Annotated in this window: 57 protein-coding genes and 1 pseudogene (1 of these 58 only partly in view); 32 read left to right on the forward strand and 26 right to left on the reverse strand. The window is 58.6% G+C overall.

The features are described from left to right. Positions 1-159 precede the first annotated feature (159 nt). Genes BN1135_RS05245 through BN1135_RS05260 form a run of 4 tightly spaced genes read right to left on the reverse strand, consistent with a single transcriptional unit; the run spans position 160 to position 3,919 of the window. Entirely contained in the window at positions 160-678 is a 519-nt protein-coding gene (locus BN1135_RS05245; RefSeq protein WP_042019392.1) for a protein disulfide oxidoreductase, read from the reverse strand. 3 nt (positions 679-681) lie between these two features. Then, a complete protein-coding gene (locus tag BN1135_RS05250) occupies positions 682-1,425 on the reverse strand; it encodes a DsbA family protein (protein WP_042019393.1) in 744 nt (247 codons plus the stop codon). 9 nt (positions 1,426-1,434) lie between these two features. After that, positions 1,435-3,489 (reverse strand): protein-disulfide reductase DsbD family protein, encoded by a 2,055-nt coding sequence (locus tag BN1135_RS05255; RefSeq protein ID WP_042019395.1) that lies wholly within the window; start codon positions 3,487-3,489, stop codon positions 1,435-1,437. Positions 3,490-3,541: 52 nt separating this feature from the next. Beyond that, entirely contained in the window at positions 3,542-3,919 is a 378-nt protein-coding gene (locus BN1135_RS05260; RefSeq protein WP_042019396.1) for a hypothetical protein, read from the reverse strand. A 184-nt stretch (positions 3,920-4,103) separates the two neighbouring features. On the opposite strand from BN1135_RS05260, the gene BN1135_RS05265 reads away from it, so the two are divergent. The 4 genes from BN1135_RS05265 to pspG all read left to right on the forward strand — a co-directional run bounded on the left by BN1135_RS05265 (position 4,104) and on the right by pspG (position 6,179). Continuing rightward, entirely contained in the window at positions 4,104-4,832 is a 729-nt protein-coding gene (locus tag BN1135_RS05265) for a 1-acylglycerol-3-phosphate O-acyltransferase (protein WP_042019397.1), read from the forward strand. Positions 4,833-5,040: 208 nt separating this feature from the next. Next, a complete protein-coding gene (gene pspA, locus BN1135_RS05270; protein ID WP_042019398.1) occupies positions 5,041-5,703 on the forward strand; it encodes a phage shock protein PspA in 663 nt (220 codons plus the stop codon). Positions 5,704-5,705: 2 nt separating this feature from the next. Continuing rightward, complete coding sequence (locus BN1135_RS05275) at positions 5,706-5,912, forward strand: PspC domain-containing protein (protein ID WP_005335873.1); 207 nt, start codon at positions 5,706-5,708, stop codon at positions 5,910-5,912. A 48-nt stretch (positions 5,913-5,960) separates the two neighbouring features. Continuing rightward, positions 5,961-6,179, forward strand: a complete 219-nt coding sequence (pspG, locus tag BN1135_RS05280; RefSeq protein ID WP_042019399.1) for an envelope stress response protein PspG — start codon at positions 5,961-5,963, stop codon at positions 6,177-6,179. Positions 6,180-6,269: 90 nt separating this feature from the next. Here the strand turns inward: pspG and BN1135_RS05285 are convergent, their stop codons facing one another. Further along, entirely contained in the window at positions 6,270-6,614 is a 345-nt protein-coding gene (locus BN1135_RS05285; RefSeq protein WP_042019400.1) for a GIY-YIG nuclease family protein, read from the reverse strand. A gap of 44 nt (positions 6,615-6,658) precedes the next feature. Here BN1135_RS05285 and BN1135_RS05290 point away from each other — a divergent pair, with 44 nt between their 5' ends. Then, positions 6,659-7,393, forward strand: coding sequence for a substrate-binding periplasmic protein (locus BN1135_RS05290; RefSeq protein WP_042019402.1), 735 nt, complete (start codon positions 6,659-6,661; stop codon positions 7,391-7,393). On the opposite strand, the gene rarD is transcribed toward BN1135_RS05290, so the two are convergent. Then, a complete protein-coding gene (rarD, locus tag BN1135_RS05295) occupies positions 7,375-8,265 on the reverse strand; it encodes an EamA family transporter RarD (RefSeq protein WP_042019403.1) in 891 nt (296 codons plus the stop codon). The two genes, BN1135_RS05290 and rarD, sit on opposite strands and share 19 nt — an antisense overlap. A 100-nt stretch (positions 8,266-8,365) precedes the next feature. Here rarD and BN1135_RS05300 point away from each other — a divergent pair, with 100 nt between their 5' ends. Beyond that, positions 8,366-8,953, forward strand: coding sequence for a uracil-DNA glycosylase family protein (locus BN1135_RS05300; protein ID WP_042019404.1), 588 nt, complete (start codon positions 8,366-8,368; stop codon positions 8,951-8,953). Between the two features lie 4 nt (positions 8,954-8,957). On the opposite strand, the gene BN1135_RS05305 is transcribed toward BN1135_RS05300, so the two are convergent. Beyond that, on the reverse strand, positions 8,958-9,815 hold the full coding sequence (locus BN1135_RS05305) for a DMT family transporter (protein ID WP_042019406.1): 858 nt from the start codon (positions 9,813-9,815) through the stop codon (positions 8,958-8,960). A gap of 92 nt (positions 9,816-9,907) precedes the next feature. Between BN1135_RS05305 and BN1135_RS05310 the strand changes: the two genes are divergently transcribed. Then, positions 9,908-10,798, forward strand: a complete 891-nt coding sequence (locus BN1135_RS05310; RefSeq protein WP_042019409.1) for a LysR substrate-binding domain-containing protein — start codon at positions 9,908-9,910, stop codon at positions 10,796-10,798. Between the two features lie 9 nt (positions 10,799-10,807). Here BN1135_RS05310 and znuB read toward each other — a convergent pair whose 3' ends face one another. Together znuB and znuC are read right to left on the reverse strand one after the other, a co-directional pair. Continuing rightward, complete coding sequence (znuB, locus tag BN1135_RS05315) at positions 10,808-11,587, reverse strand: zinc ABC transporter permease subunit ZnuB (protein WP_042019412.1); 780 nt, start codon at positions 11,585-11,587, stop codon at positions 10,808-10,810. 21 nt (positions 11,588-11,608) lie between these two features. Then, positions 11,609-12,385, reverse strand: a complete 777-nt coding sequence (znuC, locus tag BN1135_RS05320) for a zinc ABC transporter ATP-binding protein ZnuC (RefSeq protein ID WP_042019414.1) — start codon at positions 12,383-12,385, stop codon at positions 11,609-11,611. A 93-nt stretch (positions 12,386-12,478) separates the two neighbouring features. On the opposite strand from znuC, the gene znuA reads away from it, so the two are divergent. Both znuA and BN1135_RS05330 read left to right on the forward strand, forming a co-directional pair. Further along, positions 12,479-13,423, forward strand: a complete 945-nt coding sequence (gene znuA, locus BN1135_RS05325; protein WP_042019416.1) for a zinc ABC transporter substrate-binding protein ZnuA — start codon at positions 12,479-12,481, stop codon at positions 13,421-13,423. A gap of 67 nt (positions 13,424-13,490) precedes the next feature. Then, positions 13,491-14,162, forward strand: coding sequence for a transglutaminase-like cysteine peptidase (locus BN1135_RS05330; RefSeq protein WP_042019417.1), 672 nt, complete (start codon positions 13,491-13,493; stop codon positions 14,160-14,162). Here BN1135_RS05330 and BN1135_RS05335 read toward each other — a convergent pair. Together BN1135_RS05335 and BN1135_RS05340 are read right to left on the reverse strand one after the other, a co-directional pair. After that, the gene (locus BN1135_RS05335; RefSeq protein ID WP_042019418.1) at positions 14,157-15,098 is read right to left on the reverse strand and encodes a TAXI family TRAP transporter solute-binding subunit; all 942 of its coding nucleotides are present in this window, start codon (positions 15,096-15,098) and stop codon (positions 14,157-14,159) included. The genes BN1135_RS05330 and BN1135_RS05335 overlap by 6 nt on opposite strands. Beyond that, positions 15,095-16,393 (reverse strand): LapD/MoxY N-terminal periplasmic domain-containing protein, encoded by a 1,299-nt coding sequence (locus BN1135_RS05340; protein WP_042019419.1) that lies wholly within the window; start codon positions 16,391-16,393, stop codon positions 15,095-15,097. The genes BN1135_RS05335 and BN1135_RS05340 overlap by 4 nt, the downstream gene beginning before the upstream one ends. A 260-nt stretch (positions 16,394-16,653) precedes the next feature. Here BN1135_RS05340 and mepM point away from each other — a divergent pair, with 260 nt between their 5' ends. Further along, positions 16,654-17,991 carry a murein DD-endopeptidase MepM gene (mepM, locus tag BN1135_RS05345; RefSeq protein ID WP_042019420.1) on the forward strand — a complete coding sequence of 446 codons (1,338 nt, stop codon included), beginning with the start codon at positions 16,654-16,656 and terminating at the stop codon, positions 17,989-17,991. A gap of 78 nt (positions 17,992-18,069) precedes the next feature. Here the strand turns inward: mepM and BN1135_RS05350 are convergent, their stop codons facing one another. Further along, complete coding sequence (locus BN1135_RS05350) at positions 18,070-19,014, reverse strand: D-2-hydroxyacid dehydrogenase (protein ID WP_042019421.1); 945 nt, start codon at positions 19,012-19,014, stop codon at positions 18,070-18,072. Between the two features lie 162 nt (positions 19,015-19,176). Between BN1135_RS05350 and BN1135_RS05355 the strand changes: the two genes are divergently transcribed. Then, positions 19,177-19,758 (forward strand): YjaG family protein, encoded by a 582-nt coding sequence (locus BN1135_RS05355; protein WP_042019424.1) that lies wholly within the window; start codon positions 19,177-19,179, stop codon positions 19,756-19,758. A gap of 74 nt (positions 19,759-19,832) precedes the next feature. Here the strand turns inward: BN1135_RS05355 and BN1135_RS05360 are convergent, their stop codons facing one another. After that, the gene (locus BN1135_RS05360) at positions 19,833-20,306 is read right to left on the reverse strand and encodes a MarR family winged helix-turn-helix transcriptional regulator (protein ID WP_042019425.1); all 474 of its coding nucleotides are present in this window, start codon (positions 20,304-20,306) and stop codon (positions 19,833-19,835) included. Positions 20,307-20,466: 160 nt separating this feature from the next. On the opposite strand from BN1135_RS05360, the gene BN1135_RS05365 reads away from it, so the two are divergent. Both BN1135_RS05365 and BN1135_RS05370 read left to right on the forward strand, forming a co-directional pair. Further along, positions 20,467-20,994: a hypothetical protein gene (locus BN1135_RS05365; protein WP_042019426.1), complete on the forward strand. Its 528-nt coding sequence runs from the start codon at positions 20,467-20,469 to the stop codon at positions 20,992-20,994. A 9-nt stretch (positions 20,995-21,003) separates the two neighbouring features. Continuing rightward, positions 21,004-22,602: a BCCT family transporter gene (locus tag BN1135_RS05370; RefSeq protein WP_042019428.1), complete on the forward strand. Its 1,599-nt coding sequence runs from the start codon at positions 21,004-21,006 to the stop codon at positions 22,600-22,602. A 128-nt stretch (positions 22,603-22,730) separates the two neighbouring features. Here the strand turns inward: BN1135_RS05370 and BN1135_RS05375 are convergent, their stop codons facing one another. Further along, a complete protein-coding gene (locus BN1135_RS05375) occupies positions 22,731-23,969 on the reverse strand; it encodes a multifunctional CCA addition/repair protein (RefSeq protein ID WP_042019430.1) in 1,239 nt (412 codons plus the stop codon). A gap of 237 nt (positions 23,970-24,206) precedes the next feature. Between BN1135_RS05375 and mutY the strand changes: the two genes are divergently transcribed. The 3 genes from mutY (at position 24,207) to mltC (ending at position 26,769) form a co-directional block, all read left to right on the forward strand. Beyond that, positions 24,207-25,259, forward strand: coding sequence for an A/G-specific adenine glycosylase (mutY, locus tag BN1135_RS05380; protein WP_042019432.1), 1,053 nt, complete (start codon positions 24,207-24,209; stop codon positions 25,257-25,259). Between the two features lie 8 nt (positions 25,260-25,267). After that, complete coding sequence (locus BN1135_RS05385) at positions 25,268-25,540, forward strand: oxidative damage protection protein (RefSeq protein ID WP_042019433.1); 273 nt, start codon at positions 25,268-25,270, stop codon at positions 25,538-25,540. Between the two features lie 125 nt (positions 25,541-25,665). Beyond that, the gene (gene mltC, locus BN1135_RS05390; RefSeq protein ID WP_042019511.1) at positions 25,666-26,769 is read left to right on the forward strand and encodes a membrane-bound lytic murein transglycosylase MltC; all 1,104 of its coding nucleotides are present in this window, start codon (positions 25,666-25,668) and stop codon (positions 26,767-26,769) included. A 74-nt stretch (positions 26,770-26,843) separates the two neighbouring features. On the opposite strand, the gene BN1135_RS05395 is transcribed toward mltC, so the two are convergent. Further along, a complete protein-coding gene (locus tag BN1135_RS05395) occupies positions 26,844-27,230 on the reverse strand; it encodes a YgiW/YdeI family stress tolerance OB fold protein (RefSeq protein WP_042019434.1) in 387 nt (128 codons plus the stop codon). 254 nt (positions 27,231-27,484) lie between these two features. On the opposite strand from BN1135_RS05395, the gene BN1135_RS05400 reads away from it, so the two are divergent. Together BN1135_RS05400 and ompA are read left to right on the forward strand one after the other, a co-directional pair. Further along, entirely contained in the window at positions 27,485-28,510 is a 1,026-nt protein-coding gene (locus BN1135_RS05400) for an SGNH/GDSL hydrolase family protein (RefSeq protein ID WP_042019435.1), read from the forward strand. Between the two features lie 265 nt (positions 28,511-28,775). Continuing rightward, positions 28,776-29,813 carry a porin OmpA gene (ompA, locus tag BN1135_RS05405; RefSeq protein WP_042019437.1) on the forward strand — a complete coding sequence of 346 codons (1,038 nt, stop codon included), beginning with the start codon at positions 28,776-28,778 and terminating at the stop codon, positions 29,811-29,813. Positions 29,814-29,940: 127 nt separating this feature from the next. On the opposite strand, the gene BN1135_RS05410 is transcribed toward ompA, so the two are convergent. Then, positions 29,941-30,963 (reverse strand): GGDEF domain-containing protein, encoded by a 1,023-nt coding sequence (locus tag BN1135_RS05410; protein ID WP_042019438.1) that lies wholly within the window; start codon positions 30,961-30,963, stop codon positions 29,941-29,943. 134 nt (positions 30,964-31,097) lie between these two features. On the opposite strand from BN1135_RS05410, the gene rnr reads away from it, so the two are divergent. From rnr to BN1135_RS05430, 4 genes are all read left to right on the forward strand, one after another. Beyond that, entirely contained in the window at positions 31,098-33,464 is a 2,367-nt protein-coding gene (gene rnr, locus BN1135_RS05415) for a ribonuclease R (protein ID WP_042019439.1), read from the forward strand. Then, on the forward strand, positions 33,461-34,210 hold the full coding sequence (gene rlmB / locus BN1135_RS05420; protein WP_042019440.1) for a 23S rRNA (guanosine(2251)-2'-O)-methyltransferase RlmB: 750 nt from the start codon (positions 33,461-33,463) through the stop codon (positions 34,208-34,210). The genes rnr and rlmB overlap by 4 nt, the downstream gene beginning before the upstream one ends. Before the next feature lie 4 nt (positions 34,211-34,214). Beyond that, complete coding sequence (locus BN1135_RS05425) at positions 34,215-34,787, forward strand: Crp/Fnr family transcriptional regulator (RefSeq protein ID WP_042019441.1); 573 nt, start codon at positions 34,215-34,217, stop codon at positions 34,785-34,787. A gap of 189 nt (positions 34,788-34,976) precedes the next feature. Further along, positions 34,977-35,438 (forward strand): GNAT family N-acetyltransferase, encoded by a 462-nt coding sequence (locus BN1135_RS05430; RefSeq protein WP_042019442.1) that lies wholly within the window; start codon positions 34,977-34,979, stop codon positions 35,436-35,438. A gap of 156 nt (positions 35,439-35,594) precedes the next feature. Here BN1135_RS05430 and srmB read toward each other — a convergent pair whose 3' ends face one another. After that, on the reverse strand, positions 35,595-36,818 hold the full coding sequence (srmB, locus tag BN1135_RS05435; RefSeq protein WP_042019443.1) for an ATP-dependent RNA helicase SrmB: 1,224 nt from the start codon (positions 36,816-36,818) through the stop codon (positions 35,595-35,597). Positions 36,819-36,936: 118 nt separating this feature from the next. Here srmB and BN1135_RS05440 point away from each other — a divergent pair, with 118 nt between their 5' ends. The 3 genes and pseudogenes from BN1135_RS05440 (at position 36,937) to BN1135_RS05450 (ending at position 40,765) form a co-directional block, all read left to right on the forward strand. Next, positions 36,937-37,647 carry a tRNA1(Val) (adenine(37)-N6)-methyltransferase gene (locus BN1135_RS05440; RefSeq protein ID WP_042019444.1) on the forward strand — a complete coding sequence of 237 codons (711 nt, stop codon included), beginning with the start codon at positions 36,937-36,939 and terminating at the stop codon, positions 37,645-37,647. A 191-nt stretch (positions 37,648-37,838) separates the two neighbouring features. Further along, complete coding sequence (gene brnQ / locus BN1135_RS05445; RefSeq protein ID WP_082186739.1) at positions 37,839-39,146, forward strand: branched-chain amino acid transport system II carrier protein; 1,308 nt, start codon at positions 37,839-37,841, stop codon at positions 39,144-39,146. A 466-nt stretch (positions 39,147-39,612) separates the two neighbouring features. Continuing rightward, positions 39,613-40,765, forward strand: a pseudogene (locus tag BN1135_RS05450) (branched-chain amino acid transport system II carrier protein). Between the two features lie 85 nt (positions 40,766-40,850). Here the strand turns inward: BN1135_RS05450 and BN1135_RS05455 are convergent. Genes BN1135_RS05455 through zur form a run of 3 tightly spaced genes read right to left on the reverse strand, consistent with a single transcriptional unit; the run spans position 40,851 to position 41,995 of the window. Continuing rightward, positions 40,851-41,081, reverse strand: a complete 231-nt coding sequence (locus tag BN1135_RS05455) for a hypothetical protein (RefSeq protein WP_042019447.1) — start codon at positions 41,079-41,081, stop codon at positions 40,851-40,853. Positions 41,082-41,085: 4 nt separating this feature from the next. After that, complete coding sequence (locus tag BN1135_RS05460) at positions 41,086-41,547, reverse strand: chemotaxis protein CheX (RefSeq protein ID WP_016351979.1); 462 nt, start codon at positions 41,545-41,547, stop codon at positions 41,086-41,088. Then, complete coding sequence (gene zur / locus BN1135_RS21395; RefSeq protein ID WP_005335805.1) at positions 41,537-41,995, reverse strand: zinc uptake transcriptional repressor Zur; 459 nt, start codon at positions 41,993-41,995, stop codon at positions 41,537-41,539. The genes BN1135_RS05460 and zur overlap by 11 nt, the downstream gene beginning before the upstream one ends. A gap of 138 nt (positions 41,996-42,133) precedes the next feature. On the opposite strand from zur, the gene dusA reads away from it, so the two are divergent. After that, positions 42,134-43,120 (forward strand): tRNA dihydrouridine(20/20a) synthase DusA, encoded by a 987-nt coding sequence (dusA, locus tag BN1135_RS05470; RefSeq protein WP_042019452.1) that lies wholly within the window; start codon positions 42,134-42,136, stop codon positions 43,118-43,120. A gap of 67 nt (positions 43,121-43,187) precedes the next feature. Here the strand turns inward: dusA and BN1135_RS05475 are convergent, their stop codons facing one another. From BN1135_RS05475 to BN1135_RS05485, 3 genes are all read right to left on the reverse strand, one after another. Next, a complete protein-coding gene (locus BN1135_RS05475; RefSeq protein ID WP_042019453.1) occupies positions 43,188-44,747 on the reverse strand; it encodes a methyl-accepting chemotaxis protein in 1,560 nt (519 codons plus the stop codon). A 137-nt stretch (positions 44,748-44,884) separates the two neighbouring features. After that, positions 44,885-45,184, reverse strand: coding sequence for a hypothetical protein (locus BN1135_RS05480; RefSeq protein WP_042019454.1), 300 nt, complete (start codon positions 45,182-45,184; stop codon positions 44,885-44,887). Positions 45,185-45,315: 131 nt separating this feature from the next. After that, a complete protein-coding gene (locus BN1135_RS05485; protein ID WP_042019455.1) occupies positions 45,316-46,920 on the reverse strand; it encodes a peptide ABC transporter substrate-binding protein in 1,605 nt (534 codons plus the stop codon). Positions 46,921-47,103: 183 nt separating this feature from the next. Here BN1135_RS05485 and BN1135_RS05490 point away from each other — a divergent pair, with 183 nt between their 5' ends. Then, entirely contained in the window at positions 47,104-47,805 is a 702-nt protein-coding gene (locus BN1135_RS05490; protein WP_042019456.1) for a ParB-like protein, read from the forward strand. 101 nt (positions 47,806-47,906) lie between these two features. On the opposite strand, the gene BN1135_RS05495 is transcribed toward BN1135_RS05490, so the two are convergent. Then, on the reverse strand, positions 47,907-48,566 hold the full coding sequence (locus BN1135_RS05495; RefSeq protein ID WP_042019457.1) for a CatB-related O-acetyltransferase: 660 nt from the start codon (positions 48,564-48,566) through the stop codon (positions 47,907-47,909). A gap of 279 nt (positions 48,567-48,845) precedes the next feature. Here BN1135_RS05495 and BN1135_RS05500 point away from each other — a divergent pair, with 279 nt between their 5' ends. Beyond that, a complete protein-coding gene (locus BN1135_RS05500; RefSeq protein WP_042019458.1) occupies positions 48,846-49,274 on the forward strand; it encodes a DUF2753 family protein in 429 nt (142 codons plus the stop codon). Positions 49,275-49,291: 17 nt separating this feature from the next. Here BN1135_RS05500 and BN1135_RS05505 read toward each other — a convergent pair whose 3' ends face one another. Beyond that, the gene (locus BN1135_RS05505; protein WP_042019460.1) at positions 49,292-50,041 is read right to left on the reverse strand and encodes an enoyl-CoA hydratase-related protein; all 750 of its coding nucleotides are present in this window, start codon (positions 50,039-50,041) and stop codon (positions 49,292-49,294) included. 90 nt (positions 50,042-50,131) lie between these two features. On the opposite strand from BN1135_RS05505, the gene BN1135_RS05510 reads away from it, so the two are divergent. The 3 genes from BN1135_RS05510 (at position 50,132) to BN1135_RS05520 (ending at position 52,100) form a co-directional block, all read left to right on the forward strand. Beyond that, on the forward strand, positions 50,132-50,581 hold the full coding sequence (locus BN1135_RS05510; RefSeq protein ID WP_042019462.1) for a copper chaperone PCu(A)C: 450 nt from the start codon (positions 50,132-50,134) through the stop codon (positions 50,579-50,581). A 94-nt stretch (positions 50,582-50,675) separates the two neighbouring features. Next, a complete protein-coding gene (locus BN1135_RS05515; protein WP_042019463.1) occupies positions 50,676-51,302 on the forward strand; it encodes a TIGR04219 family outer membrane beta-barrel protein in 627 nt (208 codons plus the stop codon). 117 nt (positions 51,303-51,419) lie between these two features. Continuing rightward, positions 51,420-52,100, forward strand: a complete 681-nt coding sequence (locus BN1135_RS05520) for an SDR family oxidoreductase (protein WP_042019464.1) — start codon at positions 51,420-51,422, stop codon at positions 52,098-52,100. 95 nt (positions 52,101-52,195) lie between these two features. On the opposite strand, the gene BN1135_RS05525 is transcribed toward BN1135_RS05520, so the two are convergent. Then, entirely contained in the window at positions 52,196-53,920 is a 1,725-nt protein-coding gene (locus BN1135_RS05525) for a proline--tRNA ligase (RefSeq protein ID WP_042019466.1), read from the reverse strand. A gap of 274 nt (positions 53,921-54,194) precedes the next feature. Between BN1135_RS05525 and rlmD the strand changes: the two genes are divergently transcribed. Next, a protein-coding gene (gene rlmD / locus BN1135_RS05530; RefSeq protein WP_042019469.1) for a 23S rRNA (uracil(1939)-C(5))-methyltransferase RlmD crosses the window boundary here: on the forward strand, positions 54,195-54,807 show its 5' portion. 740 nt of this gene lie beyond the right edge of the window; the window shows 613 of its 1,353 coding nt (coding positions 1-613); it begins with the start codon at positions 54,195-54,197; the stop codon falls past the right edge of the window.

Genomic DNA, 54,807 nt, shown 5'->3' on the forward strand with positions numbered 1-54,807 from the left:
AGAGAGATAACAGGTGTTGAAAGGCTGGGGTATCCATGATGGTAGACCTCAAGGGGATGGCCTACTTCAAGCTTAGCCTTTCAACACATAATTGGGACAGAGCCATAAAAAAGGGCCATCCGGTGGGATGGCCCTGTTGAAGGCAATGTTGTTGCGTGGCTAGAGCGACGCCCACCAGAGCCGCAGCTGCAAGCCCCACTTCGAGCTCCAGCCGGTGGTGCTGCTCACCAGCTTGCCATCCTTGATGATGAGGAAAGTCGGGGTCACTCCCACCTGCCACTTGGCGGCCAGCTCTCCCGACTCGTCATTGTGGGTCGCAAAGGTGAGCCCTTTCTTGCTCATCCCCTTGCCTAACTGCTCCGAATTGCCGGAGCGCAGTGCCACCGTCAGCACGTTGTCCCCCTCTTGCCAGAGCTGCTGCACGGTCGGGGTGGTGAAACGGCAGACACCGCACCAGCTGGCCCAGTAGTAGACCAGCAGCGGCTTGCCCTGACTCAGGGTGGCGAGATCCGTGCTGGAGCCATCCTGCAGGGTGACGGGGGCGCTCATCGCCCCCTCTGGCAGGGTCGGGCTGCGCCACAGATCCAGCAGCGTCGAGATGACCAGCGCCATCAGCAGCAGCCAGAGTACCTCCTTGCCCCAGCGTCGCCAGCGGGGGTGAGGGTTGGTGCTTGCCATCCCTTACCCCAGCTTGGCCAGTTCGGCCTGCACCAGTTGCTCCAGCTCCTCATAGGGAACGGCGCCCGGCACCAGCTGGTTGCCGATCAGGGTCGCCGGGGTGCCCTGTACCCCCAAGAGTGTGCCGATACGCAGGCTATTGCGCAGCTCTTCGGTCGCCTTGCCTTCCGGTTTGAGGGCCACATTGCCGGTGGCCGCCAGCGCCTTGTTGATGTCCGCCTCGGTCAGCATCCCCTGCTTGCTCATCAGCTTGTCATGCAGGGTGAGGAAGCGGGCGGGATCCTGCTGCCACAGGGTCAGGCTGTACTGGGCCGCCTTGGCGGAGGTCTGACCCTTGAACGGCAACAGCTTGATCACCAGCCCCAGATCGTTGGGGTAGGCCTTGAGCAGCTTGGTCAGCTGGGGATCGAACTGCTTGCAGTAGGGGCAGTTGTAGTCGGTAAACAGCACTAGCGTCAGCTTGGGATTTTTGGCGCCGAGGCGCGGGCTGGTGGCGCTGTTGAACAGCACATCCTTGTTGCCCTTGATGAAGTTGCCAAGCTGCGCCTCTTGGGCTGCCGCGTTCTGCTTCTCCCAGGATTCGGCCGCCTCGTCGAGGATCTTGGGGTTGGCGATCAGGGTCTCGCGGATCAGCTCCTTGATGCGGGCCTCCTGCTCCGGGGTGAAGGGGGCGGCGTGCAGGGCCGGAGCCAGCAGGGCTGCGGAAAGGGAGGCAAGCAGGGTCAGGGCGCTCAGAGTCGGTTTCATGGTTACTCCTTAAAATCGGGTGGGGCCAGCCTGAAGCAGGCCAGCCTTGTGCAAGGTGGTCAGCAGCTCGTCCTTGTCGAGCAGGGGCGACAGCGCGACCCCCTCTGGCAACTCCGGGCCGTAAATCTGGTTGAAGGGGACGGCCGCCGCGCCCCGCTTACGCAGGAAGGCTGCGATGGTGTCGTTCGGTTTGCTCCAGTCGCCGCGCAGGGCCACCACATCGGGGGCCGAGAGGGCCTGTTGCACCTCATCGCGCAGCAACACATTGTATTTGTTGGCCTTGCAGGTCACGCACCAGTCGGCGGTGACATCGATAAAGACCCGCTTGTTCTGGGCCAGCGCATCGGTGATGGCGCGTTCAGAGAGCGGCTGCCAGACCACCTTGTCGACGCTGGCCGAGCCCTGCGCGCTAAAGGCGCCGCTCAGCAGCAGGGCGCTGCCAATCAGGGCGGCGAGGGCGATCGCCAGCGTGAAGCCACGCATGCCGTAACGCCAGACGATGGCGAGGATCAGCCCCAGCACCATGGCAACCATCAGCCAGCCGGTGGCATAGCTGCCGAGATGGTTGGCGAGCAGGCTGGTCAGCCAGAGGCTGGAGCCCAGCATCATCAGACCGAGCAGGATGCGCAGATGGTTCATCCAGCGCCCCGGTTTCGGCAACCAGAGGGCGAGCCGTGGCAGAGCCGCTACCAGCAGCCAGGGCAGGCTCATGCCAATCCCGAGGGCGGTGAAGATCAGCCAGAGCTGACCGAGCGGCGCCGCCAGCGCAAAGGCCACTGCAGTGCCGAGGAAGGGGGCTGAGCAGGGGGTGGCGAGCAGGGTGGCGAAACTCCCCTGCAGGAAATGACCGCCGAGGCCGTTGCCGCCGCTGGTGGCGAGGCGAGTGCTGAGAGCGCTGGGCAGACGGATCTCGAACAGCCCCAGCAGGTTGGTGCAAAACAGCAGGGTGACCAGCACCATAAAGCCGATAAAACCGGCGCTCTGGAACTGGATACCCCAGCCGACTGCCCCACTCATTCCGAAGCTGGGGGCGCGCAGCAGGCTGCTCATGGCCGCCAGCACCCAGAAGGAGGCGATGATCCCGGCGCTGGCGGCGAGGAACTGTTTGCGTACCGTTCCCTGTTCACGCGCCTGATGTTGCAGCACAGATCCCAGCTTGAGCGCCAGCACCGGCAGCACGCAGGGCATCAGGTTGAGGATCAGGCCGCCGAGCAGCGCCGCCCCCAGTAACCAGAACAGGGACTGGCTCGGCGCTGGCAATACGAGCGCTTCGCCAATCGAGCCTTTGCTTTGCCACGCCTGTTCGCCACTGGTGAGCAGCAGGCCGAGGGATTGGCCGCGCAGATCCGGCGCATCCCCCTGCCAGCCGTCGCTCACCGGCACCCGGGCGATCAGGGTACTGCCCTCGACCTCAAGCGCCGGTTTGCCAAACTCGGCCCCCTCCAGCGCGTCGATAAAGAGGGAGGGCTGCTGCCAGCCCTCTGCCCGCTCGGCGCGCAGTTGCAGCTGGTTGTGTTGATAACCTAGCTCGACCCGGGTTTCGGCGGGCAACTGCTGGGGCAGGGTGCTCATCGCCTTGGCCCAGACAAAGTCGAAGTTGGCCGGGGCGGCGCCATCCACCGCCAGAGTGAAGGGGTAGTCGGTCAGGATGCAGACATTGCTGCAGGTTGAGAGGCGCAAGGTGCCGGTGAGCGCCTGCTCTGCCGGATAGCTGAGGCTGAGGGGGAAGGTCACGTCCCCCTGATAACCCTGGGTGCTGAGCCCGGCGACCTCGAAGTGGCGCGGCACCGGCCAGTGCCACTGCAGCGCCGCTATGGGCTTATCCCACAGGATCTGGGGCGCAATGCCCCCTTCGCCCGGACTGTGCCAGTAGGTCTTCCAGCCCGACTCCAGCTCGACATCGAGCAGGATGCGGGTCTGATCTGCCGTGCTGCGGTCGGCCTGCAGCCGTACCCTGGCGTGATCATTCTGTGGGCTGGTGAGCCAGCCCGTGTAGCTGGCCAATCCCATGGATTGCCACAGCAGACCGCCCAGTAGCAGGGCCGCCTTGAAGAGATTCGACATCTTTTTGGTCTCGCAAAAATGAGTGACAGCTAACGAAAGAACGCAGCCGAACTCATTCCCGCCAGACGCAGAGGGTGAGGTGCAGACGCCGTTCGGGCGGCGAGATGACTCTGGGTGGGGGCAGTGGCGGTGTGTAGCGCCAAAGGGGGGCCAGCAGGGCGATCAGCACGGCCACAGCAAAGAAGAGTTGTTCGACGCAGAGCAGGGTGGCGGCGCTCAGCCACTTGCCGTTGAGCTGGCAACTGGTGGGCTGCGGGCTGGCCGGTTTGGCATCCTCTTGATCCGTTGCCGAGCTTGGAACGGGCAGTGCCTGACAGTTGAGGGCGTGCTCGAGTAGGGCCAGCCGGGCCAGCGGCTGGGCCGCACAATTGAGCACCAGCAGGCAGACCAGCAGCAGGAGATTTTTTGCCACACGTTGTCGCTGAATCATACTCGCCCCGTCTATCAAGAGGGGCCATCCTAACGACCAATGGCGGATGGGGCAAGTCAGCGGCGTATTTATGAGCAGCGCAGTGGGTGGCGCGACGGGGAGGGTGGTCGGTTCTGTTTGGCGAACGCTTGTTCGCTAAAAGGGGGATCAGTATACTGCGCCGAGTTAAAACTCGAGGTGTTCGATGCTCAAAATTGCCCGTGTGCTGCTGCTTGGTCTGCTGCTCATTTTCTGGTTCCTGTTCGGCCTGCTGCTCTGTCTGGTTCGTCCGCGCCATCCCAACAATGTCTATGTCTTCGCTCGCATGTATCACGCGGTCTGCCCGCTGATCGGGGTGCGGATCAAGGTGACCGTGGCCGAGGAAGCCAAATCGGTGGGGCCATCGGTATACGTGTGCAACCATCAGAGTAATTTCGATATCTTTACTGTGACCGGTGCCGTCATGCCCGGAGTGGTGGCGGTAGGCAAGAAGAGCCTGCTCTGGCTGCCCTTCTTCGGCCTCATCTTCTGGCTCTCCGGCAACGTGCTGATCGACCGCTCCAACCGCTCCCGTGCCATCGGCACCATCGGTCAGGTGGTGAACCGCATCAAGGAGCGTGGCACCTCAATCTGGATGTTCCCTGAAGGGACCCGCTCCCAAGGGCGTGGTCTGTTGCCGTTCAAGGTCGGCGCCTTCCATACCGCGGTGCAGGCTGAAGTGCCGGTGGTACCCATCGTCTGCTCCAGTTATTTTGGGCAGATCGATCTCAATCGTTGGGACAACGGCGAGGTACTGGTCGAGGTGTTGCCGCCACTGTGCAGCAAGGAGCACGGCGCAGCCGGGATCCGTGAACTCTCTACGATTTGTCGAGACCAGATGGAGGCCAAGCTGGCCGAACTGGACAGCAAACTGGGCCACAGCCACGCAGCCTGACGGATATTGCAGATGAATCGACAAGGGAGCCGAGGCTCCCTTTTTTATTGGTTAAAATCACCACCTGGTTGGCTATTTTCACCAATAAACCCTTCTTGAATTTCCCCGTAAAATTCCATCTATCTGTAAAACAACGATAATTTTTCTTGGCACGGCTCTTGTAATGCAAAGGGAAGAGATAGCCATCCCAGCAACAAGGAGCCAGACCATGAGCGTATTCAGCCGCCTGACCGACGTGATTAATGCCAACCTGCACAGCCTGCTCGACAAGAGTGAAGAGCCGGAGAAGATGCTGCGCCTGATGATCGAAGAGATGGAACAGGTGCAGGTCGAGATGCGTACCCAGGCCGCCCGGGTGATTGCCGAACAGAAACAGCTGGAACGTCATCAGCAGGCGTTGCAGGCGCAGATCCTGGAGTGGTCGGCCAAGGCCGAGCTCGCCATCCAGAAAGGGCGTGAGGATCTGGCCCGTGCCGCTCTCACCGAAAAGTTGGCTGAGGCCAGGAAATGTGAACAGCTGGAGCAGGACAAGGCCCGGGTGGCCGAGGTGCTGGCCCAGCTCACCGCCGACAGCGAGCGACTGGCGGCCAAGCTGACCGAGGCCCGCGAGAAGCAAAAACTGCTGACCCTGCGCGAGCAGACTGCCCACAGCCGCATTCGTGCCCGCGCTCAGGTGGACAACCAGCGTATGCATGAGCTGATGGCGCGCTTTGACGGTTTTCAGGGCCGGGTCGATCAGCTGGAAGCCCAGCTGGAGGCGGCCACCCTGGGGCAGAATCCCTCGCTGGAGGCCCAGTTCCGCGAGCTGGAGCTCAATGACGAGATCGAGCGCGAGCTGGCTCGCCTCAAAGGCCAGAAGGCGGAGGTGTAACCATGAGCCCCTGGCCCAAGGATCTGGTGCATCGCAAGCTGACCGGGGTCTGCGCCGGTATTGCCAGGCGGTTGGGGGTCTCCAGAGTCACGGTGCGGGTGGTGGCACTGCTCGCCCTGATCCTGATGCCGCCGCTGGCACTGGCCGCCTATCTGCTGGCGGTGCTGGTGATGCCACCCCGTTATGAATTGAAGCGCTGGCTGGATTGACCGAGGGGTTGACCTGTCGGCAGACAAGGTACTGATAAGGAGCAAGATATGCTGGAATTTTTCGTATTGCTGGTGGTGCTGCTGGTCATGGCACTGACCGGTTTTACCCTGGTAGCCATGTTGCTGGTGAGCGGCCTGTTTGTGCTGCTGGGGGCACTGGGCGGCATGCTTGCTCTGATCATCAAGCTGGCTCCTTGGTTGCTGTTGGTGCTGGCGGTCTGTTGGCTGATCAGCAACCGCAGCAAGCGTTCCAATACCTACCTGTAACCAACCTGTAGTTGTGCAATACGTTGTGTGATGCTCCCTGATTTCCCCTTTCCGGCCACTCATTGAGTGGCCTTTTTTTGCCTGTCAGGCTCAGGTTTTGGCGGGGGCAGGTAACCATTGCGGGCTCCAGTTCTGCCAGAGCTCCGGGCTGTGGATCAGCTGCTCCTTGAAGGATTTCGGCTGCTGCTTGAGGCGATATTCGATGCGCAGGGCCGCCCCCTTCTCGCCGACTTCCTGTTGCCACGCCAGCGTCAGTGGCCCCTTGCCGCGCAGGGCGCGAGCGCCCTTGCCACTCTGATGCTGGCGCAGGCGGCGCAGCGGGTCCGTGCTAATCCCGGTATAGAGCAGGCCGGTGGCAGTACGCACCATGTAGACAGACCAGCGGGAAGGGGGGGATGGTTGCTTTGCCGGTGCGGTGGTCGCGGGTTCTCTCATTCAAATTCTCTGTGCCAAACTCAGAGGCAGCTCAAGGAGGTGCGATGAGAGTCTGGTTCTGGTTATGGTTACTGTTGTCGGTCCCGGCTCAGGGGGAGACGATCCGTCTCTACGATTACCATCAGCATCCCCCCTTCAATACCGGTGGGGATGCAGGGCTGAGCAGTGAGCTGGTCAAGTATCTCAATGAAAAGCTGGGGGGTGAACCCAGGATCGAACTCTGGCTGGTCAATCGTGCCCGGTTGGCGCTGGAGATGTCGGATCCCGCCTTCAACGGTCTGGTGGTCTGGGTCAATCCCGCCTGGGTGGGGGATCCCCAGCGGGAGCGTTATCTCTGGACCTTCCCGGTGATGCGCGACACCAACGAGCTGATCTCGAGCATCGATAATCCGGTTACCTATCGCGGGCCTGACTCCCTCAATGGACTGGTGTTTGGCGGGGTGGAGGGCTATCGCTATCAGGGCATCGACGATGCGGCCAGTCGGGGCGAGCTGGTGCGCCACGATGCCAAAAAGGTGAAGACCAATCTCGAGCTGCTGGTACGCGGGCGCATCGATGTGACCCTGGTGAGCGGCTCGGCACTGGGCTTTTATATCGACTCAAGCCACTATCGGGGCAAGCTGTTTATCTCGCCCTTTCCCCAATCCAGCTACACCCGCCATATTTTGATTCCCAAATCCCGTGCCGATCTCCATGCCCGCCTCAACAACATTGCCGAGCAGATGGACCGGGATCCCCGTTGGCATAAGGTGCTGGAGTCCTATCGCGGTACGCCCTGAGGACGGCGTTTGAGCCGGTGCAACGGTAACAGGCTCACCAGCAGACCTGACCAGACAAAGGCAAAGCCGACCGTCTTGATGGGGTCCGGGGCTTCGCCAAACCAGTAGATGGCGAGCAGGAAGGCGAGGCTGGGCTCGATATATTGCAGCAGCCCCACAGTGCTCATCCGGGTTCTCGCCACTGCATAGCAGAACAGCCCCACCGGCAGCAGGGTGGCGGGCGCACTGCCCATCAGCAGCAGCTTGTCAGCCAGATCCCCATGCACGAATGTCCCTTCCCCGTGCCACGCCAGGGTGCCGATGATGATCAGCGCGATGGGCAGTTGCACCATGGCTTCCAGATAGAGGCTGGTGCTGGTGTCGTAGTGGATCTTCTTCTTGATAAGGCCGTAGCAGGCGAAGTTGGCCCCCATGATGAGGGAGAACCAGGGGAGCTGGCCGTAGCAGAACAGCATGTAGGCGAGCCCCGCCAGCGCCAGTGCGACCGCCAGATGCTTTTGCGGGGTGAGCCGCTCTTTGAGGAAGATGACGGCGAATACGATATTGAACAGCGGGGTCATAAAGAAGGCGAGGCTGGTGGTCAGCACCTGTCCGGTAGTGAGGCACCAGGTGAACATGCACCAGCTGATGGACATAACGGGGCCCGCCAGCAGAATGAGGCCGAGCTGGCGCGGCTCACTGCGCAACCGTGCCCACGGCACCTGGTGGCCAAGCAGCAGAAACAGGGCACCCAGCAGCACCACAGACCAGAGCACCCGGTGGGAGATCAGCTCCCACATGTTGACCTCGGGCATGAATTGATAATAGAGCGGCAGCATCCCCCACAGGATGAAGGAGAGGGTTGCGGTGCCGGTACCTAGCCAGTTTTTCATTATTGTCCGTTTATTAAATTAAACATCCATGGCGATAGTAGGGGGAGTGCCTTGTTTCCACAAGAGGGGGCAACAGGGAAATGCTGGTACTATCAACGTCATGCAGCGAATCGATAAGTTGTTTGAGCAAATCAGGGCCTGCCGTCTGTGCGAGGATCACCTGCCGCTGGGGCCTCGTCCGGTGATCCGCGGGAACGAGAGTGCCCGCCTGCTGATCATCGGTCAGGCGCCCGGCACCCGGGTGCATGCCAGCGGTATCCTGTGGGATGACCCCTCCGGTGATAGGCTGCGCCAGTGGCTCGGGGTCGATAAAACCACCTTCTACGACGAATCCCGCATCGCCATCATGTCGATGGGGCTCTGCTATCCCGGCAGGGGAAAATCCGGCGATCTGCCACCCAGACCCGAGTGCGCGCCCACCTGGCATGACAAGGTACTGATGCTGTTGCCCAACATCGAACTGACCCTGCTGATCGGCCAATATTCACAAGCCTACTATCTGCGGGGGGCGGCCAAAGGGTCGCTCACCGAGACGGTGCGCAGCTGGGCTGACTATGGCCCCGGTTGGCTGCCGTTGCCTCACCCTTCACCGCGCAATACCCTCTGGCTCAGGAAGAATCCCTGGTTCGAGCAGGAGATAGTCCCCCATCTGCAGCAAAGGGTCGCCCCTTTGCTGGTGCGCCCCTGAGCGCTTAAACAGCCGGTTCAGCCAGCGGTTTGGGTTTGCTGCGGGCCATGGCGACCAGCGGCAAGATGATGCAGAGGCACCCCAGCAGCAGCGGCAGGCCCGGCTGCTCGTCAAACAGCCACACCCCGATAGCCACCGCCATCAACAGGCCGGTGTACTCCGCCGAGGCGATTTTGCTCGCCTCGGCCTGGCGATAGGCCACCACGCACAGGCCTGCATAGACCATGATCAGCGCCGACGAGCCGAAGGCGGGCCACCACATCTGCCACTGCCAGTCGCCCCCTTCCCACAGTGCCAGCGCCAGAATGAAGGGCATGCTCAACACGTTGGTGAAAAACAGGGTCTGGGCGATGGGCTGTTTGAGCGGGATCCGCTTGATCAGCAGATTGTTGAGTGCCATCGACAGCGCCACCCCGAGCGCCGCCAGCGCGGCCCAGTTCACTTCGGTCGGGCGCAGCACGATCAGCACCCCGATAAAGCCGAGCAGTGCCGTCAGTACCTTTTGGCGGGAGATCGCTTCCCCCGACATCCACACCGCTAGCGGCACCATCATCAAAGGCGCGGCATAGAACAAGGCATTGGCGGTGGCAAGCGGCAAGCGGGTGAGGGCGACCACCATCAGGCAGACGCCGACCGCCCAGATATGGGCCCGCAGCAGGTGCCACTTGATGGCCACCGGCGGGTTGCGGCGCCATGACCAGAGCAGCCAGGGCATCAGCAGAATGGCGGCCGAGAGCTGGCGAAAAAAGACAAACTGGAAGATGGGCTGATCCGGCTCCAGTACCTTGACCAGTGCATCGGAAAAGACCGCCACCATGTTGCCGAGCACCAGATAAAGGATGCCTATTCCTACTGCGTTCATACCACCTCCCACTTCAGATGAGGGGGAGGGTAGCGCGGGGGCCGTTATCCAGTAAAATGATAAAAAATGACCACTCATGAGATATTTAGATAATGAAGCTGCCTCCCCTGCGTGCCGTGCAATATTTTGAGGTGGTTGCCCGGCTGCTCAGCTTCTCCCGCGCCGCCCTTGAATTGAACGTCAGCCAGAGTGCGGTCAGCCACCAGATCCGCCTGCTGGAGGATTTTCTGGGTGAGCGCTTGCTGCTGCGTCAGGGGCGGCTGCTCTCGCTGACGCCGCAGGGGGAGAGTTACTTCGAGGGGATTGCCGCCGGGCTCAGCCAGATTGCCCAGAGCAGCGAGCAACTGCGCGGTGGTGGCGAGATGCGGTTGCGCCTCGCGGTCTACAGCTCGTTTGCAGTGAAGTGGCTGATCCCGCGGTTGGCTGGGTTGCGCCAGCTCTACCCCGAGCTGGATTTGAGTCTGGAGATGGTGGCGGAAGACCCCGAGCTCTCCGATCGGGTGGCCGACTGCTTTATCACAGTGTCCCCCCACGGGCGCGGCTACTGTCACGATCTTATCTATCAGGAGCGGCTCTTTCCGGTCTGCAGTCGCCGCCTGTTGCAGCAGGTCAGCGGGGAGTGGCCTGAGGCCATCTGGCATTTGCCGCTGCTGTCGGTGCAGTCCATCTACAAGGCGCGGGGCGAAGATTGGCAGCGCTGGGCTAAGGCGGGCGGGCTGGTGATTCCGGACGAGGCGCGGATGCACCACTTCAGCCATGTGCTGCTGGCGATGGAGGCGGCGGCCTGGGATCAGGGGGTGGCATTTGTGAATGACTACATGCTGCGGCCCGATGATCCCCAGCTGGTGGCCTTGCCGGTTCACCAGCTGGAGACGGGGGATGCCTTCTACTTTACCTGCAAGCGCTCACGGGCCCATGAGCCCGCCATCAGCCGTTTGCGCCAGTGGCTGATGATGGAGACACGGCAGAGCATGCCGCTCTAGCCTGTGCCGTTACGCTCTCTTGAACTGGCTCAGCACAAACAGGCTGGTGGCGCAGACTACGACTGAAGGGCCTGCCGGGGTGTCTTGATACCAGGAGAGGGTCAGCCCGCCGAGCACGGCGAGACAGCCAATCAGCGCGGCAAAGCCGGCCATCTGTTCCGGCGTCTGGCTGAAGCGGCGGGCGGTGGCGGCGGGGATGATCAGCAGGGAGGTGATGATCAGCGCCCCGACAAATTTCATCGCCACGGCGATCACCAGCCCGATCAGCAGCATCAGCACGCAGCGCAGCACATCGACCCGGATCCCCTCGACCCGCGCCAGCTCTTCCGAGATGGTCATGGATAGCAAGGGATCCCACAACCGCCACAGGGTGAGCAGCACCAGCGCGCCACCGCCGTAGATCCAGAGCAGATCTATCGGTTGTACCGAGAGCAGGTCGCCGAACAGGTAGGCCATCAGGTCCACCCGCACGTTATCCATAAAACTCAAGGTGACCAGACCGAGCGACAGGGCGCTGTGGGCCAGAATGCCGAGCAAGGTATCGGTGGCGACCTGCTGGTTGCGGCTCATGATCACCAATAGCATTGCCATGGCGAGGCAGCAGACCACCACCGCCAGGGTGAGATCGACCTGCAGCAGGATGCCCAGCGCGATGCCGAACAGGCAGGCGTGGGAGAGGGTGTCGCCAAAATAGGCCATCTTGCGCCATACCACGAAGCTGCCAAGGGGCCCGGCCAGCAGGGCGATGCCGAGACCGGCCGCGAGGGCGTATAACAGAAAGCTGTCCACTTGAATGTCCTGTTGCTTGTGCTATTTGCTGTGAGCGTTGTTGCGAGAGGGCAGGCGGATGACGGGGGCCTGCGGTTCATGATGATGGTGTTCGCCGTCGCAGTGGTGATGATGGGTATAGACCGCCAGCACCTCCTGTTCCGGGCGCCCGAACAGACGGGCAAATTCGGGATGGCGGGCCACGCTTTCCGGCTCGCCATGACAACAGACGTGGCGATTGAGGCAGATCACCTCGTGGGTGCTGGCCATCACCAGATGCAGGTCGTGGGAGACCATCAGCACGGCGCAATTGAATTCGGCAGCGAGCTGGCCGATCAGGGCATAGAGCTCGATCTGGCCGTTGATATCCACCCCTTGTACCGGTTCGTCCAGCACCAGCAGCTCGGGCTTGACCAACAGGGCACGAGCCAACAGCACACGCTGCATCTCACCGCCGGAGAGTTTTTGCATCCGGTTCTCCAGCAATCCCTCTGCGCCCACCCGGGCCAGCGCCTCCTCGATGGAGAGGCGGCTGTTTTTGCCCAGTTGCAGGAAGCGGCGTACCGTCAACGGCAGGGTGGGATCCAGATAGAGGCGCTGAGGCACATAGCCGACCCGCAGATCGCGGCTGCGGGTGATCTTGCCAGAATCCGGGGTGAGTAGACCCAGCACCAGCTTGCTCAGGGTGCTCTTGCCCGCCCCGTTGGGGCCGACCAGGGTGGTAATTTTGCCTTTATTGAGGGTAAAGGAGACCTTGTCGAGCACAGAACGTCCATCAAACGAGAGAGAGACCTCTTTCAGCTCCACCAATTGGCTCATGACAACTCCGGGGTTTACAGCCAGTGAGAGTTATAATATAACAAAAAGCGACTGTTATATTATCACATACTCACCCCCTGACGAGATTCATCAATGAGAATAATTGCGTTTTTCACTGCCTTGCTGGCGGTGAGTTTGCCTGTCCGAGCTCTTGAGGTGCTGACCACCATCAAGCCACTCGGTTTCATCGCAGCTGCGATCACTGACGGGGTGAGCGAGCCCAAGGTATTGCTGCCGACCGGCGCTTCTCCTCACGATTTCTCCCTGCGTCCCTCCGATATTCGCAGCATCAACAGCGCCAATCTGGTGGTGTGGGTTGGCCCCGAGCTGGAAGGCTTTATGGCCAAGCCGCTGGCCAATCATCCACATAAACTGACCCTGACTCAGGTTGAGGGGATGCCGCTGTTCAACTACGCGACTCAGGATAGCCATGACTCCCATGATCATGATGATCACGATCATGGCCATGTCGCCCACGAGCACGGTGACCATGATCATGATGAAGGGCATGAGGGACATCATCACGAAGGGGTCGATCCCCATATCTGGCTTGGCCCGACGCAGGCCAAGGTGATTGCCAAGGCGATCGCGAGCGAATTGGGCAAGCTGGATCCGGCCAATCAGGCCCGCTATGACGCCAACCTGGCGGCATTTGATGCCAAGGTGGATGCCAAGGACAAGGTGATTGCCGACCAGATGAAGGCGGTGAACCAGAAGGGGTACTTTGTATTCCACGAGGCGTATGGATACTGGGAGCGCCACTACGGCATGAGTTCAAAAGGCCACTTCACCGTGAGCCCGGAGCGTCGCCCCGGCGCCAAGACCCTGGTGGATATTCGCAAAGCACTGGAAGAGAAGCAGGCGAGCTGTATTTATGCCGAGCCGCAATTCTCACCGGCAGTCATCGAATCAGTGGCGCGTAATACCAGTGCAAAAGTGTTGCTACTGGATGAAGTCGGTGAACAGGTGCCGCTTGGCCCGGATGGTTATCCCCAGTTCATGCAGCAACTGGCTGACGCATTCGCCCAATGCCGCTGATAACCTGCTGAGCCTCTTACTCGGACGGACTATACTGACCTCCAACATCTGACATGGAGTGTCTGCTATGAAATGGTTGTTGATCCCGGCCTGCACTCTGGCACTATGCGCCAGCGTGCAGGCATCGCGTCTTTCCGAGTACATTGCCAGTCCAGATCTGCGGGCCAAACTGCAGGATGTGTATGGTGGCCGCGCCATTCAGCGGGCCGAGGCATTTTCTCGTCTGCTGACCCCCAGAGCGGGTACAACCGACCAGCAAAAGGTTGAGCTGGTGAACAATTACTTCAACAATCTGACCTACAGTGAGGATCCCAAGCTGTGGGGTGATGAGGATTACTGGGCCAATCCGCTGGAGTTTATCGGTGCCCGGGGCGGGGATTGCGAGGATTACAGCATCTCCAAGTACTACACCCTGATGGAGCTGGGGGTGGATGAGAAGAAGCTGCGGCTGGCCTACGTCAAGGCGGTGCGTTACAACCAGTTCCATATGGTGACGCTCTACTTCCCGACTCCCAAGGCTGACCCACTGGTGCTCGACAACATCAACAGCCGGATCCTGCCAGGTAGCAAGCGTACTGATCTCATTCCTGTTTACAGCTTCGATGCCAAAAGCATCTGGATCATGAAGTCGCGCCGGGAAGGGACGCTGGCAGGGAGTGCCGATAGGCTAGCGCAGTGGACATCGATGAAGACCCGTTTCTCCAGCGAGCAACTGCGCTCTCCCCGTCGTCAGCTATAGCTTGCCTGCTGCTTTCAACTCCTCGAAATATTTCGCCGCGCCCGGATGCTGTTCAATGCTCAGCACCGGGCCGGTTTTATTGCGCGCCCGGTGAAACATATTGGCGTAACCGTACGTCTGCTCATTGAACTTGGTCTGCTGGGTCAGCATGGCTTTAGTCAGCCGATAGACAGACTCTTCCAGCATGGCTGCATTGGTCACCAGGGTGGCGGCGATGGCAAAGGTGGGTGTCGCTTTCAGATTGCCAGGGTAGATGCGGGCGGGCACCTGACTGCGTTGGTAATATTTGACCCCCTTGAGCAACTGATCCCGGATGGCCCCTTCGATGGGGAGGAAGCGGACGGCGCAGCGTTTGGCGGTGTCGAGCACGATCCGGTTCGGGTGCCCCATCACCAGCGCAAACGCGTCAATCTGTTTGCTGCAAAGTGCATCGGACTGATTGGCCATGCTCTTCAAATCAAGATCCTGCTCTTGTGCTCCCAGTTGATTGAACAGCGTCAGTGCGGTCTGGCGTGTGCCAGATCCCTTCAGCCCCATATCGATAGGTACCAGTTTAAGCTGCTCCAGTGAGGTGATATCGCCATCGGCACGGATCACTATGGTGAATGGCTCGGCATGAGTAGCAAACAGGGCGCGCAGCTCGGGTTGTGGCTGTGTGGCAAACGGGCCCAAGCCCTTGCTGGCTTGATACAGCCAATCGGACTGCACCATGGCGTAGGAAGACTCGCCGCTCTTAAGTCGCTGCAGGTTTTCTATTGAACCTGATGTTCCCTGCAGTGCGCATTTTAGTTGCTCATCGGCCTCATGGGCCAGGCGGCAAAACTCTTTGGTTATCTGGTGATAAATACCCTGTTCACCCCCGGTGCCAATCGTAACGGATTCGGCCATCAGGCCGGGTTGCCAAAGCAGAGGCAATAACATGGCGAGCTTGTTCATGCTTGAGCCTCCTTGGCATAACCATCGATACCCCAGTTTCGCAGCAGGTCTCTGTCGTTGCACTCGCCCGCTTCTGCCAGCAGGGTATAACCGGCGGCATGCATGGTCTGGGAGAGCAGGTTCCAATAGAGCGGCGCATCGGTCAGCTGGCAGCTGATAAAAATGGGATTGAGCGGGTCGAGCAGATTAAGCGTGTCTGCGTTCAGGGGAATGGCACTAAACGCGAGTTCACAGCCCTGCTCCTGCAGCGTGGCTAATGCGGGCTGGCCGTGGGAGGGGAAGGAGACCACATCCCAGCGCCAATCCAGCGTTTTGCCACGGCCCTGGGTCAGCAAAGGGGCAATCTCGGTCCATTGCGGGTGATTGAGCAGCGAGAGTGGCAGGGAGATACCCTCTACGCGCAGTTGCTGCCACTGTTGCAATGTAGCTTGGATGACCGTCAGGTCCGTGTTGGCAGAAAGAGTCTGGCCGGGTAAAAAACGCTGATAGAGCGCAATATCCCCCTGGGTAGAAGCAAAAGTTTGTAGTTGCCCGCCTTCTGGCAACGGGTCCAGCCCTTGCAGTGGTTGTGAAGTTGGCGGGGGTAGCTGTTTTCCCAGCTGGGTAATTTTGAGCCGTTGTTGCAACAGATCCCGTTTGCGTTCGGATACCAGTTGATTGATGGAGAGCGACACCTCTTTGAGGTCTTGCAGCCAGGGGGTTGGCAGGGCGCTGTTGAACTGATGTTTGCGGACCCGGATCAACTGCAGGTTGATCTGTTCCAGCGGTTGCAGCAGGCGTTTGCAAACCAGGGAGATGATCAGGGTAAACACGACGAGTCCTGCCAGCAGCGCCAGACCGGTGCGGCTGATGGCATTCCACAAATGCTGATAGGCGTAGCCGCTATGTCCTTCCAGAGTGAGGGTGCCCAGCATGCGCCAACCATCGGTCAACTCTTGCTCAATTCTGACGGGGGGCATGCCGATAACAGAGGGGAGCCAGCTTGGTACATTTTGCTGGGTAGCGTGGAAGACTTTCTGAAACAGTAATTGTCCATCGGGATCAATCAGGGTGACCGAGCTGACGAAACCGCCATCAAACATGGCGTTGACGATAGTTTCAGCCAGCACTTTGTCGTCATTGAGCAAGGTGCCCTGCAAGACCAGCCCCAGCGCGGTAATTGCCGTCTCCAGGTTGGCGGACATCTGATCGAGGATCGACTGGCGGATGGTCGTGGCCTCCAGAGCAAACAGCAGCACAGCACCGATCAAGAACAGTACGAGAATTATCCGGCTTAACAGTTTTGATAACGTCATATCCACTCCATGGAAAAGATATCGCAACATTTTGGGTTTCTATTCAGAGTCGAATCCGACCCGGTTCTTAAAAATAGGAAAAAATGGTTAAAAAAGACGATCATTTCTGCCCATCAGGGCAGGTTATGCATAAAATGTGAAGTTCATGCAGATTGTGATGAACTATCTGTGTTTGTTTTTGTCCAAAGAACAGTTTTATGCGGTTTTGTCACAACAGATCGCGCGACTCACACTCTTTAGATCTAAATACAGGATAGCGGATGAAACGTCTCCGTCCCTTGGTAGTGCAGGCTACCAATTGGGAACCCCCGGTTCCCCGCAAACATTTTTATGCGATGCTGATGCTGACAGCCATGACGCTGTCGGCAGTGGCATTATTGCCAGCGCCAGGTGACATCCTGGAGCGGCCGCTGCGTCTTGAGTTGCCCATTGATACCGCCGGTACGGCAACCAATGAAAACAACACCGACTTTAACGAAATCCCTGATCATGAGCTGGTGGATCAGAGTGCGCCGGATGACGATATCCCGGTCGATGCCACTCCCCAGTGGCAGGATTATCGGGTGCGTAATGGCGAAAACCTGACCGCTATCTTCAACAACCTCGGGCTCTCTACCACCACCCTCTACAAGGTGCTGGATGCAGACAACAAGAACCATTTGGCGCGGCTCAAGCCGGGACAGAATATCGAGCTGTTGATTGATCAGGACAATATCCTGCAGCAACTGAAGATCCGCCTGAATATCAAGCAGACCCTGGTGATGGAACGTGGGGGCGAGGCGTATAGCTCCACCATGATCAACGAGAAGGTGGAGTGGCAACCGCAGCGTTACAACGGTTTGATCAACGGTAGCTTCTATGTCAGTGCCCGCAATGCAGGCATCCCGGCCAACCATATCCAGAAGATTGCCAACCTGTTCCAGTGGCGGATGAATTTTGCCAAAGATTTGCAAAAGGGCGACACGTTCAAGGTACTGGTGCGCCAGGAGACGGTAGAAGGAAAGAGCACTGGCAATAGTCAGCTGTTGGGGGTGGAAGTGACCAGCCAGGGCCAGAGTACCTCGGCGTGGCTCTCGGAAGACGGTAACTATTACGATGCTCAGGGCAACAGTCTGGAGCGTGGTTTCCGCCGTTATCCGACTCATAGCCGCTACCGGATCAGCTCCAACTTCAACCCGGCGCGTAAACATCCTGTGACCGGCGCTATTCGTCCGCATGAAGGGACTGACTTTGCCTTGCCGGTGGGTACGCCGGTATTGGCTACCGGTGATGGTGTCGTCCAGAAGGCGACCAGACACCCGCTGGCGGGTACCTATGTTGTTATCAAGCATGGTCGCACCTTGGCGACCCGCTATCTGCATCTGAGCAAGCTGCTGGTCAAGCCGGGGCAACGGGTGAAGATGGGCGACAAGATTGGCCTCTCCGGGAACACTGGCCGTTCTACCGGTGCGCACCTGCATTATGAGTTGCGCATCAATAACCGTCCGGTCAATGCCATGACCGCCAAACTGCCGATGGCTGAGCCCTTGAGTGGCAAGGAGCGTCGTCAGTTCTTCGCTAAAGTGAAGAGTTATCGCAAGGAGCTGGCAGCTGGCTGATGCTGAGTAAGCCATCCTGATATAGAAAGGCCCCGCCAGACTGGCGGGGCCTTTTTACATGGGTAGCAACCGGCAGGGTCAGTAACCCTTGTCGAAGTCGATCTTGCTATCCAGCGGTTGCCCATCGATAAAGCGGATGTAATTGCGAATAAAAATCTGGGCGACATCCTCTGGAAAACTGTAACCACTGTTGTGGGGGGTGACGATGAGGTTGGGCTGGCCCCACAGTGGGCTGTCGGCGGGCAGGGGCTCTTGCTCAAACACATCCAGCACTGCCATCGCCAGCTTGCCGGTACGCAGGGCGGTGAGCAGATCGCCGGAGTGAACAGCGCTGCCACGACCGACGTTGAACAGGATGGCGCCGGGTTTGAAGTGTTCGAAGCGGGCGGCATTGAACAGATGGCGGGTATCGCGGGTGGCAGGCAGCACGCTGACAATGACATCGGCTTGGGCCAGCATCTTGTTGAGCGCAGGCAGTTGATAAACCTGATCAAAACCGGCTCGCTCCCGGCCGCTACGGCTGATGCCCAGTACCTTCATGCCAAAATGTTTGCCGGTGTGGGCAATATGCTGGCCAATGCTACCGGTACCCAGGATTAACATCGTGCGGCCTTTGAGTCCCTGATAGGGGTGGCTTTGCCACAGGCGTTGCTTTTGCTGCTCCCGATAAACGGGCATTTGGCGCATCAGGCTGAGCAGATGGCCAAAAACATATTCGCTCATCAACGGGCCGAAGATACCGCGCACATTGGTGAGCTGATAGTCGCGGCGACTGTCGGGATCGAGCAGTACATCGACTCCGGCGTAGGTGGACTGCAACCAGCTCAACTTGCTGGCCTTGGGCAGCAGCGGTTTGGCGCGGGCTGGCTCTGCCATCAGAATGTGAGCCTCACCAATCAGTTTTTCGGCATCGAGCTGATTGTTGGCCTGCAGAATACGCAGATGGGGCAGATTGGCTGCCTTGAGCAGACGTTCGTAGTGAGCATTATCCTGGCTGAGCAAAAGAAGGGTACGTTGGCTCATACTCTTGTTCCTTATCAGAATTTGCGGCGCAACAAGATGCCGCTCTCGCCCCATCTTACCTGACTTCATATCGCAACATTGCTGACCAAGGCGCTTTTTCGTTTTCGCCGCGCCCCTCGTGGGCTACAATCTGCCCCACATTTTGCAAAGGATCCGACTCCAGTGTTTGGTGACAAGTTTTATAAGCGACTGGCCGAGCTACAGCCTTGGCAACAGACCGTCTACACCCTGGCGCTGGCAGAGCGCATGTACCCCAACTATGCCCTGTTCTGTCAGGCCTCCGGCTTTGGCAATGCAGGCGCCTTCCGGCACTCGCTGGATCAGCTGTGGGCATACCTCACCGTCAAGGGATCCCGGGTCAATCTGGGGGCCATTCTGGAAGAGTTCGAAACCCATATTCCGGATCCCCGCAAGTTTGAATCCTACGGCGCCTATCCTGCGCTGGATGCTTGTGTCGCACTGGGTTGCGCTTACAGCTCTGTGATCTGCCGGATCGGTGAAGAGGCCTTTGATGCCAGCCATGCTTCGGTCGGCACGGTTGCCGGTTTTATCGAGCTATTGGAAGAGCGAGATCTGACCGAAGAGGAGCTCTACGAACACGAGTACATGGAGGCCGAGCTGGAATTCCAGGTTGAGCTGCTCAAGCGGGTGGCCCACGAACGCGATAGCGATCGTATCCTGGCGATCAAGGTGTTTGCCGCTCAGGATGGCGTCTCCAACATCGGGATCAGTCTGGAAGAGTAATTTTCAGCGCGACCTGATACCAAAAAGCTCCCGAACGGGAGCTTTTTTTATGCCTGAACAAGGTGCTCTGCTTACTACTCTTCGGTGAGCGATCTGACGCTCAGCACGGGGGCGGCATCGATTTCATCGGCATTCATCATGACGGAGATCCGCTGTAGTGAAGAGAGCAGCAGACTTTGTTCCCAGGCTTCGAGAGCATGAAATCGCTGGACGAAACGCTCCTGCAGTGGTGTCGGTGCCTGGGCCAGTAGCACACGACCGGCATCAGTCAGGGTGGCATGCACTTTGCGTTTGTCGGTCTCGCTGCGAATACGCTGCACCAGCTGACGGTTTTCCAGGCGATCCATGATGGTGGTGGCGGTGGCCTGGCTCATATTGGTGTGATCTGCCAGTTGCCGCATGGAGATCTGCCCCAGCTCATTTATTCCTTTGAGCAATAACAGTTGGGGTGAGGTGAGGCCAGCTTCTTTGATCAAGCGCTTGGAGTGCATATCGATAGCTCGAATAATCTGGCGCAGCGCAACCAGCACTTCATCATGTTTTTCCATGGGTTCTGAATCATTGCGGGGATTGAAAGGAGCAAAATTTTGCTCCTGACCGATCAAAAGGTCAATGTCGTTATTACTCTAATGGTTTATGTTCAAAGTGATTTTGTGTTAGGTTAGCCGACTCTTCGCAGTGTTAGACCTGACATTTTAGGAATAAACCATGATGAACGAGCTTGATATGAAGGCCCTGGTTAATGGGTTGAAAATAGTAAGAGTTCGCTATGAACTGCCAGATACCTCGGCTTTTGTACGCTATCAACCCGCTTATGAAGAAGATCCCAACACCCTGAAGGTACACCACTACGATGGTGAACTGCCGCTCTCCTGTAGTGAGACAGGTCATTTCAACCTAAAGGAGTTGGTGAACGAATTACGCTATGCCTATGTGCTGGTTCACCTCTTTCCTGACGAGAGTGCGATGAACTTCTACCTGACCGGTCTTGATACCGGACTGGCCCAACTGGAGTTTATCGGTGGCTCTTATGACTTCAACCGGCTCTGGATCACCAGTGGCATCTCCAATGTCGGCGTGCCGATGGCCATTTTCCTCGGCAAGCGCCATGCAGTGAATGGCCAGCCTTCGGTCACCCTGGTGGATCATCGTGAGCTGGCCACCGGCAAGCTGGTCTATCGCGCCATTGGTGGTGCCGGTGATCATGTGGGTGAAGAGTTTTTCAACAACGACTAAGGAGGCCTGATGATAGCAACCAAGGGGCTACTAAAAGGCCTCAACCCCACTATGGCCATGACGGCCCTCACCGTGATCACTCTGTTTCTGCTGTTTGGCGTATTTGTTCCCGAGACCGCTGCGACCTGGTTCACCGGTGCCAAGGACCAGATTATTGCCGGGTTCAAGTGGTACTACATTTTGCTGGTCGCCCTGTTCCTGTTCTTCGCTATCTACCTGATGTTCAGCCGTTTTGGCAGCATCCGGTTGGGTGACGACGACCAGGTACCGGAGTTCGGTTACTTTGCCTGGTTCTCCATGCTCTTTAGTGCCGGTATGGGGATTGGTCTGGTGTTCTGGAGCATTGCCGAGCCAATGAACCACCTGCAGGGCAATCCCTTTATCACCGAAGGAATGACACCCGAGGCGGCCCAGGTCGCCATGCGCCTCACCTTCTTTCATTGGGGGCTGCACCCTTGGGCCATCTATGTGATCGTTGGCCTGTCGCTGGCCTTCTTCAGTTATCGCCGCAAGTTACCACTGGCGATCCGCTCGGTGCTCTACCCGATCCTCGGCGATCGCATTTACGGCTTCTGGGGCCATGCAGCCGACGTACTGGCGGTGTTTGGTACTGTATTCGGAGTGGCGACCTCTCTTGGCCTTGGCGTGGCACAGATGAATACCGGTCTGAATCAGATGTTTGGCATGGCGGTATCGCAGTCGAACCAGCTTTGGTTGATTGGCGGGATCAGCCTGATCGCCACTCTGTCGGCGGTGTCTGGTGTGGGGCGCGGGGTCAAGCTGCTCTCCGAGCTCAACATCTGGCTGAGCGTGTTCGTCCTGGCGCTCTTTCTGGTGCTGGGGCCCACAATTTATATCCTCAACTCCTATGTGCAGAACATCGGTGATTACCTGCAAAACATCGTCAAATTGAGCTTCTGGACCAACTCAGAAGCCAACGGCACCTCGGCCTGGCAATCGAGCTGGACGGCGTTTTACTGGGGTTGGTGGATCGCTTGGGCACCGTTTGTCGGCATGTTTATTGCCCGCATTTCCAAGGGGCGAACCATTCGTGAGTTCGTGCTCGGCGTGTTGTTGGTGCCTTCATTGCTTGGCATGTTCTGGCTTACCGTATTCGGCGGTACGGCGATGAATCTGGAGCTGTTTGGCGGTGGCGGTGTGGTCGCTGCGGTCAATCAGGATGTCACCTTGGCGCTCTATCAGACGGTCGAGCTGCTGCACTGGGGGACCTTGGGCTGGATTGCCAAAGGGGTGCTGACTTTACTGATTTGTACCTACTTCATTACCTCCAGTGACTCGGGCACCCTGGTCATCACCACCTTGCTCTCCATTGGCGATCAGGATCCACCTGTGTTGCATCGGGCAATCTGGGGTTTGGGGCAGGGGCTGGTCGCGGCCATTTTGCTGCTCTCTGGTGGATTGGCGGCCCTGCAGGCGGCCAGTATTATCGCCGCGTTGCCTTTTTCGGTGATCATGCTGGCGATGTGTTACTCGCTGATGTTGGGGCTCAAGCAGGAGAGCCAGCGCCAGTTTGAGTACCGCCAGAATCTGAAACGCCACGATGGCTCATCCCATATGAGCCTGCTGGATCGTATTGGTCCAGCATAACGGCAGCACCAAGGGGCGCCTCTTCATATGTAAACGTGAGATGTAAACCTGGATGCAAAACGGCCGCCCTGGCGATGCTCTTCTTGCGGAGCTCATCATCAGGGCGGCCGTCTGTTATGGGGCCGATGTTACTCTTCGATAAAGGTCCACTCATCCTTGACCCGACTGATGGCATCGGTGCGTTTTTTGGCCAGCTGCTCCTTGATCTCTTCCCCTTTAAAACCGGCGGCCACTATCTCTTTCACCGGCACCGCTTGAGCGGCGGCCAGCGCCTCGGCCACATAATCGGGTTCGGCGTAGACCCGCTCCTCAAAACCGGTGCGACCATGGAAGTCGGCGCGGCAGGTATCAAGTAACTGCGCAAAACGCTCCGGTCTGCGCCAGGCGTCGGCTTTGTCGAACACCTTGAGCAGGGTGGCGGGTTTTAGCTCAAAGGCGATGTGGAGCTGGGTGTGCAGATCGCTTACCAGCAGCGCCAGATCCCGGCACTCGTTGGGTACCCGGAACCGCTCGCACAAGGCGCGGATCAGTGGCAGCCCCTTCTGGCCGTGACCATGATGGCTTGGCCAGAACTCTTTGGGGGTGATCCCCTTGCCAAGGTCGTGGCAGAGGGCGGCAAAGCGCACCGTCAGCTCGGGGGAGATCCGGCACGCCTGATCCAGCACCATCAGGGTATGGATGCCGGTGTCGATCTCCGGGTGCCACTTGGCTGGCGCGGGGACGCCAAACAGCGCATCAAGCTCGGGGAACAGCGCCTTGAGGGCGCCGCACTGGCGCAGCACCTCGAAGAAGATCTGCGGGGTCGGTCCCAGCAGCACTTTTTCCAGCTCCTTCCAGACCCGCTCCGGAGTAAGGTGGGCCAGCTCGCCAGCGGCCGTCATCTCGCTCATCAGGGCAAGGGTTTGTGGCGCGATGGTAAAGCCCTGAGCGTGGAAGCGGGCAGCGAAGCGGGCGACCCGCAGGATGCGCAACGGGTCTTCGGCAAAGGCGGGGGAGACGTGGCGCAGCAGCCGTTTTTCCAAATCCTCAATACCACCGTAGGGATCATGGAGCTGGCCCTGATCATCTTCGGCGATGGCGTTGATGGTGAGGTCCCGGCGCAGCAGATCCTGTTCCAGGGTCACATTGGGGGCGGCATGGCAGACAAAACCGGTATAGCCTTGCCCCTGTTTGCGTTCGGTGCGGGCGAGAGCATACTCCTGCTGGGTTTTGGGGTGAAGAAACACCGGGAAGTCGCGACCGACCTGGGTAAAGCCCAGCGCCAGCATCTGCTCTACGGTGGCGCCAACCACCAGATGATCCCTGTCGCCCTGCGGCAATCCCAGCAGGCGATCCCGCACTGCGCCCCCAACCAGATAAGTCTGCAAACCGTCTCTCCCGTCAACAATCGTGGGGCCGAGTATATCGTCTTTGTTACAGCTTTGCTGCCTGACCACCACCTGCCCGCAGCGCCAGTCAGCGCGGCTTTGACTTGGGCGGGACGAGGCCTTACGCTGCCGCCCCAGACAGCTGGCGCTGTGCTGTGGGATTGCGTTATGCCCGAGCAGGCCAGATGAGCCGAAGGAACCGCAGAGTTCCCCTTATATCAACGACATGAGAACAACGTGAATCAATCAACCTTCGCAAGCCGGGTGCTGGAGTGGTACCAGCTCCATGGCCGCAAGAGTCTGCCCTGGCAGCAGGAGAAGACCCCTTATCGGGTCTGGGTCTCGGAGATCATGCTGCAGCAGACTCAGGTCGCCACCGTGATCCCCTATTACCAGCGTTTTATGGCGCGCTTCCCCGATGTGGTGGCGCTGGCAGATGCCCCCGTCGATGAGGTGCTGCACCACTGGACCGGCCTTGGCTACTACGCCCGGGCCCGTAATTTGCACAAAGCGGCCCAGCAGATCCGCGATCACCACCATGGCCTCTTTCCCGAGCAGTTTGACGAGGTGATGGCGCTGCCGGGGATTGGCCGCTCCACCGCTGGTGCCGTGCTGTCGCTCTCCCTCGGTCAGCCCCACGCCATTCTCGATGGTAACGTAAAGCGGGTGCTCACCCGCTGGCTGGCGCTGCCGGGTTGGCCCGGTCAGAAACAGGTAGAAAACGAGCTGTGGGAGATCGCCATCCGGTTAACTCCCAAGCTGGGCGTGGCGCACTACAACCAGGCGATGATGGATATCGGCGCCACCATCTGCACTCGCAGCAAGCCCGCCTGCGATCGCTGTCCGGTGCGGGCCGATTGCCAGGGCTTGTCGCAAGGCAACCCCACCGCCTACCCGAACAGCAAGCCCAAGAAGAGTATTCCTGCCCGCGACGGCATCATGCTGCTGATCCGCCATGGCGATGAGCTGTTGCTGGAGAAGCGGCCGCCACAGGGGATCTGGGGCGGGCTCTACTGCTTCCCGCAGGTGGCCTCGCTGGCGGAGGTGGATGGTCTGCTGGCAAGTCTGGGGCTGGCGCACCACGGTTATCGGGAACTGGCCGGTTTTCGCCACACTTTCAGCCATTTCCACCTCGATATTCAGCCTTTGCTGATCGAGATAGATAGCGCACCGGCGCTGCGGCTCATGGAAGGCGATCACCGACTCTGGTATAACTTACGCCATCCTGCCGAGGTAGGGTTGGCGGCCGCCACTGCCCGTCTGCTCGCCTATCCAGAGTTACAACAATAGAGGTCAACATGAGCCGTACTGTATTTTGCCAACGCTTGAAAAAAGAGGGCCCGGGCCTGGATTTTCAACTCTATCCCGGTGAGCTCGGCAAGCGTATTTTTGACAATGTCAGCAAGGAAGCCTGGGCCGAATGGCAGAAGAAGCAGGTAATGCTGATCAACGAGAAGAAGCTCAACATGATGAATCTTGAGCATCGTCAGTTGCTGGAAAAAGAGATGGTCAGCTACCTGTTTGATGCCGGTGAAGTAGAGATCGACGGTTATACCCCTCCCAGCCAGTAAGCCGTGCAGCTGTGATACATGTGAACAGGGGCAGGCATTGCCCCATGTGACTGTTGGCGATGACACTTCTTCCAGTTTGCAATAAATGAATGATGGGCGGCGTGTCCGCCCGTTTTGAGGATCTTATGGGCCGAATTTTTTGGCTGCTGTGTACCTTGTTGTTTCTCTCTGCCTGTTCGTCTTCTCCCAAGCCCAACGGGAGCGAGGGTGACGATCTGGTCAACGGCAAGGACATTCGCGGTTTTGAACACATGATTAGTGCACTCTCCCATAACGTGAACGAAATATGGGGGCGGGAGGCGCTGTTTGCCGGCAAGTTTGACTATGTCAAATACACGGATCAGTACAAAAGCCGGGCGCATATCGACTTTTCCAGTGGTCATATCATGGTGGAGACGGTATCCAGCGTGGATCCGCGGGCTCATTTACGCCGCGCCATCATTGAGACCTTGCTGACACCGGATGACCCGGCGGAAGTGGATCTTTACTCTGACCGTGAAATCGTCCCCGGTGGCGAGCCGTTCCTTTATGGTCAGGTGCTGGACAATCTGGGTCAGCCGATCCGTTTTGACTGGCGTGCCGAGCGTTATGCCGACTACCTGCTGAGTACGGCAATGAAAAAGCGTACCTTGGGGATCCGCACCATCTTCTTCGTGGATATTCCTATGGTGGCAAACCATGAGGATAAGCGGGGCTACAAGTATGCAAGCATCATTCGTGATGCATCCCGTAAATATAAGGTGCCCGAGAGCCTGATCTATGCGGTGATCAAAACAGAGAGCAGCTTCAACCCCTATGCGGTGAGCCACGCTAACGCTTATGGCCTGATGCAGGTCATTCCTGCCACAGCAGGACGAGATGTCTACCAGCGGGTCAAGGGCAAGAGTGGTCAACCAACCCGGGAGAACTTGTTTAATCCGGCCTACAACATTGATGTCGGCACCGCTTATCTGCATTTGCTGCAGACGGTCTATCTGGTGGATATCGAGGATCCCCGTTCCCGTCGCTATGCGGTGATTTCAGCCTACAACGGTGGTGCGGGTGGGGTGCTCAACACCTTCTCGCGGGATCGCAAGGCTGCGCCTGGCAAGATAAACCGGCTCTCGCCAGAAGCGGTCTACCAGGTGCTGACCGAGCAGCACCCGAAAGCAGAAGCACGGCGTTATCTTTACAAGGTTGATCAGGCCGAGAAAGGCTTCAAACGCTCCTATGTTGGACGTGCCGGTTAACCAGAGCCAATGCAAAAGGGCGCTTGATATCAAGCGCCCTTTTTACGTCTGGCCAAATTGCAGGTTGTTGCGCCTTATTTGGCGATAAAGCCGCCCTTGGTCTGCGGGGCCGCGCCCACTTTATCCAGGGTTTTCACTTCCACTTCGGTCTTGTTCCAGCTGTGGTCCACTTCACCACGGATGCGGATCAGATCATCCGGGCCTACTTCGGTACCGCGCCACACATCCTGATCCACTTCGACCTCCACTTCACCACTGGCATCACGGAACAGGTAGTTCTCGCCGCCAAGATGTTTGACCAGTTTTCCTTCCAGCGTGGCCCAGCTGTCATCGGCCAGATCTTTCAGTTGAGCAACAGAGACCTTGTTCTGCTCTTGCGGGCCGGTATAGGCCGCCATGGCGAAAGAAGAGACAGACATCAGGGTCAACAGTCCGATTATGCTTGCGCTTGCCTTGTTCATTTCATACTCCTGTCGTTGGTATGAGGGCATTGTGCAGAGAGGGGCGTGAAACAAGCGTGAAAGAAATCAGGGAATGTGATTGTCTGTTTTGTGAGCGCAAGCGATTTCATCGCCGACGAGACATGTGTGACTTTATCAGGCTCTGTAATCTGTCGCCTTCACCAGAAGTCAGTGGCGGCAGACTCTTCCCGTGCTTGCCGTCATTCGAGGGGAAGTCCGCAGGTCAAACCTGCTTAATCGAAGAGAATAACAATATGAAAAAATGGCTTGTTTGTTTATTGGGGTTGATGGCGCTGACCGTTCAGGCGGCAGATGGGCGTCAGCCTTTTTCCCGGATCGTGATGTTTGGTGACAGCCTCTCCGACACCGGCAAGATGTACAAGAAGATGAGGGGGTATCTCCCCTCCAGCCCGCCCTACTTCAATGGGCGTTTCAGCAACGGGCCGGTCTGGCTGGAGCTGCTGCGTGACCAGCATTTTCCCGGACTGCTATTGGCCAACGAGGCGGAAGGCGGTGCGACCGCGGTGGCCTACAACAAGCTGGGCTGGTTTAACAAATGGGCATGGGATCCCAAGTATCAGGTGATCAATAACCTTGACTACGAGATCGATCAGTTCCTGAAAAAGGACAAGTTCCGCCCTGATGATCTGGTGGTGATCTGGGTCGGAGCCAATGACTATCTGGCCTATGGCTGGAATACCGAGCGGGATGCAGATCGGGTGATCGATACCGTCCGGCTGGCATCGAACCGCTTGGTGCTCAATGGTGTCCGGCAGATCCTGCTGTTTAACATTCCGGATTTGGGGCAGACCCCGTCAGCGCACAGTATGAAGGTCGTTGAGAAGGTGCGCCATGTCGCCAGCTATCACAACCAGCGCCTGCAGAACCTTACTCGTGAGCTGGCCCCGCTCGGTATTGTGAAGTTGTTCGAGGTAGACAAGCAGTTTGACGAAATGGTGAAAGAGCCACAGAAATTTGCCCTGAGTAATACCGAACAAGCATGTTATAGCGGCAGTTATATCTGGAAGCCGTTCTCTGGTAGCGCTGCAGTTGTCGCAACCGATCCCGTCTTGAGTCTGTCCGAGAGAGTGGCCATTGCTGGCAACCCGATCCTGGCTCAGGCAGTGGTGAGCCCGCAGGCAACACGCAGCGCAGCTGCGCTCAATTGTGATGAACATATGTTCTGGGATCAGGTGCATCCGACCAGTACGGTGCATAAGGCATTGGGTCAGCGGGTTGCTGATTTCATCGATCAGCACTATGAGTTTATCCGTCGCTGATAGCGTTCAGGGCCAGCATTCGCTGGCCCTAATCCTGATTTAGCCCCCTGAGTGTCCGTTTTTTAATCGCCGCCAGTTCAAATAACAGGCTTTTTATTACTGCCTTTGCAATAGAGTTGCGTTAGAGTGTTTTTTGTTAATTGACATCATTAGCTTGAAGGCAAGCTAATCTTGATGAGCCACTATGGCGTTTGGTGGCTGTGTCTATAAGACGAAGTGGTATCCATTCATTTCCTCCTACATAAAAAATTGCAGAGGCTCAGATATGAAAAAATCATTGATTACCTTGCTGGTTACCGGTCTGCTGGCGGCCAATGCCCAGGCAGCCGGCCAAGATAACACCTGGTATGGCGGTGCCAAACTGGGCTGGTCCAATTTTTATGGCGTAGATGAAAGCAATGCTCTGACCCTTGGCAATGAGACCAACGATGCCTTGGGCGCAGGCGTGTTTGGTGGCTATCAGATCAACAAGAATCTGGGCCTGGAGCTGGGTTACGACTACCTGGGAAATTACAAATACGATGCGACTACGGCGGCAGGCGCTTTCAGTGATGAAGTGAAAGCACAGCTGGCACAATTGACCCTGAAACTGGGTTTCCCGGTCACCGAGAGCCTGGATCTTTATGGCCGTGTCGGTGGCGGCTATGGCTGGGCTGACACCAAGAGCGATGTTTACAAAGATGACAGCCGTTTCGTCGTGGTGGGCGCACTGGGTGCCGAGTATGCCTTTAATCGCGACTGGGCCGCTCGCTTTGAGTACCAGTATTCAACGCCATACGGCAGCCGTGAAGATACCGGCGTGAGAATGGATAACGGCCTGCTGTCACTGGCTGCAGTTTATCGTTTTGGTCAGGTCGCGCCGGTTGCTGCTGTGCCTGCTCCGGTACCGGCACCCGAGCCGGTGGTGGTTGAGAAGCAGTTCACCCTGAGCTCCGATGTGCTGTTCGACTTCAATAAGGCAACTCTCAAGCCACAAGCCAGTCAGGCGCTGGATACCCTTTACAGTCAGATTGAAGAAGCGCGACCCAAAGATGGCGTGGCAACCGTGATTGGTCACACCGACCGTATCGGTTCCGATGCCTACAACCAGAAACTCTCCGAGCAGCGTGCCCAGACCGTTGCCAACTATCTGGTTGGTAAAGGGATCCCGGCCGCCAAGATCAATGTGGAAGGGCGTGGTAAATCCTCACCGGTTACCGGCGACAGCTGTGTCAGCAAGTCCAAGCGTGAGCTGATTGTCTGCCTGGCACCGGATCGTCGCGTTGAAGTGAAGGTGGAAGGGGTTGCCGAGGCTCAGCAATAATCTGCTGATCCAGCCCCTTACGGGGCGGTAAGGCCGCCTCGTTGATCGTGAAATGCAAAAAGGCCAGTCAGATTATCTGACTGGCCTTTTCATTGCGCTGGGCAAGGCATTCGGGGGGGCTGCTGGATCAGGACGGCAGCGGCATTACCCGATTACGACCGAGCTCCTTGGCCTTGTAGAGCAATTTATCGGTGCGCTCAACCAGGCAGTCTGCGTTCTCTTGGCGATTAAACTCACCAACCCCGAATGACGCTGTGATGTGATCGATGCGGCGGCCCGATTTACGATCGAGGATCGACATCCGCTCGACGGCGCGGCGCATGCTCTCCGCCATCTGTCTGGTCAGGGCAAGAGTGCGGTGGGGGACCAGCATGGCAAACTCCTCCCCGCCGATCCGATAAGCGCTAACACCCTCCTGACAGGCATCTCGCAGTCGCTTGCTAAACGCACGCAGTACCTGATCACCCAGCAGGTGGCCATATTCGTCATTGAAATTTTTGAAGCGGTCGATATCGGCGAGGATCAGCGAGAAAGGCTGCTGGCTGCGGATCAGTCCCTCAATCTCGAGATCGAAAGCACGCCGATTAAGCAGGGAGGTCAGAGCATCCTCATTGGCCAGCTTGCGGGTTTCGTTGAGTGCCTCGCGCAGCTCTTTGATCTCTTTTTCAGCATTACTGATCTGGTTGCGAAAGTGCATGGTGGACATCCGCACATCCCGTGATTCGCGCACCAGATCTCGTAGGATAGCCATGGTGTCTTCCAGGCTCAACCCTTGCTCATCGATCTGGCTGAGTCGGCCAAAACTCTTGTCGAGCATCTCCTGAAACATCCCGGTATCTGAGATGGCATCTTGCATGGAGTGACCGATTTCATTGGCCATGGCAGCCAGATTGAGCTTTATCGCCTCGATTTGTTTCTCATCCTGGTCGGCGAGATGCTGATAATAGAGCCGCTCACAGGTGACCAGAGAGCAGGTACCCTGCTGTTTGACGGCGAGATCAATGGCTTTATTTAGCTCGGGCATGCTGGCCGAGACATAGCTGTACCACAGGTGGTAATTGTCCGGCGTCGTGGGTATCTGGTACTTGATCATCAAGGGAACCGCCTGTTTGAGATAGGCAGCGGATTGGGCAAAAGTATCCTTACTCATGAGTTATTGGTCTCATCATGCCAGCAAACTTGATTCAGTATGACAGAGAGATTGGCCAAAAGGCAGTCGATGGATGCCATTCGCCCCCCCCTTCGATATAATGTCTGGGTTACTACCTACCCTAAGGCCTGCTTATGTCTCAAAAAGATCCTTTCCTCCAACGCGAGGCCGAAAAATACGAAAATCCCATCGCCAGTCGCGAGATGCTGCTGGAACTCATCAAGGGCCATGAAAAGCCCATGTCTCGGGAAGAGTTGGCCAAGGCCCTCAAACTGACCGATGAAGAGCCGCTGGAAGCGTTGCGCCGTCGTCTGCGTGCCATGGAGCGTGATGGACAACTGGTATTCACTCGTAACCAATGCTACGCCTTGCCGGATCGTCTGAATCTGGTCAAAGGCACTGTACTTGGCCACAAAGATGGTTTCGGTTTTCTGCGCCCGGAAGGTGGTGGACCTGATCTCTTTTTGAACAACCGCGAGATGCAGCGCCTGATGCATGGCGACTATGTGCTGGTGCAACCGACCGAGATTGACCGCAAGGGTCGTCAGGAAGCGCGTCTGGTGCGCCTGCTCAAGTCCCGTGAGGCAGACATTGTCGGCCGTTACTTCGTCGAAAATGGCGTTGGTTTCGTGGTGCCGGATGACAGCCGTATCGGTCAGGACATCATCATCCCGGAAGGTGAGAATAAAGGTGCTCGCCAGAGCCAGGTGGTGGTGGTGCGCATCAACCAGCGCGCCACCTCCCGTAGCAATGCAGTCGGTTCTGTATTGGATGTGCTGGGCGAAAATATGGCACCGGGGATGGAGATTGAGATCGCCTTGCGCACTCACAGCATCCCGCATACCTGGCCTGAAGAGGTGACCAAAGAGGTTGCTGGCTTGGGCGAGCAGGTGCCAGAGAAAGCCAAAGAGGGTCGTATCGATCTGCGTGCATTGCCGCTGGTGACCATAGATGGTGAAGATGCCCGCGACTTCGATGATGCGGTCTTCTGTAAAGCCAAACGCAGTGGTGGCTGGCGCCTGTGGGTTGCCATTGCCGATGTCTCTGCGTATGTGAAGCCTGGCACAGCGCTGGATGCCGAAGCCTATCAGCGCGGCAACTCCGTCTATTTCCCTGAGTTCGTGGTGCCCATGTTGCCGGAGGTGCTCTCCAACGGTCTGTGCTCCCTGAACCCGCAAGTTGACCGTCTGTGCATGGTGTGTGAGATGACTATCTCCGCATCTGGCCGCATGTCCGGTTACAAGTTCTATGAAGCCGTGATGAACTCCCACGCGCGGTTGACTTACAGCAAGGTCGCCGCGATTTTGGATGGCGATGCGAAACTGCGTCAGCAATATGATCCGCTGGTGGGTCATATCGAAGAGCTCAACACGCTCTACAAGGCGCTCAAGCACGCCCGTCATCAGCGCGGTGCGGTGGAGTTCGAGAGCGAAGAGACTCGCTTTATCTTCAACGCCCAGCGCAAGATCGACCAGATCGTGCCACTGGTGCGTAACGATGCTCACAAGATCATCGAAGAGTGCATGATCCAGGCGAACGTGGCCGCTGCCCGTTACATCGAAAAGAACGAAGCCTCAGCCCTGTTCCGGGTGCACGATCGTCCGGGCGAAGAGCGTCTGACCGGTTTCCGTGATTTTCTGGCCGAACTGGGTCTGGAGCTCAAAGGTGGCCTCGAGCCCGAGCCGAAGGACTTTGCTGAGCTGGCCGCCAAGTTTGAAGGGCGCCCGGATGCAGAGCTGCTATCTACCATGCTGCTGCGCTCCATGCGTCAGGCCATCTATCAGGCCGACAACATCGGCCACTTCGGGCTGGCATTGAAGTCCTACGCGCACTTTACCTCGCCGATCCGTCGCTACCCCGACCTGATCCTGCACCGCGCCATCAAGTATCAGACGGCCAAGGAGCAACAGGGCAACCTGCGCAACAAGTGGACCCCGAGCGGTGGTTATCACTACCAGCTGGAAGAAGTGGACCCGATGGGCGAGCACTGCTCCATGACCGAGCGGCGTGCCGACGATGCAACTCGCGATGTTGCTGACTGGCTCAAGTGCGAGTACATGCTGGATCATGTGGGTGACGAGTTCGATGGCGTGATTGCCAGTGTCACCGGTTTTGGCTTCTTTGTTCGCTTGGCCGACATCCACATCGATGGTCTGGTTCATGTCAGCACCCTCACCAACGACTACTACCAGTTTGATCCCCTGCACATGCAGCTGATCGGCGAGAACTTCCGCCGTCGCTACCGTTTGGGTGACAAGGTGCGCGTCAAGGTGATGGGCGTCAACCTGGACGATCGCAAGATTGACTTCGTGATGGTGGAAGCGCCACTCACCGGCAAGGATGGCAAAGAGGTGGTGCGCAAGCCTGCCAAGGGTGGCCAGCGTCACGATAAACGCAAAGAGGGTAAGGATAGCGGCAAATCCGACAAGGGTAGCCGCGCCAAACCGAGCAACAGACGACCGAGCAAAAATGCTCGCGATAAGGCCAAGAGCACGAAATGAGTACTGAACTGATCTACGGCATTCACGCTGTATCTGCGCTGCTTGAGCGCACCCCGGAGCGTTTCATCGAGGTGTGGGCCCTCAAGGGACGCGATGACGACCGGCTGCAACCGCTGTTGACCGAGCTGGAATCCCTTGGTCTCAAGGTGCAGGGTGTGAACCGCAAGACCCTTGATGACAAAGCGGAAGGTAACAATCACCAGGGCATTATGGCCAAGGTAATTGAGGCCCCCAAGCTGGCCGAGCACGATCTGGCCTGCTTGCTGGACAGCCTGGTAGAACAAAAAGCCCAGCCTTTCCTGCTGGTGCTGGATGGGGTGACCGACCCGCATAACCTCGGTGCCTGCCTGCGCAGCGCCGATGCTGCCGGAGTCCATGCGGTGATCGTGCCGCGTGACAAGGCCAGCGGCCTGACGTCGGTGGTGCGCAAAGTCGCTTGCGGCGCCGCCGAAGTGGTGCCGCTTATCCAGGTGACCAACCTGGCCCGCAGCCTGCGTGAGTTGCAGGATCGCGGTGTCTGGCTGGTTGGTACTGCGGGTGAGGCCGATCATGACCTCTATCAGGCCAAGTTGACTGGCCCAATGGCATTGGTGATGGGTGCTGAAGGCAAAGGGATGCGCCGCCTGACTCGCGAACATTGCGATGAACTGGTTAGTATTCCGATGGCGGGGGCGGTATCCAGCCTCAACGTATCGGTGGCCACTGGCGTTTGCCTGTTCGAAGCCGTGCGTCAGCGTCGCAGCTAGTGTCATGATGACCGACAGACCCCCCTTTAGTTGGGAGCAGGTCACTGAAGAGCAGGAGGCCACGCGCCTCCTCTCTTTTGCCCGCTCGCTGACCCTTGCCCCCAGATCCTGCCTCTGGCACGCCGGTGACAGCCCGGATCTGCTGGTCAGGGTGGAGCAGGGGTTGCTGCGGGCCAAGGTGGTGCTGGCGGATGGGCGCGAGTACATCAAGGAGTTCTACTGGGAGGGGGACGAGTTTCTCGACTTCCATCATCTGCTTAGTGGTGAGCCTGCCCGCTATAGCGTGGAGGCGCTGGAGCCCTGCCGCCTGCAGATCTTCCAGCTGACGGATCTACGCCAGCTTCCCTGTTGGCCAGGCTGGTATCAGCATTTGCTTGCCGTGCAACTGCGTATCAAAGAGGAGAAAGAGCTGCTGCTGTTGACCGGGAGTCCGCAGGCTCGCTACCAACACTTCTTGCAATGTTTCCCCGGGCTGGCTGCCAGAGTGCCGGATCACCAGATCGCCGCTTATCTTGGCATCACCCCCATCAGCCTGAGCCGCATTCGCAAGCGGTTGAAAGCGCTCAACAAGGAGTAGTGTCGCCTATTCGCAATTAGGGGTTGTGTCGCCACCCGATTTCAAACCCCTCACACTGTTGGTCTCGGCATCACGCCAGCCGGTCAGCCTGAGCCGCATTCGCCAACGGCTGAAAGAACTTAACCAAGGTTAATGCCAGCGCGGATACGCCCGATTATGCTGGCAGGCCGAATTGATAAGGAGTTGCCAATGAACTGGATCCTGAAACCCTGGTCCGAGCTGACCACTGATGAGTTGTACGAGTTGCTGGCACTGCGGGCCGAGGTGTTCGTGGTGGAGCAGACCTGCCCCTTCCAGGATCTGGACGGGTTGGATCGCCGCGAGGGGGTCTGGCACCTGCTTGGTTATCAGGGTGAACAGCTGGCCGCTTACGCCCGGATCATGGCGCCCGGCATCGGCGATGAGAGTGGTGTCGCCATCGGTCGGGTAGTCACCTCGCCCAGAGCGAGAGGGGGCGGTCTCGGCCATCAGTTAATTGGTGAAGCGGTGAACGCGTGCGAGGCGCGCTGGCCGGCCCACAGTATCTGGCTCGGCGCCCAAGCCCATCTGCAGGGCTTCTACGGTCAGCACGGCTTTGTGGCTGAAGGGGAAGGTTATATCGAAGACGATATTCCCCATATTGGTATGCGCAAAGTCGCCAGTAGCCAGTAAAAGTCACGCTGTGAGCGTGACTCGCTACCCTGCCAATACGCTATATTCCCTCATCCTTTGCAGATGGTGGCGATAGCGCGGGTGAGATAGCAGATGAAAAACGGCCATCCCGAGGGATGGCCGTTTTGCTATGGCAGGGAAGGCACGCTGTAATGATTACTTCTTTTTCTTCTTTGCGGTCTTCTTCTTGCCATCTTTTGGCTTTTTCTTCTTCACCGGCACCCGCGCTTCTTTGTGCTTGGGACGCAGGGAGTCGATCACCCGGCGCTTGAGGCGCTCTTCGGTGTAGCGTTCGATCTTGGCGACGATGGCCATATCGTGGGCTTCGACCAGACTGATGGCGCAGCCACGGTTGCCAGCGCGGCCGGTGCGGCCGATCCGGTGGACGTAAACGTCGGTGCCATAGGGCATGTCATAGTTGATGACATGGCTGACGTTGGGCAGGTCGATGCCGCGGGCGGCGACATCGGTGGCGACCAGGAAGGGGACTTCACCGGCGTGGAACTTGCGGATCGACTCGACGCGCTTGCTTTGCTCCATCTCGCCACGGATCCAGGCACAGGAGATGCCTGCGGCCTGCAATTGACCAGAGAGCTCAGCCAGACGCTCACGGGTTCTGACGAAGACAATCGCCTTCTGGGTCTCAGGATCTTTGAGGATATGGATCAGCAGGGCCAGCTTGTGGGCGGCGTCATCGGCCAGATGCACCCACTGGGTGATCGGACGGCGTTCGCTGCGTGGCGGCTCGGCGTGCAGCTCGACCGGGTTGTTGAGGATCTCGTTGGCGAATCGCTCCAGACCCGCCCCTTCCAGGGTGGCGGAGAACAGCATGGTGTGCTTGCGGTAGCGCGCTTCGGCGACGATGCGGTTCACATCCTTGATAAAGCCCATGTCCAGCATACGGTCCGCTTCATCCAGCACCAGCACCTCGATGTCGTGGCTCTCAAACTCCTCTTTCTCGATGTACTCGAGCAGACGACCCGGGGTGGCCACTACGATATCCGTGGTCTTGGTCAGGGCCGGCAGCTGCTCATCGTGGCTGACGCCGCCGATGATGGTCTCGATACTGAGGTTGGTGTGGGCCGCCAGCGCCTTGGCGTGGGCGGTCACCTGCAGTGCCAGCTCGCGGGTCGGGGTCAGGATCAGCATCCGGCACGGGCCCGGCTTGCGGCGCGGGAAGTCCAGCAGATGCTGGAGCGCCGGCAGCAGGAAGGAGGCCGTCTTGCCGGTACCGGTTGGAGCGGATGCCAGAATATCGCGGCCGTCCAAGGCTGGCTCCAGCACCATCTGCTGGATGGTGGTGGGGCGGGTGAATCCCATCTCGGCCAAGGCCCGGTTGAGGGCGGGATTCAGGTCGAAATCATCAAAGGACTGGCTCATGGCAATACTCGGTCATTAAGGAAACGGCAGATTATAGGCGATTATCTCGTCGGCTCCTATGGCGAGTGTGCCTTAGCCGCTATAATCGCCCACCATTTTCACTGATGACGGGGGCCAGATGGGGCGTAGCCGCGGATTTACCTTCAAACAGTTCCATATCAACCACGATCGCTGCGCCATGAAGGTGGGCACCGATGGCATTTTGCTCGGTGCCTGGGCGCCGGTCGAACAGGCGCGCCGGGTGCTCGATATTGGCACTGGCAGTGGTCTGATCGCTCTGATGCTGGCTCAGCGCAGCATATTTGACTGCTTCATCGATGCAGTGGAGCTGGATAAGGATGCAGCGGCCCAGGCAAGAGAGAACGTGGCGGCATCGCCCTGGGCCGAGCGAGTAGCGATTATCGAGCGCGCAATTCAGGATTATCAGGGCGTACCCTACGATCTCATCGTCTCCAACCCCCCCTATTTTGTGGCAGGCCAGTCATTTAGCGATCCGGCGCGGGCGCTGGCTCGCCATACCGGCGCCCTCGACAGCCACGCATTACTGGCGGCCTGCAATCGTTTGCTGAGCCCGAACGGGCAGGTGGCGCTGGTGCTGCCGACGGCGATGGCCGATGAAATTTTATGCATCTCGGCGCATTATGATCTGCATGGGATTTGTTATACAGCTGTTATCACCAGAGAGGGTAAAGAGGCAAATCGCGTTTTATTGCTACTTGGCAGAGGATTAAACAGGTGTGAGAGGGGGAGCATTGTGATCCATTCTGCTGATGGAGGCTATTCCGACAGATATATCCATCTGACCAGCCCCTACTATTTGAAGATGTAAATTTCGTCTTGAACTATTTTTTCACGCCATTATGCTGGTTCCAGATCGAGCGCCCGCTCCAGACCAGCTAAAACCACTGGTTGTGATGAAAAAATACGCGAGGCTCTTTTTTTATCCCCCCTGAACACACCCGGTCAGTGACCGATAAAAACTATAACAAGCAATAATTTACAAGACAGACGAGGTTCAACTTGACGAAATCACTCACATTGTCCGATGTACTCGGATTAGGGTTTATGACCTTCGCCTTCTACTTGGGCGCTGGCAATATCATTTTCCCACCGTTGGCCGGTTACATGGCCGGTGAGCACCTCTCTCTGGCGATGTTTGGCTTCCTGGTCACCGCCGTGGGCCTGCCCCTGGTGACCATTCTGGCCGTGGCCAAAGCTGGCAATGGCTGGGCTGGCATGACCAAACTGCTGCCTACCGGTATCGCCACCGCGCTGGCCGTTGCCATCTATATCATCATTGGCCCGGCCTTTGCTGCGCCCCGTACCGGTCTGGTTGCCTACGAGATGGGCCTCAAGCCTTTTATCGGTGACATGGGCCAGGCGGGTCTGGCTGCCTACACAGTGGTCTTCTTCGGCATCGCCATGCTGGTCTCCATGAACCAGGGTAAGCTGATGGACGCCATCGGCAAATACCTGACGCCGGTTCTGATGCTGCTGCTGCTGACCCTGGCTGTCGGGGTGTTCGTGGCGCCGCAGGGCACCATGCCTGATGCGTCCGGTGACTATCAGAACAGCCCCTTCGTGAAAGGGATCCTGGAAGGCTACAACACCATGGATACTCTGGCGTCCCTGATGTTTGGCGCCCTGATTGTCGACCTGCTGCGCAAGAAAGGCATCAACGACTACAAGAGCCAGTTTAAGTATCTGGCCATTGCCGGCCTCATCTCTGCCATTGGTCTGTGCGTGGTGTACGTTTCCCTGTTCCGTCTGGGTAACACCGCTGCTGGCGTGGCAACCGATGTCAGCAACGGTGGCGCTATCGTCAATGCCTACGTGCTGAGCCTGTTTGGTCAGCCTGGTCAACTGATCCTGGCCGCCATCATCACCCTGGCGTGCTTCACTACCGCAGTGGGTCTGATCTCCGCCTGTTCCGACTTCTTCCATAATCTCACTGGCATGAGTTACAAGAAGCTGGTGGTGGTGCTGGGGGTGATCTGCGCCGTGGTTGCCAACGTCGGCCTGAGCCAGTTGATCAGCCTCTCCATCCCGGTGCTGGTTGCTATCTATCCGGTTGCCGTGGCATTGGTGCTGGTCACTTTCCTGAAAGGCTACTTCGGTCGTCCTCGTCTGGTGTTCCGTGCCGTGCTGGTGGTTGCCTTCCTGTTTGGCTGTCTGGATGGTCTGGGTGCTGCCGGCATGAAGATGGATGCGTTTGCCTTCCTGCCGCTGTTCGACAAGGGCCTCGCCTGGCTGATGCCGACCCTGCTGGCCTGCGTGGTTGGCATGGTGGTTCGCCCGAGCGAGAAATTGGCCGCCGAAGCTGCCTGATCACCTGATGTGATGTTGCCAAGAGCCTGCCCCGTGCAGGCTCTTTTGTTTTCAGCCAGTCTCGCTGCTGCCTGCGGTTGGCACCGCCGTGACGGTCACTGTGTGCAGATCGTACCTGACCAGCCGCTGCTACCCGCTTGCGTCCTTTCCACTCCTCTGCTGCCCGTTCTCACCTCTCATCCTGCACGCCCGGGGCGCTATCCGCTGCGGGATAGCCGAGCCGTTCGGTGATTAATTCTGCTTGGGTAAGTTGTTTCAAGATATTACTTGGTGATTGAGATCGAACTCCTCTTCTTTATGCTAAAGATGGATCGCTTCATCCGGTCTGCGGGCCGAATGGGCGCCAGAGGTATTGTTACCGGTTATCTGCCAGGCAGTGGGTGCAATCAATAACAAGCGGATAAGGCAGATGAGGTTGGGTTTGACGAAATCATTGAAGTTGTCCGACGTATTCGGATTGGGGTTTATGACGTTTGCTTTCTATCTGGGGGCAGGCAATATCATTTTTCCGCCGCTGGCCGGTTTCATGGCCGGTGAGCATCTGCTGGCCGCCATGTGCGGCTTTTTGCTGACGGCGGTGGGCTTGCCGCTGATCACCCTGATTGCGGTGGCCAAGGGGAGTTCGGGGGGCGGCGCGGGCGGCTGGACCGGGATGACCCGCTATCTGCCCGCCGGGGCGGCGACGGCGCTGGCCATCACCATCTACATCATCATGGGGCCCGCCTTCGCCATTCCCCGTACCGGTCTGGTCGCCTACGAGATGGGGCTCAAACCCTGGCTTGGGGATGCCGGCCATGAGGGGTTGCTGATCTACACCCTGAGTTTCTTTGCGCTGGTGATCCTGGTGTCACTCGATCGCGGCAAGCTGCTCGATGCTATCGGCAAGTACCTGACTCCAGCCCTGATGGTGATGCTGATCATTCTGGCGGTCGGGGTCTTTATAGCGCCGCAGGGCACCATGCCCGATGCCAGCGGTGAGTATGTCAGTGCGCCGCTTACCAAGGGGATGCTGGAGGGGTACAACACCATGGATACCCTTGCCTCCCTGATGTTTGGCGCCCTGATCATCGGTTTGCTACGCCAGAAGGGGATAGAGGATTATCGCAGTCAGTTCAAATACCTCACCATTGCGGGTTTGATCTCGGCGGTCGGGTTGTCGGCGGTGTACGTCTCGCTCTTTCAGCTGGGCAACAGCGCCGGTGGGCTTGCTCTGTGCTGGCGCAGACTACTTCCACGGCCTGACTAGCTGGGCCTATCGCAACTGGGTCATGTTGCTGGGGGCACTCTGTGCGCTGGTCGCCAATGTGGGGCTGAGTCAGCTTATCAGCCTCTCCATTCCGGTGCTGGTGGCCATCTATCCGGTTGCCGTGGCATTGGTGCTGGTCACTTTCCTCAAGGGGTGGTTTGCCCATCCACGGCGGGTGTTTCGTGGCGTGCTGGCGGTTGCCTTCCTGTTTGGCTGCCTCGATGGGCTGGGTGCTGCCGGCATGAAGATGGATGCGTTTTCCTTCCTGCCGCTGTTTGACCAGGGCCTCGCCTGGCTGATGCCGACCCTGCTGGCTTGCGTGGTAGGCATGGTGGTCCGCCCGAGCGAGAAATTGGCCGCCGAAGTTGCCTGATGCTGGGTCCATTGAATAGCAAAGAGGCCAGCATATGCTGGCCTCTTCTATTGTTGCGTTGGTGATTTTCTAACGATTTGACGGTTCAGATTTGTGGGGCTACCGGTTTTGGTTTTCCCTCCAGCCCATACCAGTGGCTGCTGATGCGTCCTGCATGCCACTCGAGGGTACCCCATGGGTCCTTGGCTTCCCAGCGCGGGAAGTTGATGAGCACCCGGTTATCCTCGTACTTGTAGAGGGAGGTGCTGATCTGAATGTCCGACAGGATCAGCAGCAGAGCCCAGCAGATGAAAATCCATTTCAATGCTTTCCACATAGGGTTACTCGAAGCAGATTTCGATGGTGGCGCGGCCGTAATCTGATTCGAACGGCATCATGATCTTGGTGCCATCGGCCCGGTGGGTGATGGTGTGATTGGGGCCGGAAACGATGATGGGGGTTGCCATGTCAAACTCGTAACCCTTCTCACCCAGCATCCGTTTGGCGCCACCGGTTACCATGTTGGTGATCTCGCCCACCATGTCGGTCACTTCTTCGTTGATGGTGGCGGGGGCTTCACCCAGCATGCGGCGCATGATCTCCAGCGCCAGACCCTTCTCGAAGCTGATAGAGAGGGAGCCACGGGTTTGCGGGCCGACCATGCCGATCAGGCCGGAGACGTCGCCGCGTGCCAGCTCATCCATCTTGCGTTTCGGTTTGCCCGGTTTGAGTTCCAGTTGTGCCATGGTCGAGAGCACATTGAGCAGGGATAGCAGGAACGGATTTACAAAATCAGCCTTCATGATGACTTCCTACAGTGGGCGTACAGCGAGCACATTGGCCATGTGCCTCTATTGTCTTATTGGTAATAGTAAAACCATGCAAGTGGGCCTGCTCGGAAAACGCGCTATCGATCGCCGTATCGTGAAGCTCGACCACATCCCCGCACTCATCGCAGATCAGCAACTGCATCGGGTGAGCGTGATCGAAGTGGCAGCAGAAGATAAATGCGTTGAGAGATTCCACCTTGTGAGCAAAGCCCTGTTCGAGCAAAAAATCGAGCGCCCGATAGACGGTTGGCGGCTTGGCATTGGCTTCGGTTTGCTGCAGCTGGGCTAACAAATCATAGGCGCTGATGGCGTTGCCGTGTGCCGCCAGCAGGCGAAATACCTGACGTCGGGTCGGGGTGAAGCGGATCCCTCGCTGTATACAGAGTCGCTCGGCTCGTTGTAAAAGTTGGTCTTGATTCATGATCGCGCAGATACCCTTTCTATTAGCCGGATACTATCACAGGGCTTCGCATGGCGCGGTGGCAAAATTCATTTTCTGGGGCTGCTTCACGTTGTGATAAAATCCGCCCCCTTTATTTAGCCAACCCGGATGATTTTTATGCAGGCGCAGCGTTTTTCCATCGCCCCCATGCTGGACTGGACTGATCGGCATTGCCGTTACTTTCATCGACTGATGAGTCGCCAGACCTTGCTCTATACCGAAATGGTGACCACCGGCGCCATCATCCACGGCAAGGGGGATTATCTGGGTTACAGCGAGCAGGAGCACCCTATCTCCCTGCAGCTGGGTGGCAGCAATCCCGCCGATCTGGCCCATTGCGCCAAGCTGGCCGAGGAGCGTGGCTATGACGAGATCAACATCAACGTCGGCTGCCCCTCTGATCGGGTGCAGAACGGCCGTTTTGGTGCCTGCCTGATGGGTGAACCTGCGCTGGTGGCTGACTGCGTCAAGGCGATGCGCGATGTGGTCGATATTCCGGTGACGGTGAAGACCCGTATCGGTATCGACGATCAGGACTCCTACGAATTTTTGCAGGCCTTTATCGAACAGGTGCGCGATGCCGGTTGCGATACCTTTATTGTGCACGCGCGCAAAGCCTGGCTAAGCGGCCTGAGCCCGCGGGAGAACCGCGAGATCCCGCCCCTCGATTACCCCCGCGTCTATCGGGTCAAGCAGGATTACCCCGAGCTGACCATCGCCCTCAACGGCGGCGTCACCTCCATGGAGCAGACTCTCGAGCATCTGCAGCATGTGGATGGCGTCATGATGGGGCGCGAAGCCTATCAGAACCCCTACATTCTGGCGCAGGTAGACAACCTGGTGTTCGGCCAGAATAACGCTGTGCCGAGTCGCCACGAGGTGGTGCGGATGATGCTGCCTTATATCGAACAGGAGCTGGCTAAGGGAAACTACCTCTCCCACATGACTCGCCACATTCTGGGGCTGTTCCAGAACATGCAGGGGGCCCGCGCCTGGCGCCGTCACCTGAGTGAAAACGCCTGCAAGCCGGGCGCCGGTATTCAGGTGGTGCTGGATGCCATGGCCAAAGTGCCGGAGTTTGCCAGCAGCGAGACGGCCGAATAAGCCGCTTTGCCAGGGCAAGAACCACAAAAAGCGCGTCAGTTGACGCGCTTTTTTGATCGCTGTCGCTTCAATATCTGAACTGGTTGATCAGCCGCGAGAGATCCTGCAGTCGCTCTACCAGCAGGGTGATGCCATCGAGGGCCTGCCTGCTGTTGTCGGCGGTGTGGCTGGCCAGCTGGTGGATCTGGTGTACCCCTTCGTCGAGTGTCGCCGTGACGTCGGCCTGCTGACTCACCGCCTGGGCGATCTCGTCGCTGGTGCGGGTCACCTGCCCCAGCATCCGGTTGATCTGCATGAGCACGTCGGCGGTAGTGCCTGCGTGCTGCTGGCAGCGCACCGAGGTCTGCGCCCCTTGTGTCATCCCATCCGACAGCAGCCGGGTGGTCTGTTGCAGCGCCTGGATCATCTCGTGGATCTCGCTGGTCGACGCTCGGGTCTTCTGGGCCAGCGCCCTCACTTCGTCCGCCACCACGGCAAAACCGCGCCCCTGTTCGCCAGCCCGGGCTGCCTCGATGGCCGCATTGAGAGCGAGCAGGTTGGTCTGGTCAGCGATTTGGCTGATCACCTCCAGAATGCCGCTGATCTTCTGGCTGTCGCTGGTGAGCTGTGCCAGCACGGCGTGGTTGGCATCCAGCTCCTGATGGAGTTGGTTGACGGAGGATTGGGTGGTCGCCAATGCTTGCAGCCCCTCGGCAGAGACCTGCTGCACCTCTATGACCAGATTGCTCGCCTCATGGGCACTGTGTGCCACATCGCGAATGGAGTGGCTCAGCTCGGTGATGGCGGTGGCCAGCTGCTCACTGTGGGCGCGTTGCTGCTGCAGGTGAGTATCAATGGTCTGGATATTGCCCCGGTCATCTTCGGCTGCCTGCAGGATCTGCTGGTTGGTGTCGGCGCTGCGCCCGACCACGGCCTTGAGCTCGGCCTGCTTCATCCGCAGGGCCAGTTCGACGGCCGCCAGGGTGTCGCGCCGTCGGGTGTAGAGCACCTGACAGAGACGGGTTCCCTTGTCTTGATCGGCAAGGGTAAGCAGGTGAGCCAGCCGCTGCTGCAATCGCCAGCCGTGGGTTGCCTGTGCCAGCAGTAACAGGGTTGAGGGCAGCAGCCAGAACAGGTTGCCGGTGGCAAAAGTAGCAAGGGTGGTGAGCAAGGCAGAAGCGGAGAGCCAGAGGGTCAGCTGACCCGGTTCAATGTGAAACCGACTCAGCCAGGGAAGCGCTTTGCCGCTGCGCAGCAGGCCATAGAGCTGCTCGGCCCAGGCCACATCGCTGGCGGCGGGTTTGGTGCGCACCGACTGGTACTCGACGATCTCCTTCTGGGCATTGAGGATCGGGGTGACGTAAGCGTTTACCCAATAGAACTGACCGCTTTTGGCGCGGTTCTTGACCAGCCCCATCCAGCTTTTGCCTTGTCGCAGCCGCTGCCACATGTCGGCGAAGGCCGCCTTGGGCATGTCGGGGTGACGCACCAGATTGTGGGGCACCCCTTCCATTTCGGTAGCACCATACCCTGCCACATCACAGAAGTGCTGGTTGGCATAGGTAATATGGCTGGCGGGATCCGTGGTCGAGATGAGTGAGATGTTGTCGGGGAAGTGTATCTCCCCCTCCTGATGGAGTTTGGTCATGTGTCGTTCCTGAAAAAGCCAACTAACTGATAAATATGTTTTTTATTGTTGTTTTCAGTTAATCATTCTAAGGCTCTTTAGTGCCCCGAACTTGGCTTGGGTCAATTAATCAACACAATGAATTGATGAAGTGAGGGTCAGCTGGCCGGTGCGAAATCGTGAATTTCACCAGTTCTCGGTTTAAAGCGTGGATCGCCATCTTTGTAGCTGCGCACCAGCTGCATGGTCTGGCAGAAGCTGGTCTGCTTGTCGTACTCCTGACGGGCCAACTCGATGGCGCGCTCGGCACGGCGCCGCTCCATCTTGTCAGACTTTCGATCGCTGAACTGTTGCTGCTGGTGCAGCATCCAGCCGACAAACTCTTGCTGGCATTTTGCTTCGTTATTGGCCTGTGCAGGCAGGGTCCACAACAGGGGGAGCAGTAACAGATAACGCATGTTCAACCGATGATCAGAGGGGGGATTCACTAGAAGGGCGGCATTTTATGCCTAAAGCTTGAGCATGAACAGTATCCAATAAGAGGGCCGCCCGCAGGCGGCCCTCTTTGGTTTCAGCCTTGGTTACCAGCTCAGTGTTTGACGAGATAGAGCTGGCGGCTGTAAGCCACATCTTCCGGGTTGTTGATGGGATAGCCCTTGAGCCATGGCTTGATGAGGCGGGCATTGGTGTACTGGTAGATGGGGGCGATGGGGGCTTGCTCCAGCAGGATCGCCTCCGCCTCGCCAAACAGCTTGCTGCGGCTGGCGGCATCCTGAGTGCTGGCCGCCTCTGCCAGCAGCTGGTCATAACGGGCATTGGCAAAGCCTGCCATGTTGCCGCTGTGACGGGAGCCCCACAGGCCGAGGAAGGCGGAGGGGTCGTTGTAGTCGGCCACCCAGGAGGAGCGGATCACCTCGAACTGACCGCTCTGGCGGCTGTCGAGATAGGTTTTCCACTCCTGATTGGTCAGCTCGACTTCGGCACCCAGCTTCTGCTTCCACATGCTGGCGATGGCCAGCGCCATCTTCTTGTGAATTTCCGCGGTGTTGTAGAGCAGAGTCAGCTTGAGCGGCTTGTCCGGGCCGTAACCGGCCTCTTTGAGCAGGGCCTTGGCCTTGCTGTCCAGCTCCGGCTGCTGGGTGGTAGAGAGCAGGTTGGCGGCAGGAGTGAAGCTGGCGGTCACATCCGGAGTGAAGTGATAAGCCGGTTTCTCGCCGGTGCCGAGCACCTTGTCGGCGATCAGGGCGCGGTCGATGGTGTAGGAAAGCGCCTTGCGCACCCGCACATCGTTCAGTGGCGCCTGACGGGTATTGAAAGCGTAGTAGTAGGTGCCGAGCTGATCCGGGGTATAGACCTCATTCGGGATCTGCTGCTTCAGCTTGTCGTACTGCTCTTTGGGGAAGGATTCGGTGATATGCAGATCGCCAGCCAGGTAGCGGTTGGTCGCCGCGCTCTCCTGATTGATCGGCATGAAGATCACCTTGGTCAGCGCGGTATGGGCCCGATCCCAATAGTAGGAGTTGGGGGTCAGCTCCAGCTTCTCGTTGACCACCCGGTTGTTCAGCACAAAGGCGCCGTTACCCACCAGTTTGCCGGGTTGGGTCCACTGGTTGCCGTACTGCTCTATGCTGGCCTGATGGAGCGGCGACAGGCTGGGGTGGCTAAGCAGGCTCAGGAAGTAGGGCACCGGCTGGGAGAGGGTCACCTGCAGAGTGTGGTCATCAAGGGCCTTGACCCCCAGCTCGCTGGCAGGCAATTTGCCAGCGACTATCTCGTCCACCTTGTCGAAACGGGCCAGCTGGGCAAACCAGGCGAAGGTCGCTGCCTCTTTTGGGTCGACCAGCTTGCGCCAGCCGTAGACGAAGTCGCCGGCCTTGACCGGATCGCCGTTGGACCAGCGCGCATCCGGGCGCAGATGGAAGGTAAAGAACTGGTTGCCCTTGTTCTCCCAGCTTGCCGCCACCCCGGCAACCGGTTTGCCATCCGGCCCCTGGGTCAGTAGCCCCTCGAACAGATCCCGCAGTACCTGCAACTCCGGCAAGCCGACCAGCTTGAGCGGGCTCAGGCTTGCAGGTTCATCCTTGAGGTGGCGAACGACAATTTGTTCGGCGGCGAGTTGTGTTCCGGCGGGAATATCGGCAGCCTGAACAGCGGCGCAGCCCAACAGGGCCAGCAAGGGGCTCCATCCTTTCATGGGTCGGATCCTTCAAATAGTGTGAAGCGGGGAGAAAACTCGGCGATAAAATGTCGCCGACAGATGGGGAATCATGATATCCCGTTTACTGGTCTGGCCGCCAGCATTTGGCTCTCAACCCCAATCGGGGATGCGGGGCATGCGGGTGTCTCTGCAGTTCAATGTGGCAAGGAGTATCAAACGATGAAAGCATGGTTATTGCTGGCCTGTGTGTTGAGCCAGGGTGCCTGGGCGTTGGCCCCGTGCCAGCGCGAGACGGCGGTGGGCAACTGGTGCGAGATCGGCATCGATGCCTTGCACCCGACTCAGGGGGGCGTCGGCCAGATCCAGGTCGATGAGACCCAGGCTACATTGGCGGGCATGAGCGCAAAGCAGCTCGACAAGTTGATGAAAAAGAAAGAGATCCCCGTGGTGATTGCGCCGGATGGCGGCTACTGGCTAGTGGATCGGCATCATCTGACTAAGGCGCTGTGGCAACAAGGTGTCACAGAGGCCCGGGTCAAGGTGATAGGTCGCCTGCAGGATAAAGACAATTTCTGGAGCCAGATGCAGAACAACCACTGGGCTTGGCTCAAGGATGAAAAGGGGCAGCCGCTGACCCCGGAGCAGTTGCCGACCAGCATCGACAAGCTGTCTGATTATCCCTATCGCACCTTGGCCGGACTGCTGCAGGATGCGGGCTACTTCAGCAAGGACAAGCAGGTCTATTTCGTCGAGTTTGCCTGGGCCAGCTGGCTCGGCAAGCAGATGCAGTGGATGCCGGTGGACAGCGCTAATCTGGCGGCCCGGTTGCAACAGGCCAAACGGCTTGCCTGTGGCAGCGATGCCAAGGATCTGCCCGGTTATCCCGGTAAGCAGTGTAGTCAATCCAAAACGGTGCAGTGACCGGATGAGCTATGACGGCATCTCATGCATGCCAAAGATGAAAGAGGGCGACCCCGGGGTCGCCCTTCTGCTGTCAGCTTGTTCGTGCTGGTTGGCGGTGGTCACTCATGGCGCTCAGCCCAGCGGGCGGCCGCCTGCTCAAGCAGGGCGACTTCGCCTTGCTGGATCAGCGGCAACAGGGCGTTGACCTGTTGATCCGGCCAATCCCACCAAGCGAGAGCCTGTAGCCGGGCAATCTCCTCCTCGTCAAAGCGCATTCGCACCACCCTGGCCGGGGTGCCCGCCACCATGGCATAGGGCGGCACGTCTTTGGTGACCAGCGTCCGAGCGGCGATGATGGCGCCATCACCGATGGTGACACCGGGCATGATCATCGCCTCCATGTCGATCCAGACATCGTTGCCGATGCGGGTATCACCGGCGGGGCGGTAGCTGCGTTTGAGCGCTGCCAGATCGGCAAACGGATAGGTGCTGATGAAGGCAGTGTTGTGGGTGTGGTTGCCCCCCATGATGATCTTTACCCCGGCGGCAATCTGCACATAGTCGCCGATATGGAGTCGGTCGATATGCCACAGCGGCTCCCAGCCGGTTTCCGGGCTGCGGCTGAAGCGGTCGCCGTGCAGGTAGCGCACTGCCACCTCTTCGAAGGGACCATCCCAGGCGCCCGAGTAGTAGCTGTGCTGCCCCTTGAGGCAGATATTGGGGTTGGTCACCGTCAGGTGCAGGTATTCGACCTGCGACCAGTGTTGGCAGGTGTTCATGTTGGTACTCCTTTGCTGAATGGATTGGTTGCGTGCGGGTGAGCGCAGCTAATAGATCCAGACCAGCATGCGGGGCACGCAGAGCAGGGAGCTGCCCAGCATCTGCGGGAGGCGAGGTCGCATTGTGGTGTGCTCCAAAGAAGGGGAAAGGGCATGATCATAAGGTCGGGCGTCCGGTTTGCCAAGGTTGCGGAGAGATCCTGCACTAACCCTCTGGTTGATATTTATTCTCAATTAGCCATGATAACGCTCCCACGATGATGGACTCGGGAGCGCGAGATGACACCGCAAAGTTGGCAACGATACATGCTGGAGGCGGATCGAGCCTGGCAGGCTGGTTCGCTGGGGGCGGCGATCTGCTTTTATCAGCAGGCGCTGGGGGATGTTTACGAGATGACCCAGGTCGAGTTGCCGGAGCTGGCCACCATGCGGGTCGCCACTTGTCACCGACTGGCCGATTTCTGGCGGGCGATGGATGAGCCGACTTACGAGCTGCGCTACCTGAAGCTCGCTGCCGAGCTGGTGACAGCGCTGGTGCCGCAGTGCCCCAACCGGGAGTGCGAAGCGTTGATCAGCGAGCTGGGTTGCTGTCGCGGTGCCCTGCTCGCCTTCCTCAAGCGCCACCCTAATCCGGAAATTGCCCAGCTGATCCAGCTACAGGACAAGGTGCAGGGCTGCGAGCTGATCGGCCGTTTTCGTCTCAACTGAGCGGATTTGGGCGCGGCTCAGCCCCGCCGTTTGAGCTTGTGGGCGATCCGTTGCTGCGCCTCTTCCCCTTGCAGCGCCTGGGCGAAGGCGCGCGCCTCCAGATCGATGACAAAGTGCACCGCCTGTTTGAGCTCCTGCTTGAGCAGTGCCTTGCTCTTTTGCAAGGCTTTGGGCGGTTTGGCCGCCAGCTTTAGCCCCTGCTCGCGGGCAAAGGCGAGCAATCCATCGGCCGCCACCACCTTGTTGGCGAGCCCTAGTCGCAGCGCCTCCTCTGCATCGATCGCTTCGGCCAGCAGCAACAGCTCGGCCGCCTTGAGGTGCCCCACCAGACGCGGCAGCAGCAGGCTGGAGGCGAACTCCGGCACCAGCCCCAGCTCGACGAAGGGGAGCTGCAAGCGGGCATTATCCCCTAGATAGACCAGATCGCAGTGCAGCAGAATGGTGGTGCCAATCCCCACTGCCGGGCCGCCAACGGCGGCGATCACAGGTTTGGGGAAATCCGCCAGGGTGTGGAGGAACTGCAGGATAGGGTCGTCGGGCTCCAGCGAACTCTTGCCCATAAAGTCGGCCAGGTCATTGCCCGCAGTGAAACAGTCGTGCTGCCCCTGCAATAACAGGACATGCACCTCGTCATCGGCCGCCGCCTCTCGCAGCGCCGCCACCAGTTGTTCATACAGCTCGGTATTGAGGGCGTTGCGCTTGTCGGGGCGGTTGAGGGTCAGGGTGAGCAAGCCATCCTGCTGCTCGGCAATGAGAATGGGGGCCATGTCTAAATCCTTGTTATTGAAAGGTGCAAAAAAGGTTGCCGCTGGGGTAACCTTGCTGCCGTTTAACAACATCATAAAAGGATTTCAACCATGTTTAAACGTGCGTTTTATTCTCTGCTGGTACTGGGTATGACGGCGCCGGCACTGGCCAAGGTCGAGGCCGTCGATGGCTATGTGCGGCTATTGCCGCCGGGTTCCCCCAACACCGCCGCCTTTATGGTGCTCAAGAATGACGCCGACCAGCCGGTGAAGCTGGTGGCGGCGGCCTCTGCTGCGGCCGGGCGTGCCGAGCTGCACACTCACCTGCACGAAAATGGCGTGATGAAGATGCGTCAGGTCGAGAGTATCGAGATCCCGGCCAAGGGCGAGGCGGTACTCAAACCGGGCAGTTTGCACATCATGCTGTTCGAGGTGGGCACTCTCTCCGAGCAGACTCCCATGCCGCTGACCCTCACCATGGACGATGGTCAGAAGCTGGATCTGTCACTGCCAGTGAAGCCGATTGAGCCGATGGCGGGCATGAAGCATATGAAGCACTGACATTTGTCGTCGTTTGTTCAGGATTCCCGCTGGGTATTTTGGCTGCACCGAGTAAAATAGTGCCCTTTCCATGTATGCAAGAGGAAGTGACGTAATGAAAAAGACGCTGATTGCCGGTGTTGTATTGGCTCTGTGCAGCCAGGGTGCCATGGCCGCTAACGACTGGCGTTTTGCTGCCGGTGCGGATGTATGGTCTTCTCAGGGTAGTGGTCAGGCTTATAACCGCAGCACCAACTACGATGACAACTACAACTGGAATGGCTATCTGCAGCTGGAACACGGCATCATCTTCCTGCCGAACGCCAAGTTTGAAATCTCCGATTTCAGCACCTCCGGTGGCGCCTTCAAAAATGACCTGACCGCCTACGATCTGAGCCTCTACTACCGTCTGTTCAACAACGATCTGTTCAAGATCGATCTGGGCATGACCGGCCGTCACTACGATGGTGAGCAGGTAACCTGGGGTCGCCAGGGTTACAAAGAAGATACCCTGATGGCCTATGCTGGCGGCGAAGTAAACATTCCTCGCACCGGTTTCGCCTTCTTCGGCGACCTGCGTACCCACGATGCGGACAACTATGACTACCGTCTGGGTGGTTCTTACAAGTTCTCCTCCATGCCGATCAAGCTGCGCGCCGGCTGGCGTGAAGCCAAGGTCGACTTCGACAACATCGATCAGTCTATCGACGGCTGGTTCATGGGTGGCGAATTCACTTTCTAATCTGACGGTGGTCTGACGACGCGTTGCCAACATCGAGCAGCGCATTGACGGTCAGCTGGTGTATGGATGGTGAGTTTACTGTCCAATCAGGCCGTCAGCTGGCAACGAGGAGGGATAATGGGGCACATCATAGTGACTGGCGCCGGTTCCGGTCTGGGCCGGGCCCTGACCATAGGTCTGGTTGAGCGGGGCCATCAGGTTTCCATGATGGGGCGCCGTTATCAGCGACTGCAGGAACAGGAACAACTGCTCGGCAGCGCGGTGATCGGCATCGCTGCCGATCTGGCGCACCATGAAGAGGTCGATGTCGCCTTCGCCGCTGCGGTGGAGTGGGGCGGCTTGCCCGAGCTGGTGCTGCACTGCGCCGGGGTGGGCGAATTCGGCCCGGTCGGTGTCTACACCGCCGAGCAGATCCGCCGGGTGGTGGAGAGCAATCTCATCTCCACCATTCTGGTGGCCCAGCAGACGGTGCGGCTCATCGGCGAGAAAGGCGGAGTGCTGGCTAATGTGCTCTCCTCCGCCGCGCAGGTGGGCAAGGCCAACGAGAGCCTCTACTGCGCCTCCAAATGGGGGATGCGCGGCTTTCTGGAGTCGTTGCGCGCCGAGCTGAAAGGCTCGCCGCTGCGGCTGGTCAACCTCTACCCGAGCGGGATCCGCAGCGAATTCTGGGATAACTCGGATCACGTGGACCCGAGCGGTTTCATGACCCCGGAAGATGCGGCGGCCTATATGCTCGACGCGCTGGAAGCCAGAAGCAGTTGCCACGTGACCGACCTCTTTATCGGTCGCAATCCCTGAGGCGAAGCCCGCCATCTGGTTGCGGTTGTCAGAGAAAGCAGAAACAAAAAGCGCGCCAAATGGCGCGCTTTTTTTATCTTGGCAAGGGGGCGAAATTAACGGCCCAGCTTGGCCTTGAGCATGGCGATGATGTCGCCAATGGCCACTTCCTGCTTCTCGCCGGAGCGGCGGCACTTGTACTCCACCACACCGTTGTCGAGGCTGCGATCGCCGATGACGATGGCGTGCGGCACACCCAGCAGCTCCATGTCGGCGAACATCACGCCCGGGCGTTCTTTACGGTCGTCGAACAGTACATCCACACCAGCCGCTTTCAGCTCGGCGTAGAACTGCTGAGCCTGCTCGGCCACGCGCTCGGATTTGTGCATGTTCATCGGCACGATAGCTACTTCGAACGGGGCGATAGCTTCCGGCCAGATGATGCCGTACTGGTCGTTGTTCTGCTCGATGGCGGCAGCCACCAGACGGGAAACCCCGATACCGTAGCAACCCATCTCCATGGTGACGGACTTGCCACCCTCGTTCAGTACGCTCGCCTTCATCGCTTCGGAGTACTTGGTACCCAGCTGGAAGATGTGGCCCACTTCGATACCGCGCTTGAGCAGCAGCTTGCCCTGGCCGCACGGGCTCGGGTCGCCTTCTACTACGTTGCGCAGGTCGGCAACTTCGTAAGCGGTGATGTCGCGATCCCAGTTGGCACCGGTCAGGTGGAAACCGGTCTCGTTGGCGCCGCAGACGAAGTCCGCCAGATGGGCGGCGCTGCGATCGACGATGATGCGACCGGCAAAGCCGACCGGGCCGATGGAGCCTGCATCGCAACCGGCGGCAGCTTTAATCTGCTCGTCGTTGGCGAAGGTCAGCGGGTTGGCAACGCCAGAAAGCTTCTCGGCCTTGATTTCGTTCAGCTCGTGGTCGCCACGCAGTACCAGCGCGATGACGGCCTGCTTGCCGTGTTCGTCTTCTTCGGCCAGTACCAGCAGGGTTTTGGCGATGGCGGTCGGCGCCACGCTCAGGAAGGCGGCCACTTCGTCTATGGTATGAACAGCCGGGGTAGCAACCTTGGTCAGGGCAGCGGTAGCGGCAGCGCGCTCACCAGCGGGCGCCAGCGCTTCGGCCATCTCGATGTTGGCGGCGTACTCGGAGCTGTCGGAGAAGGCGATCAGGTCTTCACCGCTCTCGGCCAGCACCTGGAATTCATGGGAACCGGTACCACCGATGGAGCCGGTATCGGCCTGCACCGGACGGAAGTTCAGACCCATGCGGGTGAAGGCGGTGCAGTAGGCGGCGTGCATCCGCTCATAGGTATCGATCAGCGAGGCCTTGTCGATGTGGAAGGAGTAGGCATCCTTCATCAGGAACTCGCGGCCACGCATCACGCCGAAACGGGGGCGCACTTCGTCGCGGAACTTGGTCTGGATCTGGTAGAGGTTGAGCGGCAGCTGCTTGTAGCTGTTCACTTCGTAACGAACCAGCGAGGTGATCACCTCTTCGTGTGTCGGGCCCAGCACGAAGGGGCGGTTGTGACGGTCGGTCAGACGGCACAGCTCGGGACCGTAGTCATCCCAGCGGCCTGACTCTTGCCACAGCTCGGCGGGTTGTACCACCGGCATGGAGACTTCGATGGCACCAGCATTGTTCATCTCTTCGCGAACAATGTTCTCGATTTTTTTCAGTACCCGCAGACCGGTTGGCAACCAGGCATACATGCCGGAGGCCAGTTTACGGATCATCCCGGCGCGCAGCATCAGCTGGTGGCTGACAACTTCAGCGTCGGAGGGGGTTTCCTTGAGAGTGGAAAGCAGATATTGGCTGGTACGCATCGCGGTAGACCTTAGCTAAGACGGGCGCTGGGCCCTGGATAAATTCAAGGGCGGAATTTTAACAGGCTGGGCGTTGCGGCCCAAGGGCTAAATTTAACGCAGCCCTGAAAGGTAACAGGGCTCGGCAGATGGCCAGGCGCCACAACCATTACAACACGCAGGCTTTTTATGCCTGCAATTTGGCCGGATCTCCGCTAAACTCTGCCACCTTTTCTCGATGGGCATGGCTGTGCCGCGTCCATCACCCCCCATTTTTGTATTTTTGGAGCCGCTCATGCCGTTAGTGGGACATCAACACCAGATCGAGATCCTGGAACTGACCGACAAAGGAGATGGCAAAGGACGCCTGTTCGATCGCCCCCTGTTTGTCGAAGGTCTGCTGCCCGGTGAGCAGGCGCTGGTGGAGCTGACCGAGGTCAAGCCGAACTATCTGCATGGCAAGGTCACCGAGCTGCTCCAGCCCTCTGCCGATCGGGTTGCCGATTTCTGCCCCAACACCGAGTGCGGTGGTTGTCAGGTACGCCCGCTGGCCTATCCGGCCCAGCTCAAGCTCAAGCAGGCACTGGTGCAGAGCGCACTGGAGCAGGCTGGGTTGGGGGAGACCAAGGTCAACCCGATCCTCGGTATGGAGAGCCCGTTTGCCTACCGCAACAAGGCCCAATACGCGGTGCGTGGCTGCGAAGCCGGTGCCGAGATCGGCTTTTATCGCAAGCACTCCCACGATCTGATCACTGCCGATGACTGCGCGGTGCAGGATTCACTGCACGTGGAACTGAACGCCCGGGTGCGCAACTGGATGCGCGAGCATGACATCGCCGCCTATGACGAAGTGAACCACACTGGCTGCGTGCGCAACCTGATGACCCGTAAGGGCTTCAAGAGCGGCG

It is taken from the genome of Aeromonas sobria, assembly GCF_000820145.1.
Lineage (GTDB): Bacteria > Pseudomonadota > Gammaproteobacteria > Enterobacterales > Aeromonadaceae > Aeromonas > Aeromonas sobria.

What these genes read in the sequence shown, in the direction of transcription:
- BN1135_RS05455 (WP_042019447.1), bottom strand. Translation starts at nt 41,081, where the DNA reads ATGTGGAAAGCATTGAAATGGATTTTCATCTGCTGGGCTCTGCTGCTG.
- BN1135_RS05500 (WP_042019458.1), top strand. Translation starts at nt 48,846, where the DNA reads ATGACACCGCAAAGTTGGCAACGATACATGCTGGAGGCGGATCGAGCC.
- srmB (WP_042019443.1), bottom strand. Translation starts at nt 36,818, where the DNA reads ATGAGCCAGTCCTTTGATGATTTCGACCTGAATCCCGCCCTCAACCGG.
- BN1135_RS05250 (WP_042019393.1), bottom strand. Translation starts at nt 1,425, where the DNA reads ATGAAACCGACTCTGAGCGCCCTGACCCTGCTTGCCTCCCTTTCCGCA.
- mepM (WP_042019420.1), top strand. Translation starts at nt 16,654, where the DNA reads ATGAAACGTCTCCGTCCCTTGGTAGTGCAGGCTACCAATTGGGAACCC.
- BN1135_RS05460 (WP_016351979.1), bottom strand. Translation starts at nt 41,547, where the DNA reads ATGAAGGCTGATTTTGTAAATCCGTTCCTGCTATCCCTGCTCAATGTG.
- BN1135_RS05510 (WP_042019462.1), top strand. Translation starts at nt 50,132, where the DNA reads ATGTTTAAACGTGCGTTTTATTCTCTGCTGGTACTGGGTATGACGGCG.
- BN1135_RS05515 (WP_042019463.1), top strand. Translation starts at nt 50,676, where the DNA reads ATGAAAAAGACGCTGATTGCCGGTGTTGTATTGGCTCTGTGCAGCCAG.
- BN1135_RS05395 (WP_042019434.1), bottom strand. Translation starts at nt 27,230, where the DNA reads ATGAACAAGGCAAGCGCAAGCATAATCGGACTGTTGACCCTGATGTCT.
- znuC (WP_042019414.1), bottom strand. Translation starts at nt 12,385, where the DNA reads ATGAGCCAATTGGTGGAGCTGAAAGAGGTCTCTCTCTCGTTTGATGGA.
- BN1135_RS05475 (WP_042019453.1), bottom strand. Translation starts at nt 44,747, where the DNA reads ATGACCAAACTCCATCAGGAGGGGGAGATACACTTCCCCGACAACATC.
- BN1135_RS05490 (WP_042019456.1), top strand. Translation starts at nt 47,104, where the DNA reads ATGAAAGCATGGTTATTGCTGGCCTGTGTGTTGAGCCAGGGTGCCTGG.
- BN1135_RS05300 (WP_042019404.1), top strand. Translation starts at nt 8,366, where the DNA reads ATGCAGCGAATCGATAAGTTGTTTGAGCAAATCAGGGCCTGCCGTCTG.
- BN1135_RS05255 (WP_042019395.1), bottom strand. Translation starts at nt 3,489, where the DNA reads ATGTCGAATCTCTTCAAGGCGGCCCTGCTACTGGGCGGTCTGCTGTGG.
- BN1135_RS05275 (WP_005335873.1), top strand. Translation starts at nt 5,706, where the DNA reads ATGAGCCCCTGGCCCAAGGATCTGGTGCATCGCAAGCTGACCGGGGTC.
- BN1135_RS05285 (WP_042019400.1), bottom strand. Translation starts at nt 6,614, where the DNA reads ATGAGAGAACCCGCGACCACCGCACCGGCAAAGCAACCATCCCCCCCT.
- BN1135_RS05365 (WP_042019426.1), top strand. Translation starts at nt 20,467, where the DNA reads ATGATGAACGAGCTTGATATGAAGGCCCTGGTTAATGGGTTGAAAATA.
- BN1135_RS05310 (WP_042019409.1), top strand. Translation starts at nt 9,908, where the DNA reads ATGAAGCTGCCTCCCCTGCGTGCCGTGCAATATTTTGAGGTGGTTGCC.
- BN1135_RS05525 (WP_042019466.1), bottom strand. Translation starts at nt 53,920, where the DNA reads ATGCGTACCAGCCAATATCTGCTTTCCACTCTCAAGGAAACCCCCTCC.
- BN1135_RS05370 (WP_042019428.1), top strand. Translation starts at nt 21,004, where the DNA reads ATGATAGCAACCAAGGGGCTACTAAAAGGCCTCAACCCCACTATGGCC.
- rnr (WP_042019439.1), top strand. Translation starts at nt 31,098, where the DNA reads ATGTCTCAAAAAGATCCTTTCCTCCAACGCGAGGCCGAAAAATACGAA.
- BN1135_RS05260 (WP_042019396.1), bottom strand. Translation starts at nt 3,919, where the DNA reads ATGATTCAGCGACAACGTGTGGCAAAAAATCTCCTGCTGCTGGTCTGC.
- BN1135_RS05480 (WP_042019454.1), bottom strand. Translation starts at nt 45,184, where the DNA reads ATGCGTTATCTGTTACTGCTCCCCCTGTTGTGGACCCTGCCTGCACAG.
- znuA (WP_042019416.1), top strand. Translation starts at nt 12,479, where the DNA reads ATGAGAATAATTGCGTTTTTCACTGCCTTGCTGGCGGTGAGTTTGCCT.
- BN1135_RS05265 (WP_042019397.1), top strand. Translation starts at nt 4,104, where the DNA reads ATGCTCAAAATTGCCCGTGTGCTGCTGCTTGGTCTGCTGCTCATTTTC.
- BN1135_RS05340 (WP_042019419.1), bottom strand. Translation starts at nt 16,393, where the DNA reads ATGACGTTATCAAAACTGTTAAGCCGGATAATTCTCGTACTGTTCTTG.
- mltC (WP_042019511.1), top strand. Translation starts at nt 25,666, where the DNA reads ATGGGCCGAATTTTTTGGCTGCTGTGTACCTTGTTGTTTCTCTCTGCC.
- pspG (WP_042019399.1), top strand. Translation starts at nt 5,961, where the DNA reads ATGCTGGAATTTTTCGTATTGCTGGTGGTGCTGCTGGTCATGGCACTG.
- BN1135_RS05505 (WP_042019460.1), bottom strand. Translation starts at nt 50,041, where the DNA reads ATGGCCCCCATTCTCATTGCCGAGCAGCAGGATGGCTTGCTCACCCTG.
- BN1135_RS05360 (WP_042019425.1), bottom strand. Translation starts at nt 20,306, where the DNA reads ATGGAAAAACATGATGAAGTGCTGGTTGCGCTGCGCCAGATTATTCGA.
- BN1135_RS05430 (WP_042019442.1), top strand. Translation starts at nt 34,977, where the DNA reads ATGAACTGGATCCTGAAACCCTGGTCCGAGCTGACCACTGATGAGTTG.
- rarD (WP_042019403.1), bottom strand. Translation starts at nt 8,265, where the DNA reads ATGAAAAACTGGCTAGGTACCGGCACCGCAACCCTCTCCTTCATCCTG.
- BN1135_RS05330 (WP_042019417.1), top strand. Translation starts at nt 13,491, where the DNA reads ATGAAATGGTTGTTGATCCCGGCCTGCACTCTGGCACTATGCGCCAGC.
- BN1135_RS05350 (WP_042019421.1), bottom strand. Translation starts at nt 19,014, where the DNA reads ATGAGCCAACGTACCCTTCTTTTGCTCAGCCAGGATAATGCTCACTAC.
- BN1135_RS05520 (WP_042019464.1), top strand. Translation starts at nt 51,420, where the DNA reads ATGGGGCACATCATAGTGACTGGCGCCGGTTCCGGTCTGGGCCGGGCC.
- BN1135_RS05305 (WP_042019406.1), bottom strand. Translation starts at nt 9,815, where the DNA reads ATGAACGCAGTAGGAATAGGCATCCTTTATCTGGTGCTCGGCAACATG.
- BN1135_RS05400 (WP_042019435.1), top strand. Translation starts at nt 27,485, where the DNA reads ATGAAAAAATGGCTTGTTTGTTTATTGGGGTTGATGGCGCTGACCGTT.
- zur (WP_005335805.1), bottom strand. Translation starts at nt 41,995, where the DNA reads ATGAATCAAGACCAACTTTTACAACGAGCCGAGCGACTCTGTATACAG.
- BN1135_RS05245 (WP_042019392.1), bottom strand. Translation starts at nt 678, where the DNA reads ATGGCAAGCACCAACCCTCACCCCCGCTGGCGACGCTGGGGCAAGGAG.
- BN1135_RS05385 (WP_042019433.1), top strand. Translation starts at nt 25,268, where the DNA reads ATGAGCCGTACTGTATTTTGCCAACGCTTGAAAAAAGAGGGCCCGGGC.
- dusA (WP_042019452.1), top strand. Translation starts at nt 42,134, where the DNA reads ATGCAGGCGCAGCGTTTTTCCATCGCCCCCATGCTGGACTGGACTGAT.
- rlmB (WP_042019440.1), top strand. Translation starts at nt 33,461, where the DNA reads ATGAGTACTGAACTGATCTACGGCATTCACGCTGTATCTGCGCTGCTT.
- ompA (WP_042019437.1), top strand. Translation starts at nt 28,776, where the DNA reads ATGAAAAAATCATTGATTACCTTGCTGGTTACCGGTCTGCTGGCGGCC.
- BN1135_RS05485 (WP_042019455.1), bottom strand. Translation starts at nt 46,920, where the DNA reads ATGAAAGGATGGAGCCCCTTGCTGGCCCTGTTGGGCTGCGCCGCTGTT.
- BN1135_RS05410 (WP_042019438.1), bottom strand. Translation starts at nt 30,963, where the DNA reads ATGAGTAAGGATACTTTTGCCCAATCCGCTGCCTATCTCAAACAGGCG.
- BN1135_RS05425 (WP_042019441.1), top strand. Translation starts at nt 34,215, where the DNA reads ATGATGACCGACAGACCCCCCTTTAGTTGGGAGCAGGTCACTGAAGAG.
- pspA (WP_042019398.1), top strand. Translation starts at nt 5,041, where the DNA reads ATGAGCGTATTCAGCCGCCTGACCGACGTGATTAATGCCAACCTGCAC.
- BN1135_RS05440 (WP_042019444.1), top strand. Translation starts at nt 36,937, where the DNA reads ATGGGGCGTAGCCGCGGATTTACCTTCAAACAGTTCCATATCAACCAC.
- BN1135_RS05335 (WP_042019418.1), bottom strand. Translation starts at nt 15,098, where the DNA reads ATGAACAAGCTCGCCATGTTATTGCCTCTGCTTTGGCAACCCGGCCTG.
- BN1135_RS05495 (WP_042019457.1), bottom strand. Translation starts at nt 48,566, where the DNA reads ATGAACACCTGCCAACACTGGTCGCAGGTCGAATACCTGCACCTGACG.
- BN1135_RS05290 (WP_042019402.1), top strand. Translation starts at nt 6,659, where the DNA reads ATGAGAGTCTGGTTCTGGTTATGGTTACTGTTGTCGGTCCCGGCTCAG.